Source organism: Streptomyces sp. NPDC002156 (assembly GCF_053593675.1).
This window is the reverse complement of sequence record NZ_JBSFDA010000002.1, coordinates 172,344-216,305: the sequence shown is the minus strand read 5'-3', so window position 1 is coordinate 216,305 and position 43,962 is coordinate 172,344. Positions and strand designations below refer to the sequence as shown.

The window sequence follows — 43,962 nt, the reverse complement described above, 5'->3', positions numbered from 1 at the left end:
CACCACCCCCCAGGTCATCAAGGACAGGGGGACACAGTCATGCCGGGCCCGGAGGCCAGCGGCCCTCTTGCAGGACCGCGGAAAACATAACGGGGGAAAAGCCGGAGAGGGTCAGGGGGTACGGGTCAGGAGTTGTCCCTTCGGTGCCGTGAACTCGCCCTCCGCCACGATGCGTTCGCCGCGCAGCCAAGTCGACTTGACGACACCGCTGAGGGTCTTGCCCGCGTACGCCGTCACGCGGTTGCGGTGCTGGAGGGCCGCAGGGTCCACGGTGAACGTCTCGTCCGGGGCGAGCACCGCGAAGTCGGCGTCGCGGCCCGCCTCGATCGCGCCCTTGCGTGCGTCGAGGCCCACCAGGGCGGCCGTACGCGTGGACATCCAGCGCACGACGTCCTCCAGGGAGTGGCCCCTCCCCCGCGCCTCCGTCCACACCGCCGCGAGGCTCAGCTGGAGCCCCGAGATGCCGCCCCACGCCGTCGCGAAGTCGGCGGTCTTGAGGTCGGCGGTGGACGGCGAGTGGTCGGTGACGACGCAGTCGATCGTGCCGTCGGCGAGCGCCTGCCACAGCAGGTCCTGGTTGGCGGCCTCACGGATGGGCGGGCAGCACTTGAACTCGCTGGCCCCGTCGGGGACTTCCTCGGCGGTGAGGGTGAGGTAGTGCGGGCAGGTCTCCACCGTGATCCGTACACCCGCCGCCTTCGCCTCGGCGATCAGCGGCAGCGCGTCGCTCGACGACAGGTGGAGCACGTGCACGCGCGCGTGCAGCCGCTTCGCCTGGGCGATCAGGTTCGCAATCGCCGTGTCCTCCGCACCGCGCGGGCGCGAGGCGAGGAAGTGGGCGTACTCGGGGCCGCCCTGCTGCGGGGCCGTGTCGAGGTGGTGCGGGTCCTCGGCGTGCACGATCAGCAGTCCGTCGAAATCGGCGATCTCGGCCATCGACAGGGCCAGTTGCTCCTGGTCGAGGTGCGGGAACTCGTCCACGCCGGACGGCGACAGGAAGGCCTTGAAGCCGAAGACTCCGGCGTCGTGCAGCGGGCGCAGGTCCTTGACGTTGTCGGGCAGCGCGCCGCCCCAGAACCCGACGTCGATGTGCGCCTTGGAGGCGGCCACTTCCCGCTTCGTACGGAGGTGGTAGACCGTCGTCGTCGGCGGGAGGGAGTTGAGGGGCATGTCGACGAGGGTGGTGATGCCGCCGGCCGCCGCCGCGCGCGTGGCGGTCCAGAAGCCCTCCCACTCCGTGCGGCCGGGGTCGTTGACATGCACGTGGGTGTCGACCAGCCCGGGCAGCAGGACGTCGTCGCCGAAGTCCTCCAGGCGCGCGCCGGGCGGTACGTCGGCCTCGTACGGGAGTACGGCCGCGATCCGGCCGTCGGCGACCGCGACCGTGGCCGCGCGCGTCCCCTCGGGCGTGATGACGCGCGTCGAGCGCAACACCAGTTCGACGTCGGACACTCGGAGACCCCTCTCTGCCACCGCGAATCCCGCCGTTAACTTCCACGTAACGGAATTCAACGTTCTGTTGAAGGAGTCTTCCCCGCCCTCCTCATACCGTCAAGAGTGACCCCGGCGACAACCTGGATGTTTCCACAGAACGGAATTACAGTTCCAGAAATCAGAACGTAGCTACATACAAGCAGGCCGTCAAGCAACCGACCGGTAGGCTGCATCATCGCCTGTCAGCCGTGAAAGGAACGCGCCGTGCCGACGCCCAGCGCCAGCTCCACCGACGCCGCCAAACCCGCCGCCGCCAGCGGTGGTGTGCAGTCCCTGGAGCGCGCCTTCGATCTGCTGGAGCGTATGGCCGACGCGGGCGGTGAGGTCGGCCTGAGCGAACTGTCCGTGAGCAGCGGGCTGCCGCTGCCCACCATCCACCGGCTCATGCGCACGCTCGTCGTCTGCGGTTACGTACGACAGCAGCCCAACCGCCGGTACGCGCTCGGCCCGCGCCTGATCCGCCTCGGCGAGTCGGCGTCCCGGCTGCTCGGCACCTGGGCCCGCCCCTATCTGGCCCGGCTGGTCGAGGAGACCGGCGAGACGGCCAACATGGCGCTCCTGGACGGCGACGAGATCGTGTACGTGGCGCAGGTGCCGTCCAAGCACTCGATGCGCATGTTCACGGAGGTGGGCCGGCGCGTCCTGCCGCACTCCACCGGCGTCGGCAAGGCCCTGCTCGCCGACGTCCCGCCGGACGAGGTGCGTTCCCTGCTCGCCCGTACGGGCATGCCGGCCGCGACGGACAAGACGATCACGACCCCGGACGACTTCCTGACCGCCCTGGAGGAGGTACGCCGACTCGGCTTCGCGGTCGACGACAACGAGCAGGAGATCGGCGTCCGCTGCCTTGCTGTCTCCGTGCCCAACTCCCCGACCGCCGCCGCGATCTCGATCTCGGGCCCGGCGGGCCGGGTCACTGAGGAGGCGACGGAGAAGATCGTCCCCGTCCTGAAGCAGGTCGCCGCCGAACTGTCGGAGGCCCTGGCCAGCTCAGGCACCCCCGCTCACTGACTTCGGGCGCAGAACAGCGCCCCGAAACGGGCGCGGGGCTGTGCGCCGACATGCGGCTCGAACCTTGGCGCAGTACAGCGCGCCCCAAAGGGGCGCGGGGAACTGCGCGACCAGCCCCCACCGGCCCGCAGCAAACGAACCGCCCACCCAGCAGCGCACTCAGCGCCGAGGCGACTCCCCGAACAGCTCCACCGCCGCCCGTACCTCCGACAGCCCCCGAGCCAGCGCACTCACCGAGCCGATCGCCCCGGCGACCAGGAGCAACGAGCGGCGCAGGCGCGGGATTTCGGGGCGGCCGGTGATGGCCATCGCGGCCAGGGACGCCAGTTCGTCCTCGGCGATGCCACGGTCGGGGAACTCGGCCGGGTGCGCGGCGAGTTCGCGGCGCAGCCGGGACACCGCGGTCCGCAACTCCGCCACTCTCGGATCTTCGTCGCTGCCGGTCACCGACCTCTGTCCCAAGCTCCGCAACACAGCTCCCCCACGGCCCCCACATGCGCCCCGCACGCCCCCATCGCGCTGGTCGGGCGCCGGGGACGCGGGACAGTAAACGCCACCCGCGCGACAGGCGCCACACCATCGACCGAAATTCAGCCCACGAACGCCCGGGAACGACCGGGAACGACCATGAGCGCCCTCGAACGCCCGTGAACACCGCCGATCCGGCCCCGCGTCAGGTATGCAGGAGGCATGACGGAGAAACCGGACCAGGTGGCGGGGCTGCTGCTCGCGGCGGGCGGGGGACGACGGCTCGGCGGACGACCCAAGGCCCTACTCGAACACCGCGGACGCCTCCTCGTCGAACACGCGGCCGACGCCCTGCGCGCGGCGGGCTGCACGCCGGTCCATGTCGTCCTGGGGGCGCGGGCCGACGACGTACGGGAGCGGGCGGTCCTGCCCGGGTGCGTCCTGGTCGACAACCCGGAGTGGGCGGAGGGCATGGGGTCCTCGCTACGGGCCGGGCTGGCGTCCCTGCGCGGTACGCCGGCCCGCGCGGTCCTCGTCTCCCTGGTGGACCAGCCCGGCATCGGGCCGGAGGCCATGGCCCGCGTTCTCGCCGCGTACACCTCCGAGAAGTCCCTCGCGGCGGCCTCGTACGGCGGAACGCGCGGGCATCCGGTGCTGTTCGGCGCCGCCCACTGGGGGGGTATCGCGGCGGTCGCGGTCGGGGACCGGGGTGCCCGTGACTATCTCCGGGCGCACGACGACGCGATCACGCTCGCCGAGTGCGGGGATGTGGCACAGGCGTACGACATCGACACCGCGGCCGACCTGCACCACCTGACCTGAGGGTTTCTCGCCACGGAGAATCTCGACATCAACAAATTATTGAACTTCCACGATGAGGAAACTAGCATCCACTGATCAGAAACATCCGTACCACGCAGCAACCAGCAACCCACAGCCCAGCCCGCTGAAGGAAGTGACCGCTCATGTCCGCACCAGCGCCGTCCCCGCTGGCCATCGTCGACGCCGAGCCCCTGCCCCGGCAGGAGGAGGTGCTCACCGACGCGGCGCTGGCCTTCGTGGCCGAGCTGCACCGGCGGTTCACACCCCGGCGTGACGAGCTTCTCGCGCGCCGTGCGGAGCGCCGCGCCGAGATCGCCCGCACCTCGACCCTCGACTTCCTCCCCGAGACGGCCGCGATCCGCGCCGACGGCTCCTGGCGCGTCGCCGAGTCCCCCGCCGCGCTGAACGACCGGCGCGTCGAGATCACCGGCCCCACCGACCGCAAGATGACGATCAACGCCCTCAACTCGGGCGCGAGGATCTGGCTCGCGGACTTCGAGGACGCCTCCGCGCCGACCTGGGAGAACGTGGTCCTCGGTCAGGTCAACCTGGCCGACGCCTACACCCGGAACATCGACTTCACCGACCCGAAGAGCGGCAAGTCGTACGCCCTCAAGGCGAACGAGGAACTCGCGACCGTCGTCATGCGGCCCCGTGGCTGGCACCTCACCGAGCGCCACCTCCAGGTCGACGGGGAGCAGGTCCCGGGCGCCCTGGTCGACTTCGGCCTCTACTTCTTCCACAACGCGCAGCGGCTGCTCGACCTCGGCAAGGGCCCGTACTTCTACCTCCCCAAGACCGAGTCGCACCTCGAAGCCCGGCTGTGGAACGAGGTGTTCGTCTTCGCGCAGGACTACGTCGGCATCCCGCAGGGCACGGTCCGCGCGACCGTCCTCATCGAGACGATCACGGCCGCGTACGAGATGGAGGAGATCCTCTACGAACTCCGCGACCATGCCTCGGGGTTGAACGCGGGCCGCTGGGACTACCTCTTCTCCATCGTCAAGAACTTCCGAGACGGCGGCGCCAAGTTCGTCCTCCCGGACCGCAACGCCGTGACGATGACCGCCCCGTTCATGCGCGCCTACACCGAACTCCTCGTCCGCACCTGCCACAAGCGCGGCGCGCACGCGATCGGCGGCATGGCCGCGTTCATCCCGTCCCGGCGCGACGAAGAGGTCAACAAGGTCGCCTTCGAGAAGGTCAAGGCCGACAAGGACCGTGAGGCCGGGGACGGTTTCGACGGCTCCTGGGTCGCCCACCCCGACCTCGTCCCGATCGCCCTGGCCTCCTTCGACGCGGTCCTCGGCGACCGGCCGAACCAGAAGGACCGCCTCCGCGAGGACGTCCACGTCGAGGCCGCCGACCTGATCGCCGTGGACTCACTGAAGGCGAAGCCGACGTACGACGGACTGGTCAACGCCGTGCAGGTGGGCATCCGTTACATCGAGGCGTGGCTGCGCGGGCTCGGCGCGGTCGCCATCTTCAACCTGATGGAGGACGCGGCCACCGCCGAGATCTCCCGCTCCCAGATCTGGCAGTGGATCAACGCGGACGTCGAGTTCGAGAACGGCGAGAAGGCCACCCCGGAGCTGACCCGCAAGATCGCCGCCGAGGAACTCGCGAACATCCGCGCGGAGATCGGCGAGGAGGCCTTCACGGCGGGCCACTGGCAGCAGGCCCACGACCTGCTGCTCACGGTCGCCCTCGACGCCGACTACGCGGACTTCCTGACCCTGCCGGCGTACGAGCAGCTCAAGGGCTGATCCTCTGGTCTTCTAGGAATCCGACTTGTCCGAGTGGCCCAGGGATCTTCCCGGGGCCACTCGGTCGCGTACGGCCTGCTTCACGGCCGTGGGCTCCGGGAAGCCCTGCTCCTTGCGGTCCCAGATCACTTCGTCGTCGACCCGGACGACGAACACGCCGCCGGTGCCTGGCTTGAGCGACAGCTCGCCCAGCTCCGTCTCGAAGGTGGTGAGCAGCTCCTGTGCCAGCCAGGCCGCGCGGGGCAGCCAACGGCACTGGGTGCAGTACTCGATCTGTACGACGGGGGCGTGGGGGCTCATCCGAGATGCACCGACCAATCCTGTTCCGCCGCCGGCTTGCCGTGCAGGTCGGGGACCCGCTTGAGCCAACTCGGGCGGCCTCGCTGTGTCTTCGCCGCCCGGAGGGCCTCCTCGGCGGCGAGTTCCTCCCGGGTGGGGAAGTCGGTGGGCAGCCAGGCGGCCGAGGCCCGCACGCGCGCGTGCAGGTAGCCGACGTACGCCTCCCTGACGTCGTCCGGTGTCGCGAAGCCCGGTTCGCCGGCCAGCCAGGCGTCCGGCACCTCGGCCGCGATGCCGCGCAGCAGGTCCTCGGTCACCCGGGGAGCCAGTTCGGCGTCGGCGGCCCGGGTGTCCGGGGTGTAGTGGCCGAGGGCGTGGTGGCGGAAGTCGTAGGCCTTCGTGGGGTCGGCGCCGTCCCAGCGGTGGTGGAAGACGAGGGCGGCGCCGTGGTCGATGAGCCACAGACGCGGGGGCGCGATGCCGAGCGTCGGCCAGATCATCAGGTTGGAGCTGTGGACCGTACGGTCGACGTTGACGGTCAGCGCGTCGAGCCAGATGACCTTCCCGGCCTCCAGCGGGTCGACCGTGCAGTTCGCGGCGACCTCCGGGGTGAAGTCCCGCGCGCCCGGCAGATAGTCCATGCCGAGGTTCACTCCGGCGCTGGCGCTGTGCAGGTCCCGTACTTCCTGGTGGGGTTCCTCGTCGGCGATCTCCGGGTCGAAGTGCACGAGGACGAGTTCGGGGAAGCGCAGTCCCAGGGCGCGGGACAGCTCTCCGACGATCACCTCGGCGACCAGTGCCTTGCGGCCCTGCGCGGAGCCGGTGAACTTCACGACGTAGGTGCCGAGGTCGTCGGCCTCGACCACCCCGGGGACGGAACCGCCCGACCTCAGGGGCTCGACGTAGCGGGTTGCCGTGACCTCTCTCATGCCGCGAGCATAGTGATCAGGTGTGACAGCCGGGACGGCATTTCCCGGCGCCGATCCCAGCACCCGCCCCTGCGCCGGCCTCAGCGCCAAGAAGGGTGCCCCTCCGGTGTGCTGCCGGTGGTGAGCTTGCGCGCGCCCGTGCCGTCCGCGCGGATCGCCCAGATCGCCGGCCGGTCGAACGGCCCCCGCACGAAGGCCACCCACTTGCCGTCCGGGGACCAGACCGGGTCCATCTCCTGGGCGGCCGTCCGTACCAGTGTCCTGTCGCCGCTGCCGTCGGTCTCGGCGATGTGGATGTCACCCCCCGTCCCTTCGTCGGGTGCTCCGGCGGTGTACGCGAAGTAACGGCCGTCCGGGGACCAGACGGGGTCCAGCGCCCGCCGGGACTGGTGGGTCACCTGCCGGGGTTCGGCGCCCGGCTGCGCCGGATCGACGACGTGGACCTGCCAGCCCGACGTCTTCTGCAGGCAGACGGCGATGAGCTTGCCGTCGGGGGACCAGGCCGGGTCGTCCACCTTCCCGGTGCCGGTGGTCAGTTGCTGCGCGGAGCCGTCCGAGACGTTCACGGCGTACAGCTGCTGCACACCGTCCGCGTCGCGGCGCAGGACGGCCAGTCGCTCGCCGTCCGGGGACCAGGAGACCCGGCCGCCCGAGATGGCGCCGATCCGGCGGACGTCGCTGCCGTCCGCGTTCGCCGTCCACACGGCCGATCCGTCCGCCGTCTTGCGGGTGAACGCGAACGACTCGCGGTCGGGGGACCACTGCGGGAGGGCGTCACAGGTCCCGTCGATCAGTTGTTCGGGATTGTCCGTGGTGGAGTCGCGGCGGCCGATCACGCTGTGGCATTCCGACGATCCGGGTTCCGTGTCCAGCCGGACCAGCAGCGGGACGTCGGGGAACACGGCGGGGGTCGAACTCCGGGGCGACGGCGAGGCGCCGCCCGCGTTGTCGCCTCCGGGGTCGCCGGAACCGGTCCAGGGCTGCCACACGAGCAGCCCCGCGACGGCCGCCGCGACCAGCAGCGCCGCCAGGGCGACCGTCCCTCGACGCCCGCGCCGCGCCCCGTCACCGCCGGGCGGCACGAGCCCTCCGGGCGGCTGTACGGGCGTGACGTCCGGCGGGGGCCCGAAGCCGGGGCCGGGCGGCGACTGGACGGTCAGGGGGTAGGAGCCCACGGCCCGGCCGTCGGCAGGCGCCGTCGGGGTGGGCGTGGCGGGGCGCGGGTCGGTGGCCGGGTGTTGCCCTTCGGCGCCCGGGGGCGGCGCGTGGACGGTCGCGCGCTGGTCACCGACCAGTGCCTGCCCATCGCCGACCGGCGGCGGCACGGACACCGTCGCGCGCTGGTCCATCGCCAGGGGCTGTCCATCGGTGACCGGCGGCGGCCCGAACGCACCCGCGCGCGGGTCGAGGGCCGAGGCCGGTCCATCACCGACCGACGGCGACGCGGACACGGTCGCGCGCCCGTCACCGGCCAAGGCCTGCCCGCCAGCGACCGGGGGCGGCACGGAAACCGCCGCGCGCTGGTCCATCGCCAGGGGCTGCCCATCGGCGACCGGCGGCGGCACAGACACCGTCGCGCGCCGGTCACCGGCCAAGGCCTGCCCGTCGGCGACCGGCGGCGGCGCGGAAACCGCCGTACGCGGGTCGATGGCCAGGGGCTGTCCATCGGCGACCGGCGGCGGCCCGAACGCACCCGCGCGCGGGTCGATGGGCGCCGCCGACGGGCGGTCCGTCACCGGTACCTGTCTCCGGATGAGTGCGGTCGCCTCGGCGGGCAGCCAGGTGTCCGACGGGTGGTGGACCGTGAGCTGGTCGAGGAACTCCGACGGGCCGGGGCGGTCGAGCGGGTCCTTGGCCAGGCAGGCCGCGACCAGTTCGCGCAGCCCGCCGGGAAGGTCCGTGAGGTCCGGCTGTTCGTGGACGACGCGGTAGGGCCAGGCGGCCGACGCCCCGTCGCCGAAGGGAGCGCGGCCCGCCGCCTGGCTGAGCACGACGCCCAGGGCGAACATGTCCACCGCGGGAGTGAGCGTGCCGCCGGTGAGCTGCTCCGGCGCGAGGAAGCCGAGCGTGCCGATCTGGAACCCGGTCTGGGTGAGGGCCGTACCGTCGAGGGCCCGTGCGATGCCGAAGTCGATGACCCGAGGGCCGTCCTCGGCAACGATGATGTTGGCGGGTTTCAGGTCGCGGTGGATGACCCCGGCCTGATGAATGGCGGCCAGCGCCTCGGCGAGGCCGGCGGCCAGCACGGTGAGCGTGTCCGCGGGCAGGGGGCCGACCTGGTCGAGCAGGTCCCGCAGGGTGGGGCCGGGTACGTAGGCCGTCACCAGCCAGGCCGGTTCGCCCTCCGGGTCGGCGTCCACAACCGGCGCGGTGTGGAAGCCGCCGACGCGGCGGGCCGCGGCCACCTCGTCGGCGAATCTGCGCCGGAAGCCCGGTTCCGTGCTCAGTTCGGGCCGTACGACCTTGACGGCCACCGCCCGGCCCGACCGCGACCGGCCGAAGTAGACGACGCCCATCCCACCCTGACCGAGCCGTCCGACCAGCCGGTATCTGCCCTCCCCGACAGAGGCGGGATCACCTGCTCCGAGCGGTTTCATGACTCCCCCATCCCCCCGTCGAGCGGCCACAATCAGCCGCAAGTCTCCCCAATACCGGCCATCAGTCTAGATGTCTCGCTCATGACGTCACCGGGTCCGGAACGGTTCCCCTCGCCCCGCCCATTCACCCCGTCAGCGGGTTCCGCAGCGGCAGATAGCGGGCGTCGGCGCCGTCGGCGCCGGTCCAGCGCAGCAGCAGGTTGGTCTTGCCGGGGAGGGTGGGCGAGGCGAGGAGTGCGGCGACCTCGGGAAGGTCGTGGCGGGACAACTCCCGGCGTACGGCCTGCCAGGGGTCGAAGCCCGGGTGGCGTTCCCGCAGCGCCTCCGCGACCTCCGTGAGGTGGTTGACGACCAGGCAGTACACGAGCCGCTCCCAGCCCGCCGCCCGCGTCACGTCCGGCACCAGCTTCACGCCCTCCGCGTCCCGGTACAGGGCCTGTACGGGGGTTCCGTGGGCGTCGACCGCGACCAGGCAGTTCTGGAGGTGTGCCTCGATGACGACGCCGGAACGCGCGAACAGTTCGACGACCGGTGGCACGGCACAGCGCAGATACGCCGTCCACCAGGCGGCCGGGTCGGTGAGCCCATCGAGCGGGTTGCCGTCGAAGCCCTCGACCAGCGCGGCGGCGAGCAGCGGGGTGGCCCCGGGGACGACGTGGTCGTACAGGCCGTCGCGGACCAGGACCGCCAGTTCCTCGAAGGCGAAGTCGGCGGTGCGGTAGCCCCTGTCGCTCAGCCATGAGCCGCCGGGGGTCCTGGCAGCGGCGGCGACGACCACCGCGTCCGTGCGGCGCAGTGCCAGCAGGTCGTGGCGCCAGAGCCTGCGTACGTCGTTGGTGATGCGGACGTCGAGGCTGAACTTGACGAAGAGGTCGTGCTCGGGCGCGTACAGCGTGCGGATGGCCGCCGTGGGCCAGGTGTCGGACGTGGTCGTGCCGAGCCGGATCAGCCGGCCGTCCGTGAAGGCGTCCGTCAGGCCCGGGCCGACGAGGTCGAGCTGCCAGGGGTGGGCGGGCAGCAGCCGGTAGCCGGGCGGGGCCGTGCCGAAGGCGTCCAGGGCGGATACGTCGCCCTCCTCGGCGACCGCGTCCTCGCGTACGCCCAGCAGCGCCAGCGGGAAGGCGGCGTACGCCTCGGGCGCGTACGGCAGCCAGCGCGCCACCGGGCCACCGCCGCGCGCCTTGGGCGCCGGGTGGTAGGGGTGCCCTGTGAGGAGGGACTGCTCGGAGCGGCGGTACGGGTCGTCGGGCGGGGTGGCCAGGTCGCGGGCGGCGAGCAGCGCTGCGACCGCGTCTCGGCTGTCGGCCATCTCGGCGGGCAGCTCGGGGTTGGAGAGGCCGGTGTGCGCCTGGAGTTCCTCGGCCACGAGCTTGACGAGCTCCACGTGCCCGACCGGGTGCCAGGTGCCGTCGCCCGTGTTCACCTCGGGCGCGGCGGGCCGCCGTGCGCCGTGCACGCGCAGCAGGCGCTGTCCGCTCGGCAGCCGGTACACGCGCGGCTCGCCCGTGCCGGGGACCGGCTGGGCGACTTCCCGGAGCAGACAGTTGAGCAGGGGCGCGACCGCGTACGCGTCGGCGCGCGCTCCGGTGTCCTCGTGCGCCCCCACGGCCGGGGGCACGGTGGGGTGCATGGTGGGGTCCACGCGTTCCCTCGTTTCTTACGGTGCTTCCCTACGGTGCGGTTTCCCGCGGTGCGCCGACGATCAGTATGTCTGTCGTCGGCCCACCCGCTCACCAGCACATACCCGCACCCAAACCCGCACCTGAGGAGCCCGCCGTGCACCGTCCCTCCAGCGCAGAGGCCGAGGTCGCCGACGAACTGGCCGCCGTACGCCCCGACCTCGCGTCGCGGTACGCGGCCGAGCTGCCCGGTGCGCGGGCCGCCGTACTGACCCGGCTGTGGCGGGCGCTCGTCCATGAGCCGCTGCCGTGGATCGTCCGCCGCGAGGGCGGCGCGGATCTCCTGCTGGCGGACGGCCGCCGCCTGGAGGGCCCGTACGCCGATCCGTACGCCGTCGACGGCAGCGTGACCGCCGTACGGCTCGGGAGGGTCTCGTACGACGATCCGGCGCGGCTGATTACGGACCTGGCCGTCCCTCACGGCCTGGCCTTCGCGGCCGAACTCGGCCACAGCGTCGCTTCGTTGGCCCTGTCCCGCGCGAACCAGGCCGGTGCAGTACGGACCCCGGTAGCTAGCTGGGAGTGGGAGCAGCGGGTCATCGACGGGCATCCCTTCCACCCCAACTGCCGTTCCCGGCCCGGGTTCTCGGTGGCCGAGCAGCTCGCGTACGGGCCCGAGCACCGGCCGGTCGTGGAGCTGACGCTGGTGGCGGCGGACGACTGTGCCGTGCGGGGCGAGTGGCCCAAGTGGCTGTGGGACGGGGAGCGTCCGCTGATCCCGGTGCACCCCTGGCAGTCGGCGCATATGCTCCAACTGCCCGGCAGGGGCGGGTTGTCGGCGCATCCCCTGATGTCCCTGCGCAGCCTCGCCCTCCCGGACGGCGGCGCGCATCTCAAGACGGCGTTGAGCGCCCGGCTCACCTCCTCGGTGCGGGACATCTCGCCGTACTCGATCGAGACGGCGGCGACGGTCTCGGCGTTCATGGAGTCGATGGCCGCGCGTCTCGACGGGCTGCTGCACATCACCCGCACCCTCGGCGCGGTCACCGCCAACTCGCCCGATCTGGCAGCGGTGTTGCGGGAGCCGCCGGACCAGTACGCGGACGTGGTGGCGGGCGAGCGAGTCGTTCCGGTCGGAGCCCTCGCCGCCACGGGCCTGAACCAATCCCCTTCCTGGCTGGCCGAGTTCACGCGGCTCGCCCTCACCGTCGGTCTGCGTCTGCTCGATCTGGGCGTCGCCCTGGAGGCGCACGGCCAGAACCTGCTCGTCGTGCTGTCGGCGGACGGGGACCCGCTGCGGCTGGTCTACCGCGACCTCGCCGACATCCGGGTCAGCCCGGCCCGGCTGGCCCGGCACGGCATCCCGGCGCCCCGGCTGACCGGACGGATCGTCACCGACGACGAACCCACCCTGCGCCGCAAGCTGTTCGGCTCGCTGGTGGTGGGGGCGCTGGGCGCGACCGCCGGTTCGGAGGCTGCGCTGCGCGAGGCGCTGGAGACGGCCGTACGGGGGCTGCCGCGCACGCCCGATCTGCTCGCGCTGCTCGAACAGCCCCTGCCCACCAAGGCGTTGACTCTGATGCGACTGTCACCGGAGACGCCCGGGGACCAGTGGACCCAACTCCCCAATCCCCTGGGAGAGGTCAAGCGGGAGGGCAGCTGACGGGCCCGCCGACAGGGGCCGTTGACGGGACCCGTTTTGAAGCGGGTCGCCCTGGGTCAATAGGATCCGTCGATGATCACAAGACAACGGCTGGCGGCGGGCGCCTGCGTCCTGCTCGCCGCCCTGGCGGCCGGGATCGCGGTCCCGGCCGGAGCCGTCGCCGACGAAACCACCGCACTCGCGCCCAAGGTCAACCTCCTTCTCGACGTCAGCGGTTCGATGCGGGCGAAGGACATCGACGGGCAGTCGCGGATGGCCGCGGCGAAGCAGGCGTTCAACGAGGTGCTCGACGCGACCCCCGAGGAGGTCCAGCTCGGTATCCGCACGCTGGGCGCCAACTACCCGGGCGACGACCGCAAGGAGGGCTGCAAGGACACCGCGCAGCTCTATCCGGTGGGCCCGCTCGACCGTACCGAGGCCAAGACGGCCGTCGCGACGCTCACGCCCACCGGCTGGACGCCGATCGGCCCCGCGCTGCTGAAGGCCGCCGACGACCTCGACGGCGGCGAGGGCACCAAGCGCATCGTGCTGATCAGTGACGGCGAGGACACCTGCGCGCCGCTCGACCCGTGCGAGGTGGCCCGGGAGATCGCGGCCAAGGGCATCGGTCTCACCATCGACACCCTCGGCCTGGTCCCCAACACCAAGATGCGGCAGCAGCTGAGCTGTATCGCGGAGGCGACCGGCGGGACGTACACGTCGGTCGAGCACACCGACGAACTCGCCGACAAGGTCAACCAGTTGGTCGTCCGCGCCGCCGACCCGGTGGTGACGCCGGTGGCCGTCACGGGTGCGACCGGGTGCACGAACGCCCCGGCGGTGAAGTCCGGTCTGTACACGGACCGCGAGGAGTTCGGCCAGCAGCGCTGGTACAAGGTCGAGGTCCAGCCGGGGCAGGAACTGCGCGCCTCGGTGAGCGTGTCGGCCGACCGGGCCGTCAACCCCGACTACGGGGTGCTGCTGCGGGCGGTGACCGTGCACGGTCGCGAGATCGTGCGCGGCGAGGGCAACGGCACCGGCCGTACCGACGTCATCTCGACGGGCCTGCGCTATCCGACAGCGGAGGCCGACGACGATGACGACGCCGAGAAAACCGCGGCCGAGACCGTGTGTCTCCAGGTCACCAACTCCTTCTCGGCGGCCGGCGGGGTGGCGTCCACGCCCGGTCTGCCGCTCGAACTGACCGTCGACGTCGTCGACGGTCCGAGCCAGGCGAGCGATGTGGCCTCCTTCGGTCTCGGCCGTGGCTGGTGGCTGCTGGGCGCGCTCGTCCTGGTCGGCTTCCTCACGGGCGTCCTGTGGGGCTGGCTCTCTCGTTGGCGGCTCGCGGTCTGGAGGACCAACTGATGCGTGCTCTCAACAATCTCGGCAACCTCGGCAACCTCGGCAATCAACTGACGCGCGGTGTCCGCGTGTTGGGTTCGGCCGTGCTGCTGCTCGGGCTGGCCGCCGTCCCGGCCGTCGCCGACGAGTCGCCCTCCCCGAGCCCCTCGGACGACAGCTCGGCGCCCACCTCGGCGGGCACGTCGTTCCGTACGGCGACGGAGATCGACCAGGGCCAGCAGGCCACCGCGAGCGGCTCCGCGGGCGACTACCTGTACTGGTCGTTCCCCGCCGACGCCGGCCAGCGCCCCACCGTCAAGGCGACGGTGAAGCTGCCGGACACCCACGCGTCCGAGGCCTGGCAGCTCGACGTGTACGACGGTCTGCGGCGCCGCCAGGCCTGCCAGTACGGCGCCCAGACCCGCACCGCCGCCGCGGGCACCGCCTCCGTGGAGCTGGCATGCACGCTGCGCACGGTCCGGGCCTGGTCGGAGCAGTGGGCCAACGACCCGCTGCCGGGCACGTACTACGTCCGGCTGACCGCCGTGAACCTCCCGACCTCCGACCTCGGTCTCCCGGTCGACACCGAAGTTCGGGTCGACTCCAAGGACATCGGCGGTTCGGCGGCCGTGGACGGTTCGCTGGCCGAGCCGCTGGTACCCGGGATCGCGGTCAAGTCCGAGGACACGGAGGACGATTCGACGACGTCCGCCGTGCTGTCGAGCATCGAGCCCGACGACGGCTGGGCCTCCGGCTGGTGGTCCGACCGCTGGGTCTGGACGGCGATCGGTGGCGCGCTGGCAGCCCTGGCGGGCGTCGGCGGCTACGCCCTGACGCGCGGCTCGGGCCGGCCGAGGCAGGTCCCGCCGGGAGCCTGAGCAGTATGTGACGGATCGTCAACATGCCCGCCGCGCACGGCTGTACGCGGCGGGCATGTTCCGTTCCCGGGCCCCTGGTCGTGTCGATCAGGCCTCGCGCAGGGCTTTGGCGAGCGTTCCCTCGCCGGTCACCTCGATACGTCCGCCCCGGACCGCGTCCAGCACGCTCACGTCCCCCCGGCCGACCGCCGCACAGGTGCCGGTGTCCATCGACAGCCGGGCGTCGGGCTCCTCGGGGGCGGGCCCGGCGCCGTACACCGGAACGTCCTCGGCACCGACGTACAGATGGAACTCGCCCTCCTCCAGCCGGACTTCGACGAGTCCCCCGCCGCCCACGCCCTCCAGTCCGCGCAGCAGCGGCAGTGCGAACCAGTGGGCGCGGACCGCGTCCGTGGCCCGGCGTTCGGTCAGCTCGGGGGCGCCCCACTCCCCCAGCGCCTGGAGGACGGGCAGCAACTGTCGTCCCCGGGCGGTGAGTTCGTACACGTACGCGGCGCCGGGCGGGGGCAGCCGACGCCGGGTCGCCAGGCCGTCGCGCTCCATGTCCTTCAGCCGGGAGGCCAGTACGTCCGTGCTGACGCCCGGGAGATCCGCGTGCAGGTCCGTGTAGCGGCGCGGGCCGGCCAGCAGTTCGCGGACGATCAGGAGGGTCCAGCGGTCGCCGACGACGTCGAGGGCGCGCGCGGTGGAACAGTACTGGTCGTAGCTTCGGCGAGGTGACATGCGACGCAGTCTAGACATGTCGTTGGACTTTCCAAGCTGGAACTTGGTAAAACCAAGCAACACACGAAACCGGAGGGGCGAGCGCGCATGGAGTTCCGGCAGTCGAACAAGCTCAGCGAGGTCTGTTACGAGATCCGCGGCCCGGTGATCGAGCACGCGGACGCGCTGGAGAAGGCGGGCCACAGCGTGCTGCGCCTGAACACCGGCAACCCCGCACTGTTCGGCTTCGAGGCGCCGGAGGAGATCCTCCAGGACATGATCCGCATGCTGCCGCAGGCCCACGGCTACACGGACTCGCGCGGCATCCTCTCCGCCCGCCGCGCGGTCGCCCAGCGCTACCAGACTCTCGGCCTGGAGGTCGGCGTCGACGACGTCTTCCTCGGCAACGGCATCTCCGAGCTGATCTCGATGGCCGTACAGGCGCTGGTCGAGGACGGCGACGAAATCCTCATCCCCGCCCCGGACTTCCCCCTCTGGACGGCGGTGACGACCCTCGCGGGCGGCAAGGCGGTCCACTACCTCTGCGACGAACAGGCCGACTGGTACCCGGACCTGGACGACATGGCGGCGAAGATCACCGACCGCACCAAGGCCGTCGTCATCATCAACCCGAACAACCCCACCGGCGCGGTCTACCCCAAGGAGATCATCGAGGGCATCCTCGATCTGGCCCGCAGGCACGGCCTGATGGTCTTCGCCGACGAGATCTACGACCAGATCCTGTACGACGACGCCGTGCACCACTCGGTCGCCGCGCTCGCCCCCGACCTGGTCGTCCTCACCTTCTGCGGGCTGTCGAAGACGTACCGGGTGGCCGGCTTCCGCTCGGGCTGGCTGGTGGTCACCGGCCCGAAGCAGCACGCGAAGAGCTATCTGGAGGGCCTGACGATGCTGGCCTCCATGCGGCTGTGCGCCAACGCGCCCGCGCAGTACGCCATCCAGGCCGCGCTCGGCGGCCGCCAGTCCATCCACGAGCTGACCGCCCCGGGCGGGCGGCTGCACGAACAGCGCACCGTGGCCTGGGAGAAGCTCAACGAGATCCCGGGGGTGTCGTGCGTGAAGCCCAAGGGCTCGCTGTACGCGTTCCCGCGCCTCGACCCCAAGGTGCACAAGATCCACGACGACGAGAAGTTCGTCCTGGACCTGCTCCTCCAGGAGAAGATCCAGGTCGTGCAGGGCACGGGCTTCAACTGGCCCACCCCCGACCACTTCCGCATCCTCACCCTCCCGTACGCGGACGACCTGGACGTGGCGATCAGCCGGATCGGGCGGTTCCTGAGCGGTTATCGGCAGTAGTGGCAGCGGGGCGGTCGGCCGCCGTCCGTCATGGGTAGCCCTTCCCCATGACGGACCGAATGACCGACCGGCCACTGCTGCTCCTCGATGTCGACGGCCCCCTCAACCCGTTCCGCGCCCGGATCCTGCCCCCGCGCGGTTACGTGACCCGCCGGATGCACCCCCCGAACTGGTCGGCCAGGCAGAAACCGGGTTCCCGGCGGCTCCGGCGCGGTCTGCGGATACGGCTGCACCCCGGCCACGGCGCCCGGCTGCTCGCCCTGCCGTACGACCTGGCGTGGGCAACGGTCTGGATGCACGGGGCGAACGAGATGATCGGCCCTGTGATCGGGCTGCCGGCCGACCTGCCGGTCATCGAGTTCACCAATCTGTTCGCCGAGGATCCCGACGGGCTGTTCTGGAAGACGCGCCGCGTCGTGGAGTGGGCGGACGGACGCCCCTTCGCCTGGGTCGACGACATGATCACCGACCTCGACGTCCGCCATGTGGCCGAGCATCACCCCGGGCAGGCGCTGCTGCTGCGGATCGACCCGCGCAAGGGTCTGAGGGAGCGCGAGTTCGCGGAGCTGGAGCGCTGGGCCCTCGATGTCAGTGCCGGGTCGTAGTCTTCGAACGGGTCGAATCCACCGAATCGGCCCATGATCGAGGAGACCCGTGACCGGGGAGGAGTGCGCCATGACACGACCGCCGACCGCCGCCCAGCGACGTGTCATCGACGCCGCCGACCCCGTCACCGGCCGGCTGCGGGGTACGGAGTACCAGCTCGCCGCACTGGTGAAGCGCGGGCTCGCCTTCCGGCACCCGCGACCACCGCACGACCACTTCCTGACCCCGACGGGTCATCGCATACGGGAGGAAGCGCCGCGCAGGGACACACCGGCCGTCACCGAGGTCGCGCCTGCCTCCGCCGGGGCGACTGGCGTGTTCGCCGCGCGGGTGGGCGGCGAGGAGGAGATACCGGCCGCCGGGCCCGCCCGGACGCGCGAGGTGCACAGTGCCTGGCAGGGGCTGCTGGAGCTGCGCCGGATGACCAACACGGACGGGGCCATGGACCGTCCGTGCGGTTGGGAGCGTACGCATCTGGTGCAGGCCGCCGCGCTGGCGCTGGAGGCGGCCGGCCACCGCCCGGCCGACGGAGGTGGGAGCGGCGGTGGCTACCGGGTGCGGGCGACCCCGCAGCCGGAGGCCGTCGCCGTGCGCGAGCCCGACGGTGACGCGCTGCGGGCCTGCGCGGCCACGCTGGAGAAGGCCGGCTGGCAGGTCGGCGAGCACACCGAACCGCGTACCGGCGCCCGCTATCTGCTGGCGTCGCCCCGACGGACGTAACCGCTGTTCACACAAAGGCAGTTGACGCCTATGAGCGACCGCTCAGTACGCTGGCTCCGTCTTCGTGAAGCCGAGCAGTCGTGAAGGGGAGAGTCGTGGCCGAACCGTTTTCCGTCCCGGTGACCGTGCGCGGGTACGAGACCGATGTGCAGGGGCACCTCAACCAGAGCGTGTACGTCAACTACGCGGAGCACGCCCGCTGGGCGTTGCTCAAGGAGGCCGGGATCAGCCAGTCGGGGCTGATCTCGAAGGGCGTCGGACCGGTGGCCCTGGAGACCACCATCCAGTACCGGCGGGAGCTGCTCGCGGGCGACGAGGTCGAGGTGACGTGCGACTTCGTCTGGGGTGAGGGCAAGACGTTCCGCATCCGGCAGACGATCCGCAAGACCGACGGCACGGTCGCCGCCGAGATCACGGCGGTCGGCGGACTGATGGACCTCAAGGCGCGCAAACTGGTCGCCGACCCCAAGGAGTACTTCCGGGCCCTGGCGTCGGAGCCGCAACTCTTCGGACTCTGACCGGTACTCACAGCGACCTCCTACCCGCACCCCACGGCATTCCCAACTTGGCGCGCGACCCTCAACCTCTTCCTTTCGCGCCCTTTTTGGAGTTCACGTGCCGATGATGCACAGAGCCGCCGCCCGCCGTACTCTGCTGGCGGCGCTCGGCGCCACCGCGATCCTCACCACCCAGCGGATCGCGTCCGGTGCGACCACCGACACAACCACGACCGGGCTCGACGACCCGGACAAGAAGGACATCGCGATGCGGCTGGTGTGCAGCGCGGAGAACTCGTCCCTGGACTGGACGGCGCAGTACAAGTACATCCAGGACATCGGCGACGGGCGCGGCTACACCGGCGGGATCATCGGCTTCTGCTCCGGTACGAGCGACATGCTGGCCCTCGTCGAGCTGTACACCGAGCGGGTCCCGGACAACGCCCTGGCCGCTTTCCTGCCCGCCCTGCGCGCGGTGGACGGCACGGACTCGCACGAGGGCCTCGACCCTGGCTTCCCCACCGCCTGGCGCAAGGCCGCCAAGACGTCCGCGTTCCGTGCGGCCCAGGACGACGAGCGCGACCGTGCCTACTTCACCCCGGCCGTGGCCCGCGCCAAGAACGACGGTGTCGGCACGCTGGGCCAGTTCGTCTACTACGACGCCATGGTCATGCACGGCCCCGGCACGGACGGTGTCTCCTTCGGCGGGATCCGCACACGGGCCCGCTCGAACGCGGCCACCCCGGCCGAGGGCGGCGACGAGACGACGTATCTGAACGCCTTCCTCGACGCCCGGACGTGGGCGATGGAGCAGGAGGCCGCCCACGAGGACACCAGCCGCGTGGACACGGCCCAGCGGATCTTCCTCGACCAGGGGAACCTGAACCTGGACCCGCCGCTCGACTGGAAGGTGTACGGCGACAGTTACTACATCGGCTGACCAGCCGCTGCATAGGCTGTGTCGGCAGGACTCCGGCCGAGGGCCGTCCCCCTCGGCCGGAGGTCTTTTCGGGCCCCCTGAATCAGGCTTGCGCCGCGATGGCCGCCAGCCGCCGGGCCTCAGTGCGTGTCGAGCGGGCGATCTCGTCCTCGTCGACGTGCAGCAACCGCCCGTTCTCGACGATCTGTTCGCCGTTGACGAAGGACGCGGTGACCGGGGCCGCCGCGCCGAAGACGAGGGCGGTGACCGGGTCGGCGATCGACGCGTGGGCCAGCGTGTCCAGGTTCCAGAGGACCAGGTCGGCGAGCTTGCCCGCCTCCAGCGAGCCCGTCTCCCTTGCCCGGCCCAGGACTTGGGCCCCGCCGTACGTCCCGAGACGCAGCGCCTGTCGGGCGTTCAGGGCCGCTTCCCGGTGTGCCCCGAGGCGGTTGATGAGGAGGGCGTTGCGCAGTTCGGTGTGGAGTTCGCCGGACTCGTTGGACGCCGTGCCGTCGACGCCGAGGCCGACCGGGACGCCGGCCGCCAGCATGTCGGGGACGCGCGCGATACCCGCCGCCAAACGGGCGTTGGAGGACGGACAGTGAGCCACACCCGTCTTCGTACGGGCGAAGGCGGCGATGTCCGAGTCGTTCATGTGGACGCAGTGCGCCATCCACACGTCCTCGCCGAGCCAGCCCGTCGACTCGAAGTAGTCGGTCGGGCCCATGCCGAACAGCTCCTTGCAGAACTGCTCCTCCTCGACCGTCTCGGAGCCGTGCGTGTGCAGCCGTACGCCGAGACGGCGGGCCAACTCGGCACCCTCACGCAGGAGTTCGGTCGAGACGGAGAACGGTGAGCAGGGGGCCACAGCCACCTGGGTCATGGCGTCGAAGGAGGGGTCGTGGTGCTCGTCGACCGTGGCCTCGGTGGCAGCCAGCGCGCCCTCCAGGGTCTCGACGGCGAAGTCCGGGGGCAGGCCGCCGTCCTTCTCGCTGCGGTCCATCGAGCCGCGAGCGAGAGTGAAGCGGACGCCCATCTCGCGGGCCGCGCCGATGATCGCGCCGGACAGGTCGCCGGAGCCCTTCGGGAAGACGTAGTGGTGGTCCATGGCGGTGGTGACTCCGCCACGGGCCATCATGGCGAGCGAGCCCTGCGCCGCCGCGCGGACCATCGGCTCGTCGATGCGCGCCCAGGTCGGGTACAGCGCCACCAGCCAGTCGAAGAGGTTGTGGTCGGTGGCCAGGCCCCGGGTGATCCACTGGTAGTAGTGGTGGTGCGAGTTGATCAGGCCGGGCGTGACCAGGTGGCCGCTCGCGTCGATGCGCCGGACCACGTCCGCGAGGCCCTCGGGGGCCTTGCCCGCGCCGACCGACTCGATCCGGTTTCCGGCGATCACCACATGGCCGGACGCGTACTCGGTGTCGGCCGCGTCCACGGTCGCAACCGCGCAGTTCTCGATGACGATGCGCTGACTCATCGTACGAACGTCCTTAGAAGTCTCAGAGGTTGGGGAGGTCGGCGGGGATGCGCGCCTCGGCGCCGTCGCGCAGGATCGTGCCCTCGATCAGGCCGTACGGGCGATCGGCGGCGAAGTACACCTCGTTGTCGTTCTTGAGGCCGAAAGGCTTCAAGTCGACAAGGAAATGGTGCTTGTTGGGGAGCGCGAACCGCACCTCGTCGATCTCGGCGCGGTGTTCGACGATCCGCGCGCCCATCTGGAAGAGGGTCTGCTGGAGAGAGAGCGAGTAGGTCTCCGCGAAGGCCGAGAGCAGGTGCTTCCGCGTCTGCTCGTACGACTCCTCCCAGTCCGGCATCTCCCGTGCGTCGTCGGACCAGTTGAAGCGCCAGCGCGCGGACACCTGGGTCGCCAGGATGCGGTCGTACGCCTCGGGGAGCGTCGTGTACTTGTCCTTGACGTAGCCCCAGAACTCGGAGTCGGTCGTGTTCATCACGACCAGGTCCTTGAGCCCGGAGATCACCTCCCACGACGAACCGTCGTAGGTGATCTGGGTCAGCCGGGTCTCCTGACCCTGCCGGGCGAACGAGTGCTCGCCCTCCCCCGCCGCCTCGATCCGCGTCCAGGAGTACTCCTCGATCCGGATGCGCGCCTTCTCGATCGGCTCCTGGCTGGTCACGAAGTGCCGGGCCAGATGGATGCCGAACTGCTCGGCGGAGTCGATGCCGTGCTCCTTGGCGAAGGCGTACACCGTGTTCTTGGTGGTGTCAGTCGGCAGGACGTTCGCGTTCGAGCCGGAGAGGTGGACCTCGTCCATGTCGCCGGAGAGCGACACGGAGACGTTGAGATCCTTGATGTGGTGGGTGGCGCCGTCGCGGGTGACGCGCACGACGCGGTTCTCGGCCTTGCCGTACTGGTTCTGTCCCAGGATGGGCATAGAGCTAGCTCCCTCGGTATACGGAGTAGCCGAACGGGTTGAGCAGCAGCGGTACGTGGTAGTGCTCGCCCGGTACGACGGCGAACGTGATCGCCACCTCCGGGAAGAACGCTCCCGCCGCACCGCTGTCCCGATTCGCGGGGGCGTCCTGCTGCGCATCGGCCTGTTTCTTCTCGAAATACGGCTCCACGGCGAAGTCGAGCCGTACATGGGCGGTCCCCTCCGGCAGTGCCGGGAGGTCCTTGCACCGCCCGTCCGCGTCGGTCGCGGAGCCGCCGAGCGCCTGCCAGTCCGCGTCCCGGCCCGAGCGGGCGGAGAGCTGGACGCCGACGCCCACGGCGGGTCGGCCGATGCTGGTGTCCAGGATGTGCGTGGACACGGAGGCGGTGGTGCTGGTGCTCATGGTGTGCTCAGTCCACTTCGACGAGTCGGGCCAGACGGATGCGGTTGATCTTCCCCAGTTCCGTACGGACGATCTCCCGCTCCCGCTCCGGCGTGTTGCCGATCCGGTCCCTGACCGCGTCGCGCATCTGCTCGCCGGTGCGGCCGGTCGCGCAGATCAGGAAGACATGGCCGAACCGTTCCTGGTAGGCGAGGTTCAGTTCGAGCATCTCGGACTTCAGCTCGTCGGAGGCACCGGCCATACCGCGCTGCTCGCGGGCGGAGGTCGGGTCACCGGGCTTGGGGCGGCCGATCGGCGGGTGGCCGGCCATCGCTTCGGCGAGGTCGTCGGCGGTCAGTTCCGTCATTGCCGCGTCGCTCGCCGCGTACAGGTCCTCGGCGGTGGCGTACGGCCGTCCGGCGAGCAGGTGGCGCCCCCAGGCGGCGGAGGCGCAGGCCTCATGGAGGGTGGTGCGGGCCGCGGAGTCCTCCAGGGCGTTGAACCGGGCGAGGCCACCAGGGGTCGTACTCGACGTCACGGCAAGCCTCCGTGGCCTTGTGCGTACTGGACGGGCTCCGCACAGCTAACGCCTTCCGGCGACAAGACGTCAACACTTTGTTGAAAATTCCGGGTTACGGCGTCCCCCCAACGGCGTCCCCCGAGGCCCGTCAGGCCTGCTTCTCGCGGTTCAGGTAGTTGTAGACCGTGAAGCGGCTGACCCCGAGGGCGCCCGCCACGGTCTCGACCCCGTGCCGCACGGAGAAGGCGCCGCGCGCCTCGAGTATCCGTACGATCTCCTGCTTGGCCTTGCGGTCCAGTTCGGCCAGCGGCTTGCCGTGCTTGCGCTCCAGGGCGGCCAGGATGTGATCGAGCGAGTCGGCGAGCTGCGGCAGGCGTACGGCGACCACGTCGGCGCCCTCCCAGGCGAGCACGACGTCGTCGGGGCCGGCCTGGCCGGGCGGCACCATCTCGCCGCCCATGGCGTCGACCAGCGGTTTCACGGCCGCCACAAAGGCCGCGCCGGCGGACCCGTCCCCGCCGCCGGTCACTGACCGCCCTCCCCGTCGATCACGTTGACCTGGAGCGAGATCCGGGTCGCGCCGGCTTCCAGCGTCTTGCGCAGCAGCGCGTCGAGGGCGGTGAGCACGGCGTCGGCGCGGCCCTCGGCGGTGTTGCCGAACGGGCCGACGTCCACCGCGTCCAGATCGGCCGCCTCGATGACCTCGCGGGCGACCAGCGCGTGGGCGGGCGCCTCGTCGAGGTCGAAGGGCTCGGTCGTGAACTCCACTCTCAATCGCACTGTGCCCCCATGGCATCGGCTCCCGGTCGCTCGGGCTCGACCCTAACGGACTCCCCGGCGGCAATCACCAGCGATGCCCGCCCGGGCCTACGACCGTGCCCCCGAGACCACCAACCGGCCTACAGCCGCAGGGAGTTCACCTCCAGGGCAGCATCCGGTGCGGTGTCACGCACGCGGGTGGCACGCCCTCGGCGGGCGAGGGAGGCGGCCAGTGCTGCCAGCGCTGCGAGCGTCGCCCAGCAGGCCGCCAGAGCGGGCAGCGGGGTGGCGGCTCCGCCCGCCTGGCGTACGTAGGCGAGTGCCGCCGAGTCGGCGTGGGTGCCCAGCAGTTGGGCGGCGGCGAGCGCGCCCGCGACGAGCACGGCAGCGGCGGCCACGAGCGACGACCGGCTGAACCAGAGCGCCGTACCGGCCAGCAGACACAGCACGGAGACGCCTAGCGAGGCGGCCAGTCCGTGCTTCGGCGCGTCGACCCAGTCGAGCGGGAAGTGGGCCGCGCCGCAGAGCAGGACGAGGACGGCGGCGGCACGGCGGAGCCAGAGGCGGGCCGACTGCTCCTCGCCCTGCGGTGCGGTGTGCGCGGGGGCGGGCGCGGGTGCGGACGCGGGATTCCGGTCCCGGTCATGGACCTCGCCCCGACCAGGGACCTCACCCTGGGCCTCGTCGAAGCGGCCGATCAGCTGGACGAGGTCTTCCACGGGTCTGCCGGTGGCGGCCGCGTGCAGGGCCTGGGCCTTGGCGTGTGCGGCGTGCGGGGCCGCGTGCAGGAGGGCGACCAGGCGGCCGACCTCGACCACGGGCCGCTGCTCGGCGGCCGTCCGGATCGCCTCGTCCATCCGGTCGACGCCGCGCTGCGGCGGGCCCAGGAGTTCCACGAGGCGCGAGACGTCCTCCACGGAACGCGCCACCGCCGCCACCCGCAGGACGGACGCGGCGATCGGCAGGCCGTCGGGCGACTGCTCCAGGAGGGTGACGAGTTGGACGACGTCGTCCAGGGGTCTGGCGACGACCACAGTGCGCACCAGCTCGTCCGTACGTATTCGGGTGACGGGAGGATGTTCGCCTGTTCCGGGGTTCTCCGGGCAGACAGGGAATGGCTCGACGGCCATGTTCGCCTCACAACTTCAGGGCACTGACACACGGGCAACGTGCGCCCCGCTCATATGAACGTTGCACCTGTCTAACCGCCCTCTTCCCACCCCGCCACTTGGGAGACCACAGGAGAGACCACTCGGGAGAGCCCTCTTGACAAGCTCCGACGCCCGGCGGCAATCTTCCAGTAGACAGAAATATATTTCCACAATACGGAATTCAGATCGCGAAGATCGAACCAAGAGGGGCGTCGACGGCCATGGGATTCACAGAGCAGCGCTTCAACGTCAACCTGTCGATCCTCTTCACGGAACTCCCGCTCCTGGAGCGCCCGGCGGCGGCCCGGGCGGCCGGTTTCACCGCGGTCGAGCTGTGGTGGCCCTGGCTCGACTCCCCCACGCCGGAACAGTCCGAGCTGGACTCCCTGCGGGCCGCGATCGAGGACGCGGGCGTCCGGCTCACCGGTCTGAACTTCTACGCCGGACAGCTGCCGGGCCCGGACCGGGGCGCCCTCTCGTTGCCCGGGGCGGAGTCCGAGCAGTTCCGCGCCAACATCGAGGTGGCCGCCGGTCTGGCCGAGTCGCTCGGCTGCGGCGCCCTCAACGCGCTGTACGGCAACCGGATCGAGGGCGTGGACCCGGCGGAGCAGGACGCGCTGGCGCTGGAGAACCTGGTGCTCGCGGCCCGGGCCGCCGACCGTATCGGCGCGATCCTCCTCGTAGAAGCGCTCAACAGGCCGGAGTCGCCCCGGTACCCGCTGGTCAGCGCCCCGGCCGCCGTGGAGGTCGTCGACCGGGTCAACGCGGCGACGGGCCTCGACAACGCCCGTTTCCTGATGGACCTCTACCACCTGTCCATGAACGGCGAGGACCTCCCGTCGGTCATCGACGAGTTCGCCGCGAAGACGGGCCACGTCCAGATCGCCGACAACCCCGGCCGTGGCGCCCCCGGCACCGGCACGCTCCCCCTCGCGGACCACCTCGACCGGCTGTGCAAGGCCGGTTACGCGGGCTGGGTCGGCCTGGAGTACAAGCCGGGCGACCGGCCGAGCGCCGAGGCCTTCGACTGGCTGCCGTACGAGGCGCGCCGAACCCCCTGACACCGCAGAGCAGCAGAGCAGCAGACCGACAGAGAACCAAAGAGCCAGAGAGGCACCCCATCATGAGCAATCTCCCCCGGGTCGCCTGGATAGGCCTCGGCATCATGGGCTCCCCCATGTCCGAGAACCTGATCAAGGCGGGTTACGACGTCACCGGCTTCACCCTGGAACAGGACAAGCTCGACCGACTGGTCGCAGCCGGCGGCACCGCGGCCGGCTCGATCGCCGAGGCCGTGCGCGACGCGGACGTGGTGATCACGATGGTGCCCGCGTCACCGCAGGTCGAGGCGGTCGCGTACGGCCCCGAGGGCATCCTCGCGAATGTGCGGCCCGGTGCCCTGCTCGTCGACATGTCGTCGATCACCCCGCAGACGTCGGTGGACCTGGCGAAGGCGGCGGCCGAGAAGGGCGTCCGGGTGCTGGACGCGCCCGTCTCGGGCGGTGAGGCGGGCGCGGTCGAGGCCGTGCTGTCCATCATGGTCGGCGGTGCGCAGGCCGACTTCGACGTGGCGAAGCCGATCTTCGAGGCGCTGGGCAGGACCATCGTGCTGTGCGGTCCGCACGGTTCCGGCCAGACGGTGAAGGCCGCGAACCAGCTGATCGTCGCCGTCAACATCCAGGCGTGCGCCGAGGCCGTGGTCTTCCTGGAGAAGTCGGGCGTGGACCTGCGGGCGGCGCTTGAGGTGCTGGGCGGCGGGCTGGCCGGCTCGACGGTGCTGGCGCGCAAGAAGGACAACTTCCTGAACCGCGACTTCGCGCCGGGCTTCCGTATCGACCTCCACCACAAGGACATGGGCATCGTGACGGACGCGGCCCGCACGGTCGGCGCCGCGCTGCCGGTCGGCGCGGTGGTCGCCCAACTCGTCGCGTCCCTGCGTACCCAGGGCGACGGGGGCCTGGACCACTCGGCGCTGCTGCGGGGCGTGGAACGCCTGTCGGGCACCAAGGCCTGACGCCCCTTCCACCCTCCCTCCCCCAGATCTTCCGGGCGGCGCCACCGCTGACAACTGTCCTGTCGCGCCCAGGCGTTGGCGCCGCCCGGAAACCCACGGCGATTCCCCCTGCCCGCGTGGCCCGGTTCCCGATGTGCGGAACGGGTGCGCGGGCAGCACGCTGGGAGCATGGACGTACCCAGCATCGTCGTGCATCCCCCGGCCCTGGACGGATCGAGGCGGGTCACCGCCGGGGACGAGACACTCGGGGTCGCCTCCCACCTCGACGATGTCGTCGAGGCGCTGCGACTCGCCGATCTGGAGTGGATCGACCCCGAGACGAGCGACCTCGTCGAGTGGCAGGGCGGCGGGCCCGAGGACTGGCCTGGGCTCTCGGAGCATCACGAGCAGTGAGGGTGCCGCGGCGAGGGCGCGCGTACCCGGCCGCCTGCGTACGGCGGCTTGCGTACGGCGGCTTGCGTACGGCGGCTTGCGTACGGCGGCTACGCAACCCTCAATCTAGCTCTGAACACGGCTCCGGGGGCTTCAACTGCCGCCGGGTTCGGGCACATTGAGAGCAGCACGGGGAACAACGCACGGGGGAACAACGGGGGAAGCAATAAGGGGTGCCCAAGCGGGCACCCCTTTCTCGCGTGTCGTCGCGGTCAGACCTTCAGCGGCCTGATCGAGGTCGGCGCGTGCCCCGGTTCGGTCGCGATGTCCTCGAACTCCACCACGTTTCCTATGTCGTTGGTCGTCGACATGGAGATGTTCGTGATGCGTTCCAGGATCGCCTCGACGACCACCGGGACCCGGTGTTCGGCCGCCAGCTTCTTGGCCTGCTCGAAGGCGGTGGCCAGTTCGGCCGGGTCCGTCACGCGGATCGCCCTGCAGCCGAGGCCCTCGGCGACCTTGACGTGGTCGACGCCGTAGGCGCCCAGTTCGGGTGAGTTGAGGTTCTCGAACTCCAGGTTGACCTGGAAGTCGATGTCGAAGGCCCGCTGTGCCTGCCGGATCAGGCCGAGGTAGGAGTTGTTCACCAGGACGTGGACGTACGGGATGCAGTGCTGGGCGCCGACCGCCAACTCCTCGATCATGAACTGGAAGTCATAGTCCCCGGAGAGGGCGACCACGGACGCCTCGGGGTCGGCGACGGCGACGCCCAGCGCGGCCGGGATCGTCCAGCCGAGGGGGCCCGCCTGGCCGCAGTTGATCCAGTGGCGGGGCCGGTAGACGTGCAGCATCTGCGCGCCGGCGATCTGCGAGAGGCCGATCGTGGTCACGTACCGCGTCTCGGGGCCGAAGGCCTTGTTCATCTCCTCGTACACGCGCTGCGGCTTGATCGGGATGTCGTCGAAGTGCGTACGGCGCTGGAGACGGGCCCTGCGCTCCTGCGTGGCCGCCGCCCAGTCGGAGCGGTCCGGGAGGCCGCCCGTGTCCCTCAACTCCCTTGCCACCGTGACGAAAAGCTCCAGTGCGGCCTTGGCATCGGAGGCGATGCCGTAGTCGGGGGCGAAGATACGGCCGATCTGGGTGGGCTCGATGTCGACGTGCACGAAGGTGCGGCCGGCGGTGTAGACGTCGAGCCGGCCGGTGTGGCGGTTGGCCCAGCGGTTGCCGATGCCGAGGACGAAGTCGGACTCCAGGAAGGTGGCGTTGCCGTAGCGGTGCGAGGTCTGGAGGCCGACCATGCCGGCGTTCAGCTCGTGGTCGTCGGGCAGCGCGCCCCAGCCCATGAGGGTGGGGACGACCGGGATGCCCGTCAACTCGGCGAACTCGACGAGGAGTTCGGCCGCGTCGGCGTTGATGATGCCGCCGCCGGCCACGATCAGCGGCCGGTGCGAGGCGTTGAGCATCGCGAGCGCCTTCTCGATCTGGGCGCGGGTGGCGGCTGGTCGATAGACGGGCAGCGGTTCGTAGGTCTCGGGGTCGAACTCGATCTCCGTCTGCTGGACGTCGACCGGCAGGTCGACCAGCACCGGCCCCGGGCGGCCCGACCGCATCAGATGGAAGGCCTGCTGGAGGACGCCGGGCACCTGGGCCGCCTCCAGGACGGTGACGGCCATCTTCGTGACCGGCCGGGCGATGGAGGCGATGTCGACGGCCTGGAAGTCCTCCTTGTGGATCACGGCGGTGGGCGCCTGTCCGGTGATGCAGAGGATCGGGATCGAGTCGCCGGTCGCGGAGTACAGGCCTGTGATCATGTCGGTGCCGGCGGGGCCCGAAGTGCCCACGCAGACACCGATGTTGCCGGGGTGGGTGCGGGTGTAGCCCTCGGCCATGTGCGAGGCGCCCTCGACATGGCGGGCGAGGGTGTGGCTGATCCCGCCGGAGGCCTGGAGCGCCGCGTAGAAGGGGTTGATCGCCGCGCCGGGCACACCGAACGCGTGCGTGACGCCCTCCCGCTTGAGGATCTCGACTGCCGCGCGGGCAGCGGTCATACGTGCCATGGAGCAACTCCTCGGATTCGTACTCCCGTCGCGCCCCGCGGAGAGTTGAGCCTTCCGTGACAGTTTCCACATTGTGGAACCTAATTTCTGCTATCTGGAAACAATGTAAGTGGGGCCGGAAAGGCCGTCAAGAGACGGACAAGCGGGGGTTCCGTGCAGCACGATGGGGCTCTGACCCCGACATCACGTAGTGGAGTGGGCCATGGCCGAGAGCATGCCGGTGCGATGTCCGGCCTGCCTGCGCGAGCATCTGTACGCGGCACCCTCCTATCCGTGCGCGTGCGGTAAGCCCGTCAGTCCGTCGCTCGACGAACGGGCGTCCGCGACAGCCGTCACCCACCGGGTCTGGGACGAGGAGTGGGTCACGGTGCGCTGCGGGGCCTGCGGCCGGGGAGACCAGTGGCCGCACCCCGAACTGGGCTGCCCCTGCGGCACGGTCCTGCGCATCCCGGTGACACGGGCGGCCCAGGACGCCCCCGAAGACCGTCCCCAGCCGACGGACGCCGCGCCCCCTCCGAGTGGCACCGCGAAGCTCCCGGGCGTCCTCCGCGCCCCGCGACCCCACCCGTCCGCCCGCCCCCGGCGCGCCTTCCAGCCCGTCACCATCCGCACCGCACGCGACGCCGTCACCGCCGCCGCGCTCTATCTGCGCTGGCTCGGCTACCAGGACATCCGCCGCGCGGACCAGCGCCCCCCGTCCGGCGTCGGCCTGGCCGCGCGCGGTGTCCTGGCACAGGTCGACCCGACGGTGAGCCCGGCATCACTGCGGGACATCGAGTGCCTGTGGCTGACAGCGATGACGGAGTCCTCGAACTGCGTCTACTTCTCCCTCGCCGGCTACGACAGCGACGCCCGAGCCCGAGCCGACACCCTCGGCATCCCCCTCTTCGTCCTCGACCTGACAGGCACTCCGCAGCCGGTCAACAGCCCGGCCGACGACCTGGACGCCACCGGAGTCTGAGACCGAAAACCCGAGTACCCGAAGCACACCCCCTGCCGGATACTCGGCGAATGCACATCCGCCCGGCCACCCCCGCCGAACTCCCGACGCTCCGAGCAATCGAACGCGCGGCAGGCACCCCCTTCCGCACCCTGAGCAGCTCCAGCAAGGCCGCGCCCCAAAGGGGCGCGGGGCGGTATCGATATGCGGCTCCGCCGCGGGGCGCGACCAGCCACGACGGCGCAGCACCAAACCGACAACCCCCCACGGCACCCCCCGACATGGCGGAGATCGCCGACGACGAACCGCCCTCCGTCGAAGTCCTGGAGCGATACCGAGAAGCAGGCCACGCCTGGGTAGCCGCCGACGACGAGAACCACCCCGTCGCCTACCTGGTCGCCGAACCCGTGGACGGCGCCCTCCACATCGAACAGATCTCCGTCCACCCCGACTTCGCCCACCGCCGCATCGGCGAAGCCCTCCTCGCGTACGCCACCGACCGCGCCGCCGAGGAAGGCCTGACGCACCTCACCCTGACCACGTTCACCGAGGTCCCCTGGAACGCGCCCTACTACGCCCGCCTCGGCTTCCGCACCCTCGACGAGGCCGAACTCACCCCGGGCCTGCGGAAGATCCGCGCCGCCGAGGCCGAGCACGGCCTCGACCGCTGGCCGCGCGTCTGCATGCGCAGGCCCTGAAGCAGCGTCCAGCACGCAGCGCGTCGTCCGCCGCTTGCGGACCTGGTCGGATGAGCGTTTCAGAGTGTCGGCAGGCCGAGCGCGATGATGGTGGACGACAGGCCCTGCCAGGTGCGTACGTCCCAATCCGTGAGTTGCTGCCAGCGCTGCAGGCGGTACTTCACGGTGTTCGGATGTACGTGCAGGACGCGGGCGGTCGCGCTGAGCGAGAAGCCGTTCTCGGCGAACCTGAGCACTGTCTCCGCCAGGTCGGGGTGTTGTCGCGCGGCCTCTCTGCGCGGCTCGAGCAGCACCGCGAAGCGTTGCGCGGTGGGCGCCAAGGTGGCGAGCAGCCAGTGGTCGGCAAAGGACTTCACCTGTCCCGGATCCGTCAGCGGCAGCGCCGCTCTCGCGTCCGCCATGCTCATCGCGGCGCCGGGCAGCCCGGTCCGCCGCAGGCCGACGCCGAAGCTCGCATCAGGGTTCTGCCGCTGGGCCGCTTCGACCACGGCCTGCGGCGAGATGTCCTGGATCAGGGCGATCATGAGGTTGCCGCGGGTCGCGCAGCGCAGCGTGCCCGGCCACCGGCGGTGCCGCAGATCCATCATGCGCTCGTCGGTCCAGGCCTCGGCCGGTGAGCACAGAGCCTGGAACTCGCCGGCCGGGTCGAAGGTGAGGGCGGCGGCCAGTTGTTCGAGGTCGACGCCTGCGGGCGCGGCGGTGGCAAGGCCGTCGAGGAACTGGTGGGTCAGCCTCAGGAGCGTGGCGTCGGCGGCGCGTACGGCGACGCCGTACGCCTCGGCGGCCGCGCTGCTGGAATGCTGCACCCACGTCCAGACCATCCCGACGATCGAGACGAGTTGCGCGACGACCCGGGTGTCGTGCGACTGGGCACGAGCGAGCAGCACGTTCCACATCTCGCGGTAGCCGACGTGGTAGGCCTCGACGAGGGCGTGCAACGGCAGGCCGGTGGCGGCGCGTTCGGCTCCGAGTGCGTGCGCGGCCTCGACCTCTTCGCGGGTGGGCGAGCGGCGTGCGGCCACGCCGGTCAGCAGTCCCTGGTAGTGGCGGGTGACGTCGCGTTCCTGCTGATCGCGGTCCACGATCTGATAGCTCGGGATTTCGAACCGTATGCGGTCGACGATGTTCGGGATCACCGTGGGCAGTTCTGCGGCGAGTGATTCGCAGAGTTCGACGACGGGCTGCCACGTCACGGTGGTGTCGGGCTGAGCCCCGGCCCCCTCGGTCACAGACTCCACCATCGCCCCTCCCGATGTGGATTTCATAGTGATCTCTCTCGCGATTGTATGGCAGCTTCCTGTGACCACGCGTCGACGAGAGGCGATCAAGAACGCGCATGCCGCCCTTTTGTGGACTTCGCAAAGACGACGCCGGGAAGTTCTCGGATTCGGTTCTGGTCCCGCCGACCGGTCGTCGGCAGGCTGGACAGCGGACGCCGCGGGGGCCTGGTCCCCGGCGACGGGCCGAAAGCATCTGGGTGCACTGGAGGACGCGTGGAGACTCCGATGGAGTTCAGTCATGAATCGGTCGTGATGCGACGCGGGCGGCGGAGCCGGCTGCCGATCGTCGTCGCCGTGCACTCCACCGTTCTCGGCCGTGCGGTCGGCGGCTGCCGGATGTGGGCGTACGACAGCTGGGAGAGCGGCCTGCGCGACGCGCTGCGCCTGTCGGAGGGCATGACCCGTAAGTGCGCTGCCGCCGGACTGCCGAACGGCGGCGGCAAGACGGTCGTGGTCGTCCCCGCCGGGCGGAGCCTCACCGCGGACGAACGCCGCGCGGCGCTGCACGACGTCGGCGACATCGTGGCGGAGTTCGAGGGCGCCTACGTGACCGGTCCCGACGCGGGTACCGGACCGGCCGACATGGCGGTCATCGGCGAACGGACCGAGTACGTGTTCTGCCGGCCGGAGGCCGTCGGCGGCAGCGGTGACCCCTCGCCGTTCACGGCCCTGGGCGTCGTCGCCGCGCTGCGCTCGACCTGCCTGGCGCTGTTCGGCTCGCCGGACCTGGCGGGCAGGCGATTCGCGGTGGTCGGCCTGGGACACGTCGGGGAGCAGATCGCCCGGCAGTTGGCGGCGGCGGGAGCCGGCCTGGTCCTGAGCGATGTCGACCCGGCGAAGCGCTCGCTCGGCGCGGAACTGGGCGCGGTGTTCGCCGAACCCGACGCGGCGGCCACCGCCGAGGTGGACGTGCTCGTCCCCGCCGCGCTCGGCGGCCTGCTGACCCGGGATCTGGTGGCGCGACTGCGATGCGGCGCGGTCGCGGGCGCGGCCAACAACCAACTGGCCGATCCCGCCGTGGCGGAGTTGTTGCGGGAGCGCGAGATCCTCTGGGCCCCCGACTACATCGCCAACGCCGGCGGTGTCGTCAACGCGGTCTCGCGCGAGGTCCTCGGCGACGAACCGGCGGAAGCGGTCAAGCGCATCGAGTCGATCGCCGACACCCTGACCGGCCTGTTCGAGACGGCCGCGCGCACGAGGATCACGACAGCGCGGGCCGCCGACGACCTCGCGCGCCGGCGGCTGGCCGTACCGGTTCCCACCGCGCCGGAACCGGCATGAACCCCCGGATCTACGTGCTGGCCCTGGCCACCTTCACCGTCGGCACCGAGGGCTATGTCATCGCCGGCGTGCTGCCGGCGGTCGCGGACTCCATGGATGTGTCCGTTTCAGTGTGCGGACAGCTGGTCACGGTCTTCGCGCTGGTCTACGCCCTGGCCGGGCCGCCCCTGATCGGCGCGTTCCGGAGGGTGCCGCCGAAGTCGGTGCTGATCTGGGCCATGCTGGTTTTCGCGCTCAGCAACGCCCTCGCGGCGTGCGCCCTCGACTATGCCGTGCTCGCGGCGGCGCGCGTGCTGGCCGCGGCGAGCGCGGCCCTGCTGGCCGGGCCGGCCGCCGCGGCGGCGGCCGCGCTGTGCCGTCCGCAGGACATGCCCAACGCGATCGCGGTCACCGCCAGCGGCAACGCGCTGGCGCTCACCCTGGGCGCGCCGCTCGGCACCTTGATCGGCGGACTGTTCGGCTGGCGGGGTACGTTCCTGTTCGTCACGATCCTGGCGCTGACGACCGCGCTGATACTCGCGGTCCTGCTGCCGACGGTGCCGGCGGCTCCCCTCGGCACCGGCCGGACCGAACTGCTGCGCAGCCCGGCCGTCCGGTGGAGTCTGCTGACCACCTTCGGGGTGTTCCTCGCCGCGTACTGCACCTACACGTATCTCGCGCCGATCGTCGAGCGGGCGACCAGGATGGGAAGCCAGGGTGTCGCGGCGCTGATGATCGTCTTCGGCGCGGGCGCGTTCCTGGCCGGGCGCACGATCGGCAAGATCCTGATCAAGGTGCCCGTGGCGCGGGTGCTGCGCGTGGCTCTCTCGCTGATGGCGCTGCTCCTCGCGACCATCGCCGTCGGCACCGCCTGGCATCCCCGCACCGTCGTGGAGATCGCCGCGTTTCCGGTGCTGTTCTGCCTGGGTGCCGCCTGGTGCTGCGGCGGGATCTCCCAGCAGACACGGATCGCCGCCCTGGCGCCCTCGCAGCGGTCCCAGGCTCTGGGGCTGCACTTCTCCGTGCAGTTCCTGGGCGTCGCCGTCGGCGGCGCCGTCGGCGGACTCGCCCTGTCGACGGGGGGACCAGTGGCCATTCCGGCCCTGTCCGCGCTGATCGCGTGCGTGTCGCTGCTCTCCGTGCGGCATACCGTCTCGGAAACAGCCGACTCACCGGATCGCGTGGCGCCCGCGACGATCCCGCGGTGATCACCGCGCGGGAGTGAGCAGCGGATCGGCCCGGAACGTTACTCAGAAGCGCCTCCAGACGTGGAGGCGCTTCTCTGCTTGTCCACATGTTCGCCTCACCAGGACGGGCTCCGGGAAAGTTCGACGAAATCCACAGAATACCGAGCCTCAGATTTGCGAGAATTGCAACCGGCGATTCCGAATTACCTGCTCAGCGTGCACTAGATGTGTCGTGAAACATGGATTCAATCTCGTGTTCCGTCGCGCCGCCGAATGTGGCCGTTGTCAAGCCGCCCGAGGGGACGGTACGTTCGAGTTGAGCAAGCAACAAAAGGGCCTGAGTCTGTTTTCGGTCGACTTCAATGCGTTTGGAGAACTGCCATGCATGTGTTGCGTGATGCTCGGTTGGATCACGTCGAGTTCTATGTCGGAGACATTGACGCGACCGTCGAAGATCTTGTCTCGAAATACGCCTTCGAGATAGCGGGAACGTCGAGCACGAGCGTCCGGTCCCACCGCTCGATCGCGTTAAGGCAGGGGGACATCGTCCTCTTAGTCACCCAGGGGCTGACCGAGGGTTCCCCGGTGTCCACGTGGGTCCGCGCCCATGGCGACGGCGTGGCCAACATCTGGCTGCGCACGCCGTCGGTCCGTACGGCCTTCGCGGAGGCCGTGGCCAACGGCGCCGAAGCCGTGCTTCAGCCGGTCGAGCGCGCCGGTGTGCTGGTGGCCGGCTTCGGCGCGTTCGGTGACGTCCGGCACGGCCTGGTCGAACGCCCGGACGATGCAGATCCCGGGCAACTGCCGCCGGGCATCGTCCCGGCACAGGAGTCCGCGTCGCGGGCGCCCGCGGAGTTCGGCGTGCTCGACCACTTCGCCTACCTCGTCGGCGCCGGCGACCTTCGGAACGCGGTGAAGTTCTACGAATCCGTCCTGGGCTTCTCGGTGATCTTCGAGGACCGGACCATGGTCGGCGGTCAGGGTATGGATTCCCAGGTCGTGCGCAACGCCGCGGGCGACGTCACGTTCACCATCGTCGAGTCCGCCGCGAAGCCGGGGCAGGCGCTGGACTTCATCGCGGAGTTCGTGCAGAACAACGCCGGGCCCGGGATCGAGCACATCGCGTTCGGCTGCGCCGACATCGTGACGGCCGTCCAGAAGCTGCGCGGGCGCGGGGTGGACTTCCTCGACACTCCGGGCGCCTACTACGACCAGCTGCCCGACCGCATCGGCGGCGTGGCCCGCCACGAACTCGAGCAACTGCGCGGACTGGGCATCCTCGCCGACCGGGACCACGGCGGCGAGCTGTTCCAGATCTTCACGCACTCCACGCATCCGCGTAACACCTTCTTCTTCGAGGTGATCGAGCGGGTCGGTGCCGAGACCTTCGGCAAGGGCAACGTCAAGGCGTTGTTCGAGGCCAGGAAGGCGGAGCGGAGCCAGCGGGAGGAACGGTGACGGAGGTGACGGAGGCCGGGCAACCGAGTCGGCCGCAGTCCGTGGCCGAGTTCACCGACGCGGCCCGCGCCGTGATACCGCCCGCATCCTGGGACTTCGTCTCCGGCGGCAGCGGTGCGGAACTGAGCGTGGCCGCCAACCGGCGCACCTTCGACAACCTGTACGTGGCGCCGCGGATGCTGCGGGACGTGTCGCACGTGTCGACCGCGTCCCGTCTGGTCGGCACCGAGGCGAGCCTGCCGGTGGCCGTCGCGCCGATGGCCTACCACGGGCTGGTCCATCCTGAGAGCGAGGCGGCCACCGCACGCGCGGCGAAGAAGGCGGGTGTGCCGTTCACCGTGGCGATGCTCAGCGGGACACCGGTGGAGCGCATCGCCGAGTCGGGTGCCGACCTGTGGTTCCAGCTGTACTGGCTGCGGGACCGGGGCGCCACGACGGAACTGGTGAGCCGGGCCGAAGCCGCGGGCTGCCAGGCGCTCATGCTCACCGTCGACGTGCCCCGGCTGGGCCGCCGCCTCAAGGACCAGCGCAACGGCTTCGCACTGCCGCCCGACGTCTACGCCGCCCACTTCCGCGGCGAGGCCGCGATCGGAGCGCAACGGGCCTCGGCCGAAGGCTCGGCCGTCGCCTCGCACACCACCGAGATGTTCGACCCCTCATTGTCCTGGAGCGACATCGAATGGCTGCGGGCGCGCACCCGGCTGCCGCTCGTCGTGAAGGGCATCCTGACGCGCGAGGACGCCCTCAGGGCGACGCGCGCGGGCGTGGACGCGCTGGTGGTCTCCAATCACGGCGGGCGTCAGCTCGACGGAGCCGTGCCCGCACTCACGGTGCTGCCGGAGATCCGGGCCGCGGTGGGAGACACGGTGGAAGTACTCGTCGACGGCGGCGTCCGATCAGGGGCCGATGTACTGAAGGCCCTGGCGCGCGGCGCCGACGGCGTCCTGCTGGGGCGGCCGGTCCTCTACGGGCTCGCCGTCGGCGGCGAGGCGGGCGTCGACGCCGTGCTGTCGCTGCTGCGCGAGGAACTCGAGACGGATCTCGCCCTGTCCGGTTGCCGCACCGTCGGCGAGGCCGCCCACCTGACAACGTACGAATTCAGAGCTTCCAGCAGTACGGGGACTGCAACATGGTGAAGCAGGACGTCATCAAGACGCTCGGTCCGTCGGGGACGGACGCGCACGCGGAGGCCGTACGCATCGGGGGCGAGAACATCGAGCTCTTCCCCTCCTTTCGTGCCGCCATCGACGATTCCGAGACACACGGCGGCAGGGCGCTGGTCGCCGCCGGGTATCTGGACATGAGCAACGGATCAGTGGTCGACTCCTGGGTCGATCTTCATTTCAGCAAGCTGCGATCGATGACGATGGTCGGGGTCTGGGAATCGCCGACCAAGCCCATGTGCGTCGCGGTCCATTCGGAGTTCTCCGGCGAGATCGCGGACATCCGCTCGGCGGCATCACACCCGGCCACCCTGCAGTTCGTGCGCGAGCACATGCCGGTCGACGTGACGGTCTCGACGGTGCGGGCGAAACCGGAGGCAGCACGGCTGGTGAGCGAGCAGGTCGTCGATGCCTGCATCGGATCGGTGGACGTCGTCGAATCCATCGAGAATCTGAAGATCTTGAAGAAATTGGAGGCGACAATGGTGTGGTGCCTTTATGAGCATCGCTGAAGTCGCCGCGGACGTGCGGGTCCGGATCGGGGCCCTGCGGGTCGCGCGCGCGTTTCGGGATTTCGTGGAACTGGAGGTTCTCCCCGGCATCGGCGTGGCTGCCGGGGAGTTCTGGGCCGGGTTCGAGCAGCTGATCGACGACCTCGCGCCGCGCAATCGCGCGTTGGTGGACCGGCGCCGCGAACTGCAGGACAGCGTGGACGCCTGGCACACCGAGCACCGCGGCGAGAACTTCGACGCGGACGCGTATCGCCGGTACCTGACAGAGATCGGCTACCTGGTCGCGACACCGGAGCCTTTCACCGTGGACACCGCCGGCGCGGACGCGGAGATCACGCGGATCGCCGGTCCACAACTGCTGGTGCCGGTGGTCGACGAGCCCTTCGTGCTCGAAGGGGTCAACGCCCGGTGGGGGTCGCTGTATCGCACCCTGTACGAGACCGACGTGATCCCTCCGGGCGACGCCGCCGAACGCCGCGAGGCGGTCATCGACTTCACTCGGGGCGTTCTCGACGTGATGGCGCCGCTCGACGAGGGCTCGCACGCGGAATCGACGCGCTATCAGGTCATCGACGGCGCCTTGCGCGTGCGGTTGTCCGACGGCACGTTCAGCACGCTGGCCCGCACGGCGCGGCTGGCCGGATTCCGCGGTGATCCCGCTCGGCCGTCGGTCGTGCTGATCGAACATCATCACCTGCACGTCGAGATCCGGTTCGACCCGGACGGCGAGTTCGGCCGCCTCGACGCGGCCGGCCTCCAGGACGTGGTCCCGGAGTCCGGGATCAGTACGATCATGGACTTCGAGGACTGTGTCGCCGCCGTGGACGTCGCGGACAAGATCGAGGTCTACCGTGCCTGGTTGCGTCTGATGTGCGGCAGCTACACCGCGCGGCACGGTGGCGGCGGCATGGATCCCGATCGTTGGTACACCGCCCCGGACGGCGGCCGGATCTCGCTGCCCGGGCGGGCACTGCTGTTCGCCCGGATCGTCGGGCAGTTGATGACCACGGACGCGATCCTCGACCGCGAGGGCGCCGAGGTGCCGGAAGTCATCGTCGACGCCGTGATCGCCACCCTGGCGGCGCTGCACGACCTGCGGGGCGACACCTCCCGCGTGAACTCCCGTGCCGGCGCGGTGTATCTGGCGGTGCCGAAACTGCACGGGCCGGACGAGTTCGCCTTCGTCGACGAGCTGTTCGGCCGCGTCGAGCGCCTGCTCGGACTGCCGGATCACACGGTGAAACTCGGGCTGCTGGACGAGGAGCGGCGCACCACCGTCAACCTGGCGGCGTGCCTTGAGGCGGTCCGGCATCGGGTCGTCTCCACCAACAACGGCCTGCTCGACCGGACCGCCGACGAGATCCACACCTCGATGGCGGCCGGGCCCATGGTGCCCAAGGCCGCCATGAAGACCCAGCACTGGCAGCTGGCCTACGAGCAGTGGCACGTCGACACCTGCCTGGCCCACGGCCTTCAGGGCCGGGCACTGATCGGTCTTGGCATGTGGCCCACGCCCGACCGGATGGGCGACCTGTTCGCGTCCAAGATCGGCCAGCTCTCCCTGGGCGCGGGGATGACCTGGGTGCCGACCGCCGTCGCCGCGACCCTGCACGCCGTGCACTACCACCGGGTGGACGTCGCCGACGTACAGCGCGAGATCGCGGCGGCAGGACCGCGCCGTTCGCTCGGCGAGCTCCTGCGCCCGCCTGTCGCCGAGACCGGAACCCTCACCGATCTACGGACGGAGCTGGACGCCCACTGCTACACCGTTCTCGGCTACGCGGTGCGCTGGATCGAGCGCGCCGTCGCCAGTTCCCCGATGCCCGCCTTCGACGGTGTCGTCGTACTCGAGGATCGCGCCACCCTGCGGATGTCGACCCAGCTGCTGGCGAACTGGCTGCACCACGACGTGATCACCGTGCGGGACGTGGACGACGGTCTGCGCCGGACGGCCGCGGTCCTCGACGACCGCCTCCGCGACGAACCGGGCTACCGGCCGCTGCTGCCCGCAGGGGAAGCCTCCCTCGTGTGGCAGGCGGCCCGCGAACTGATCGCCCGGGGCGCGACGGCGCCGAACGGCTACACCGAACCGGTGCTGTACCGATTCCGCCGCGAACAGAAGGCCCAGGCAACGTGATGCGGTCGGACCGACGCGAGCGAGAAAGGGAGACCTCGTGCACGCAGTAGTGGTCACCGAGCCCGGCGGCCCGGATGCTCTTCGTTACCGCCGGATGCCGGACCCGGTTCCCGGACCGGGCGAGGTGCTGGTGCGGACCAGGGCGATCGGCGTGAACTACCGCGACGTGTATGTGCGCAGAGGGGAGTATCCCGCCGAACTCCCCGTTCCGGGCCTCGAAGGAGCAGGCGAGGTCGTGGCGGCGTGCGAGGGAGCCGAGGTCGCCGTCGGGGACCGGGTGGCCTGGGCGTACGGCAGGGCCAGCTATGCCGAACTCGTGGCGGTGCCGGCCGACCAGTGCGTGCCGGTGCCCGACGGGATCGACTGGCAGGTCGCCGGTGGCGCGTTGTTGCAGGGAATGACCGCGCACTACCTCCTGGAGTCGGTGTACCGGCCGACGCCCGGAGACGCGATCCTGGTTCATGCGGGCGCCGGCGGTATGGGCCAGCTTCTGGTGCAATGGGCCGCGGCGCGGGGCGCCGAGGTGATCACCACCGTGTCCACCGACGAGAAGGAGAAGCTCGCCCGGGAGGCCGGGGCCGGGCACGTGCTGCGCTACGGCGACGAACTCGCCGCTCGGGTCCGGGAACTGACGGACGGCGAAGGCGTCTCCGCCGTCTACGACGGCGTCGGTGCGGCCACCTTCGAGTCGAGCCTCGCCTCGCTCCGGCCGCGGGGCACACTCGCGTTGTTCGGCTCCGCGAGCGGTCGAGTGCCGCCGTTCGATCTGCAACGTCTGGCCGAACTGGGTTCGCTGGTCGTGACCCGGCCGGTGCTGCCACACTTCGTCCGCACCCGCGCCGAGGTGCTGTGGCGCGCGAACGAGGTCTTCGGCGCGATATCCGAAGACATACTGCGCATACGGTTCGGTGGCACCTACGCCTTGCCCGACGCGGCACAGGCCCATCGGGCGATCGAGTCCCGCGCCACAGCCGGTTCACTCGTGCTGCTGCCGACATGAGGACCTTGGATGACGAGCGCGCCGATCCCTTGGGTGCAGGAACTCACCCAACTCACCCAACTCGCCGAACTCACCGGAAGTCCTCCTCCCGGTACTCGTTCGCCGAGCCCGCCGCCGTCGCCTCGCGCAGTTCGATCCGGCGGATCTTGCCGGAGACCGTCTTGGGCAGGTCGGCGAACTCCAGTCGGCGCAGGCGCTTGTAGGGGGCGAGGACCTCGCGGCTGTGCTCGAACAGCACCTTCGCGGTGTCGGGTCCCGGCTCCCAGCCCGCCGCGAGCACGATGTACGCCTTCGGTACGGCCAGGCGCAGTTCGTCCGGCGCGGGGACCACGGCCGCTTCCGCCACGGCCTCGTGCTCAAGGAGCGCGCTCTCCAGCTCGAAGGGGGAGATCTTGTAGTCGGACGCCTTGAAGACGTCGTCGGCCCGGCCGACGTACGTGATGTAGCCGTCCCCGTCGCGCGAACCGATGTCCCCGGTGCGGTAGAAGCCGCCGGCCATCGCCTCCGCCGTGAGGTCGGCGTCGCCGTGGTAGCCGGTCATGACGCCGACCGGGCGGGTGGCGAGGTCGAGCGCGATCTCGCCCTCGTCCGCGCCCGGTTCGCCCGAGACGGGGTCCAGGATGACGACCTTGTAGCCGGGGCTCGGGCGGCCCATGGAGCCCGTCTTCAGGGGCTGCCCTGGGCTGTTGGAAACCTGGACGGCGGTCTCCGTCTGGCCGAAGCCGTCCCGGATCGTGACACCCCAGGAGCGGCGCACCTGTTCGATGACCTCGGGGTTGAGCGGCTCCCCGGCGGCCACGGCCTCGCGCGGCGGGGTGCGCAGCTGGGTCAGGTCGGCCTGGATGAGCATGCGCCAGACGGTCGGCGGGGCGCAGAAGGAGGTGACGCCCGCGCGGTCCATCTCGGCCATCAGCCGGGCCGGGTCGAAGCGGGTGTAGTTGTGGATGAAGACGGTCGCCTCGGCGTTCCAGGGCGCGAAGAGGTTGGACCAGGCGTGCTTGGCCCAGCCGGGCGAGGAGATGTTCAGATGCACGTCGCCGGGCTTGAGGCCGATCCAGTACATGGTCGCCAAGTGCCCGATGGGGTACGACGCGTGGGTGTGCTCGACCAGTTTGGGGCGGGCGGTCGTGCCCGAGGTGAAGTAGAGCATCAGGGGGTCGTCGCAGTGGGTCGGCCCGTCCGGCGTGAACTCCGCCGAGGCGTCGTACGCGTCCTCGTACGGCTGCCAGCCCTCGGGGGTGCCGCCCACCGCGATCCGGGTGTAACCGCCGGGCACCTCGTCGAACTTGTCGGTGTCCTCGGCGCGGACGAGGACATGGGCGACCCGGCCGCGGTCCACGCGGTCGCGCAGATCGGCGGGGCCGAGGAGGGGGGTGGCGGGGATGACGACGGCGCCGAGCTTCATCGCGGCGAGGGCCGTCTCCCACAGCTCGGTCTGGTTGCCGAGCATGACGAGGAGCCGGTCCTCGGGGCGGACCCCGCGCCCGCGCAGCCAGCCCGCGACCCGGTCGGAGCGGGCGGACAGTTCGGCGAAGGACAGCTTGGTCTCGGAGCCGTCCTCCTCGACGATGTGCAGGGCGGTGCGGTCGTTCCCGTCCGCGATGACGTCGAACCAGTCCAGGGCCCAGTTGAAGCGCTCGGGTCGGGGCCAGCTGAAACCCTCGTAGGCGGTGGCGTAGTCCTCGCGGTGGGCCAGCAGAAAGTCCCGTGCCTCGCGGAAGCGCTCGGTCACCGTCGTCATCAGTCCTCCTCGATCCCGGACCGTCGCCGGGCGACTCCCCGGCATCGTGTAATCCGTGTCGCAGGTCTCCCTACCCCTGAACGGGGGTGAGCGCCACGTCCGATCGGGCAACGACTTGCGATCGGCGAAGAATCTCGTCACGCTCCGCACACGCATAAGGCGTATTCATTCACAAGTGACTTGAATTTCCCCATGCCGCTACCGTCCTGTTATTCGGCTCACCACACCGCCGGTCCGAAATTCAAAGATCTGTTGCCTAATATTGGGGCCCACACGACACAGGAGGGGAGCGGTGACCGTGCGACGGGACTTCCAGGAGTCTGGCCGATGCCGCTCTGACCTGCTCATAGGCCGGGACGAGGCACTCATCGGGGCCCGCGAGCAGCTTTCGCGCGGCGGCAGCGTACTGCTGCACGGACCCGCCGGAATCGGAAAGTCCACCGTCCTGCGGACATTGGCCGCAGAATACGGCGAATCGGCACGAACCGTGCTGCGCTGCTCCGCCACCGAGTCCGAATCGCATCTCCCCTTCCTCGCACTCGCCGACCTTCTCGGCCTCGCCCTCGACGAGGTGTCCGCCCAACTGCCCGTCGCCCAGCGTGTCGCCCTGGAGGCGGCGCTCACCGGCCGCGGCGAGTCCACGCTCCAGCGCGACGGCCTCGCGCTGCGGCTGGCCGTGCTGTCCGCACTGCGCGCGCTGGCCGCCAAGGGCCCCGTCCTCGTCGTCGCCGACGACCTCCAGTGGCTGGACACCGCCAGCACCGAACTGCTCGGCTTCGCCGCCCGCCGCCTGGGCGACGACCCCGTCCGCATGGTGTTCGCCGGTCGGTCGGACGGCCAGGAGTACGACCGCTATCTACGCGCGTCCACACCCGACACCCTCGCGGTCCGGGTCAACCCGCTGACCCACTCCCAGGTGGCGGCGCTCCTCGACCACCGGGGCTACGGCGGCCTGCCGCGTTCGACCCTGCGGGAGATCCACCGCACCAGCGCGGGCAATCCGCTGTACGCCCTCGAACTGGGCCGGGCCCTCGCAGAGAGCCCCACTCCCCCGCGCCCCGGCGAGCCCCTGCCGGTGCCGACCTCGCTGCGCGCGCTGGTCCTCAGCCGGCTGGAGATGCTGTCGGACGACGCCCGCCGCACCCTCCTCGTGGTGAGCGCCGGCGCCCGTCCCACCCTTGCCCTGCTGCACGAGGCGGGCCGGGAGAACGCCGAGGCCGAGACCGCCCAGGCCGCCGCCCTCGGGCTGCTGGCCACCGAGCCCGAGGGTCCGGCCGTACGGTTCGCGCATCCCCTGGTCTCGGCCGCGCTGTACGCCGAGGCGAGCG

The 43,962-nt window shown here is 70.8% G+C and carries 41 protein-coding genes (1 of these 41 cut by a window edge); 24 read left to right on the top strand and 17 right to left on the bottom strand.

The features are described 5' to 3' along the window. Positions 1-111 precede the first annotated feature (111 nt). Entirely contained in the window at positions 112-1,452 is a 1,341-nt protein-coding gene (gene allB / locus ACWCRB_RS02345) for an allantoinase AllB (protein WP_450994198.1), read from the bottom strand. A 246-nt stretch (positions 1,453-1,698) separates the two neighbouring features. Here allB and ACWCRB_RS02340 point away from each other — a divergent pair, with 246 nt between their 5' ends. Next, positions 1,699-2,505 (top strand): IclR family transcriptional regulator, encoded by an 807-nt coding sequence (locus ACWCRB_RS02340; protein ID WP_450994197.1) that lies wholly within the window; start codon positions 1,699-1,701, stop codon positions 2,503-2,505. 159 nt (positions 2,506-2,664) lie between these two features. Here the strand turns inward: ACWCRB_RS02340 and ACWCRB_RS02335 are convergent, their stop codons facing one another. Continuing rightward, positions 2,665-2,979 (bottom strand): DUF5955 family protein, encoded by a 315-nt coding sequence (locus tag ACWCRB_RS02335; protein WP_235473962.1) that lies wholly within the window; start codon positions 2,977-2,979, stop codon positions 2,665-2,667. 216 nt (positions 2,980-3,195) lie between these two features. Between ACWCRB_RS02335 and ACWCRB_RS02330 the strand changes: the two genes are divergently transcribed. Then, positions 3,196-3,795: a nucleotidyltransferase family protein gene (locus ACWCRB_RS02330; protein WP_450994196.1), complete on the top strand. Its 600-nt coding sequence runs from the start codon at positions 3,196-3,198 to the stop codon at positions 3,793-3,795. Positions 3,796-3,938: 143 nt separating this feature from the next. Beyond that, positions 3,939-5,561, top strand: a complete 1,623-nt coding sequence (aceB, locus tag ACWCRB_RS02325; RefSeq protein ID WP_450994195.1) for a malate synthase A — start codon at positions 3,939-3,941, stop codon at positions 5,559-5,561. Between the two features lie 12 nt (positions 5,562-5,573). Here the strand turns inward: aceB and ACWCRB_RS02320 are convergent, their stop codons facing one another. From ACWCRB_RS02320 to ACWCRB_RS02305, 4 genes are all read right to left on the bottom strand, one after another. Next, entirely contained in the window at positions 5,574-5,861 is a 288-nt protein-coding gene (locus ACWCRB_RS02320) for a SelT/SelW/SelH family protein (protein WP_450994194.1), read from the bottom strand. Beyond that, positions 5,858-6,769: a HipA family kinase gene (locus ACWCRB_RS02315; RefSeq protein ID WP_450994193.1), complete on the bottom strand. Its 912-nt coding sequence runs from the start codon at positions 6,767-6,769 to the stop codon at positions 5,858-5,860. Before ACWCRB_RS02315 ends, ACWCRB_RS02320 begins: the two co-directional genes overlap by 4 nt. Before the next feature lie 80 nt (positions 6,770-6,849). Further along, positions 6,850-9,366, bottom strand: a complete 2,517-nt coding sequence (locus tag ACWCRB_RS02310; RefSeq protein WP_450994192.1) for a protein kinase domain-containing protein — start codon at positions 9,364-9,366, stop codon at positions 6,850-6,852. Between the two features lie 124 nt (positions 9,367-9,490). Beyond that, the gene (locus tag ACWCRB_RS02305; protein WP_450994204.1) at positions 9,491-10,996 is read right to left on the bottom strand and encodes an IucA/IucC family protein; all 1,506 of its coding nucleotides are present in this window, start codon (positions 10,994-10,996) and stop codon (positions 9,491-9,493) included. Positions 10,997-11,142: 146 nt separating this feature from the next. Between ACWCRB_RS02305 and ACWCRB_RS02300 the strand changes: the two genes are divergently transcribed. The 3 genes from ACWCRB_RS02300 (at position 11,143) to ACWCRB_RS02290 (ending at position 14,849) form a co-directional block, all read left to right on the top strand. Continuing rightward, the gene (locus ACWCRB_RS02300; protein WP_450994191.1) at positions 11,143-12,648 is read left to right on the top strand and encodes an IucA/IucC family protein; all 1,506 of its coding nucleotides are present in this window, start codon (positions 11,143-11,145) and stop codon (positions 12,646-12,648) included. A 72-nt stretch (positions 12,649-12,720) separates the two neighbouring features. Then, the gene (locus ACWCRB_RS02295) at positions 12,721-13,995 is read left to right on the top strand and encodes a VWA domain-containing protein (protein WP_450994190.1); all 1,275 of its coding nucleotides are present in this window, start codon (positions 12,721-12,723) and stop codon (positions 13,993-13,995) included. Next, positions 13,995-14,849, top strand: a complete 855-nt coding sequence (locus tag ACWCRB_RS02290) for a hypothetical protein (protein ID WP_450994189.1) — start codon at positions 13,995-13,997, stop codon at positions 14,847-14,849. The genes ACWCRB_RS02295 and ACWCRB_RS02290 overlap by 1 nt, the downstream gene beginning before the upstream one ends. A gap of 87 nt (positions 14,850-14,936) precedes the next feature. On the opposite strand, the gene ACWCRB_RS02285 is transcribed toward ACWCRB_RS02290, so the two are convergent. Continuing rightward, positions 14,937-15,572 carry a winged helix-turn-helix transcriptional regulator gene (locus tag ACWCRB_RS02285; protein ID WP_450994188.1) on the bottom strand — a complete coding sequence of 212 codons (636 nt, stop codon included), beginning with the start codon at positions 15,570-15,572 and terminating at the stop codon, positions 14,937-14,939. Positions 15,573-15,659: 87 nt separating this feature from the next. On the opposite strand from ACWCRB_RS02285, the gene ACWCRB_RS02280 reads away from it, so the two are divergent. The 5 genes from ACWCRB_RS02280 (at position 15,660) to ACWCRB_RS02260 (ending at position 19,631) form a co-directional block, all read left to right on the top strand. Next, positions 15,660-16,868 carry a pyridoxal phosphate-dependent aminotransferase gene (locus ACWCRB_RS02280; RefSeq protein ID WP_235473973.1) on the top strand — a complete coding sequence of 403 codons (1,209 nt, stop codon included), beginning with the start codon at positions 15,660-15,662 and terminating at the stop codon, positions 16,866-16,868. A 59-nt stretch (positions 16,869-16,927) separates the two neighbouring features. Next, on the top strand, positions 16,928-17,473 hold the full coding sequence (locus ACWCRB_RS02275) for a hypothetical protein (RefSeq protein ID WP_450994203.1): 546 nt from the start codon (positions 16,928-16,930) through the stop codon (positions 17,471-17,473). 70 nt (positions 17,474-17,543) lie between these two features. Then, on the top strand, positions 17,544-18,194 hold the full coding sequence (locus ACWCRB_RS02270) for a hypothetical protein (protein WP_450994187.1): 651 nt from the start codon (positions 17,544-17,546) through the stop codon (positions 18,192-18,194). Between the two features lie 95 nt (positions 18,195-18,289). Further along, complete coding sequence (locus tag ACWCRB_RS02265; RefSeq protein WP_450994186.1) at positions 18,290-18,712, top strand: acyl-CoA thioesterase; 423 nt, start codon at positions 18,290-18,292, stop codon at positions 18,710-18,712. A gap of 103 nt (positions 18,713-18,815) precedes the next feature. Further along, a complete protein-coding gene (locus tag ACWCRB_RS02260; RefSeq protein ID WP_450994185.1) occupies positions 18,816-19,631 on the top strand; it encodes a chitosanase in 816 nt (271 codons plus the stop codon). Between the two features lie 82 nt (positions 19,632-19,713). On the opposite strand, the gene ACWCRB_RS02255 is transcribed toward ACWCRB_RS02260, so the two are convergent. The 7 genes from ACWCRB_RS02255 to ACWCRB_RS02225 all read right to left on the bottom strand — a co-directional run bounded on the left by ACWCRB_RS02255 (position 19,714) and on the right by ACWCRB_RS02225 (position 24,707). Next, a complete protein-coding gene (locus ACWCRB_RS02255) occupies positions 19,714-21,087 on the bottom strand; it encodes an 8-oxoguanine deaminase (protein ID WP_450994184.1) in 1,374 nt (457 codons plus the stop codon). Positions 21,088-21,109: 22 nt separating this feature from the next. After that, positions 21,110-22,003, bottom strand: a complete 894-nt coding sequence (pucL, locus tag ACWCRB_RS02250; protein WP_450994183.1) for a factor-independent urate hydroxylase — start codon at positions 22,001-22,003, stop codon at positions 21,110-21,112. 4 nt (positions 22,004-22,007) lie between these two features. Next, the gene (uraH, locus tag ACWCRB_RS02245) at positions 22,008-22,406 is read right to left on the bottom strand and encodes a hydroxyisourate hydrolase (RefSeq protein ID WP_450994182.1); all 399 of its coding nucleotides are present in this window, start codon (positions 22,404-22,406) and stop codon (positions 22,008-22,010) included. Between the two features lie 7 nt (positions 22,407-22,413). After that, complete coding sequence (uraD, locus tag ACWCRB_RS02240) at positions 22,414-22,923, bottom strand: 2-oxo-4-hydroxy-4-carboxy-5-ureidoimidazoline decarboxylase (protein ID WP_450994181.1); 510 nt, start codon at positions 22,921-22,923, stop codon at positions 22,414-22,416. Positions 22,924-23,053: 130 nt separating this feature from the next. Further along, the gene (locus ACWCRB_RS02235) at positions 23,054-23,365 is read right to left on the bottom strand and encodes a helix-turn-helix domain-containing protein (RefSeq protein ID WP_235479830.1); all 312 of its coding nucleotides are present in this window, start codon (positions 23,363-23,365) and stop codon (positions 23,054-23,056) included. 65 nt (positions 23,366-23,430) lie between these two features. Continuing rightward, a complete protein-coding gene (locus ACWCRB_RS02230) occupies positions 23,431-23,685 on the bottom strand; it encodes a hypothetical protein (protein WP_369030358.1) in 255 nt (84 codons plus the stop codon). Between the two features lie 119 nt (positions 23,686-23,804). Beyond that, positions 23,805-24,707, bottom strand: coding sequence for a hypothetical protein (locus ACWCRB_RS02225; RefSeq protein WP_450994180.1), 903 nt, complete (start codon positions 24,705-24,707; stop codon positions 23,805-23,807). 329 nt (positions 24,708-25,036) lie between these two features. Here ACWCRB_RS02225 and ACWCRB_RS02220 point away from each other — a divergent pair, with 329 nt between their 5' ends. The 3 genes from ACWCRB_RS02220 to ACWCRB_RS02210 all read left to right on the top strand — a co-directional run bounded on the left by ACWCRB_RS02220 (position 25,037) and on the right by ACWCRB_RS02210 (position 27,222). Beyond that, positions 25,037-25,876: a TIM barrel protein gene (locus tag ACWCRB_RS02220; RefSeq protein ID WP_450994179.1), complete on the top strand. Its 840-nt coding sequence runs from the start codon at positions 25,037-25,039 to the stop codon at positions 25,874-25,876. A 62-nt stretch (positions 25,877-25,938) separates the two neighbouring features. Continuing rightward, positions 25,939-26,829, top strand: a complete 891-nt coding sequence (locus tag ACWCRB_RS02215) for a 2-hydroxy-3-oxopropionate reductase (protein WP_450994178.1) — start codon at positions 25,939-25,941, stop codon at positions 26,827-26,829. 168 nt (positions 26,830-26,997) lie between these two features. Beyond that, the gene (locus ACWCRB_RS02210; RefSeq protein ID WP_450994177.1) at positions 26,998-27,222 is read left to right on the top strand and encodes a hypothetical protein; all 225 of its coding nucleotides are present in this window, start codon (positions 26,998-27,000) and stop codon (positions 27,220-27,222) included. Between the two features lie 251 nt (positions 27,223-27,473). Here the strand turns inward: ACWCRB_RS02210 and gcl are convergent, their stop codons facing one another. After that, entirely contained in the window at positions 27,474-29,258 is a 1,785-nt protein-coding gene (gene gcl / locus ACWCRB_RS02205; RefSeq protein WP_450994176.1) for a glyoxylate carboligase, read from the bottom strand. A gap of 202 nt (positions 29,259-29,460) precedes the next feature. Here gcl and ACWCRB_RS02200 point away from each other — a divergent pair, with 202 nt between their 5' ends. Beyond that, positions 29,461-30,219, top strand: coding sequence for a hypothetical protein (locus tag ACWCRB_RS02200; protein WP_450994175.1), 759 nt, complete (start codon positions 29,461-29,463; stop codon positions 30,217-30,219). 50 nt (positions 30,220-30,269) lie between these two features. Then, positions 30,270-30,896 (top strand): GNAT family N-acetyltransferase, encoded by a 627-nt coding sequence (locus ACWCRB_RS02195; RefSeq protein ID WP_450994174.1) that lies wholly within the window; start codon positions 30,270-30,272, stop codon positions 30,894-30,896. Positions 30,897-30,955: 59 nt separating this feature from the next. On the opposite strand, the gene ACWCRB_RS02190 is transcribed toward ACWCRB_RS02195, so the two are convergent. Beyond that, positions 30,956-32,137 (bottom strand): PucR family transcriptional regulator, encoded by a 1,182-nt coding sequence (locus ACWCRB_RS02190; RefSeq protein WP_450994173.1) that lies wholly within the window; start codon positions 32,135-32,137, stop codon positions 30,956-30,958. Between the two features lie 264 nt (positions 32,138-32,401). Here ACWCRB_RS02190 and ACWCRB_RS02185 point away from each other — a divergent pair, with 264 nt between their 5' ends. From ACWCRB_RS02185 to ACWCRB_RS02155, 7 genes are all read left to right on the top strand, one after another. Then, entirely contained in the window at positions 32,402-33,457 is a 1,056-nt protein-coding gene (locus ACWCRB_RS02185; RefSeq protein ID WP_450994172.1) for a Glu/Leu/Phe/Val dehydrogenase dimerization domain-containing protein, read from the top strand. Beyond that, positions 33,454-34,644 carry an MFS transporter gene (locus tag ACWCRB_RS02180; protein ID WP_450994171.1) on the top strand — a complete coding sequence of 397 codons (1,191 nt, stop codon included), beginning with the start codon at positions 33,454-33,456 and terminating at the stop codon, positions 34,642-34,644. Before ACWCRB_RS02185 ends, ACWCRB_RS02180 begins: the two co-directional genes overlap by 4 nt. A gap of 360 nt (positions 34,645-35,004) precedes the next feature. Next, positions 35,005-36,081, top strand: coding sequence for a 4-hydroxyphenylpyruvate dioxygenase (hppD, locus tag ACWCRB_RS02175; protein WP_450994170.1), 1,077 nt, complete (start codon positions 35,005-35,007; stop codon positions 36,079-36,081). Then, the gene (locus tag ACWCRB_RS02170; RefSeq protein WP_450994169.1) at positions 36,078-37,217 is read left to right on the top strand and encodes an alpha-hydroxy acid oxidase; all 1,140 of its coding nucleotides are present in this window, start codon (positions 36,078-36,080) and stop codon (positions 37,215-37,217) included. Before hppD ends, ACWCRB_RS02170 begins: the two co-directional genes overlap by 4 nt. Next, complete coding sequence (locus ACWCRB_RS02165) at positions 37,211-37,756, top strand: hypothetical protein (protein ID WP_450994168.1); 546 nt, start codon at positions 37,211-37,213, stop codon at positions 37,754-37,756. The genes ACWCRB_RS02170 and ACWCRB_RS02165 overlap by 7 nt, the downstream gene beginning before the upstream one ends. Beyond that, positions 37,743-39,893, top strand: coding sequence for a malate synthase G (locus ACWCRB_RS02160; RefSeq protein WP_450994167.1), 2,151 nt, complete (start codon positions 37,743-37,745; stop codon positions 39,891-39,893). The genes ACWCRB_RS02165 and ACWCRB_RS02160 overlap by 14 nt, the downstream gene beginning before the upstream one ends. A gap of 37 nt (positions 39,894-39,930) precedes the next feature. After that, a complete protein-coding gene (locus ACWCRB_RS02155) occupies positions 39,931-40,893 on the top strand; it encodes a quinone oxidoreductase family protein (protein WP_450994166.1) in 963 nt (320 codons plus the stop codon). Between the two features lie 70 nt (positions 40,894-40,963). Here ACWCRB_RS02155 and ACWCRB_RS02150 read toward each other — a convergent pair whose 3' ends face one another. After that, the gene (locus ACWCRB_RS02150; RefSeq protein WP_450994165.1) at positions 40,964-42,634 is read right to left on the bottom strand and encodes an AMP-binding protein; all 1,671 of its coding nucleotides are present in this window, start codon (positions 42,632-42,634) and stop codon (positions 40,964-40,966) included. Between the two features lie 292 nt (positions 42,635-42,926). Here ACWCRB_RS02150 and ACWCRB_RS02145 point away from each other — a divergent pair, with 292 nt between their 5' ends. Next, on the top strand, positions 42,927-43,962 hold the 5' end (the start) of the coding sequence (locus tag ACWCRB_RS02145; protein ID WP_450994164.1) for an AAA family ATPase. Its footprint extends 1,790 nt past the window's final position; the window shows 1,036 of its 2,826 coding nt (coding positions 1-1,036); it begins with the start codon at positions 42,927-42,929; its stop codon lies beyond the right edge, outside the window.

What these genes read in the sequence shown, in the direction of transcription:
- ACWCRB_RS02330 (WP_450994196.1), top strand. Translation starts at nt 3,196, where the DNA reads ATGACGGAGAAACCGGACCAGGTGGCGGGGCTGCTGCTCGCGGCGGGC.
- aceB (WP_450994195.1), top strand. Translation starts at nt 3,939, where the DNA reads ATGTCCGCACCAGCGCCGTCCCCGCTGGCCATCGTCGACGCCGAGCCC.
- ACWCRB_RS02320 (WP_450994194.1), bottom strand. Translation starts at nt 5,861, where the DNA reads ATGAGCCCCCACGCCCCCGTCGTACAGATCGAGTACTGCACCCAGTGC.
- ACWCRB_RS02315 (WP_450994193.1), bottom strand. Translation starts at nt 6,769, where the DNA reads ATGAGAGAGGTCACGGCAACCCGCTACGTCGAGCCCCTGAGGTCGGGC.
- ACWCRB_RS02310 (WP_450994192.1), bottom strand. Translation starts at nt 9,366, where the DNA reads ATGAAACCGCTCGGAGCAGGTGATCCCGCCTCTGTCGGGGAGGGCAGA.
- ACWCRB_RS02305 (WP_450994204.1), bottom strand. Translation starts at nt 10,996, where the DNA reads ATGCACCCCACCGTGCCCCCGGCCGTGGGGGCGCACGAGGACACCGGA.
- ACWCRB_RS02295 (WP_450994190.1), top strand. Translation starts at nt 12,721, where the DNA reads ATGATCACAAGACAACGGCTGGCGGCGGGCGCCTGCGTCCTGCTCGCC.
- ACWCRB_RS02290 (WP_450994189.1), top strand. Translation starts at nt 13,995, where the DNA reads ATGCGTGCTCTCAACAATCTCGGCAACCTCGGCAACCTCGGCAATCAA.
- ACWCRB_RS02285 (WP_450994188.1), bottom strand. Translation starts at nt 15,572, where the DNA reads ATGTCACCTCGCCGAAGCTACGACCAGTACTGTTCCACCGCGCGCGCC.
- ACWCRB_RS02280 (WP_235473973.1), top strand. Translation starts at nt 15,660, where the DNA reads ATGGAGTTCCGGCAGTCGAACAAGCTCAGCGAGGTCTGTTACGAGATC.
- ACWCRB_RS02275 (WP_450994203.1), top strand. Translation starts at nt 16,928, where the DNA reads ATGACCGACCGGCCACTGCTGCTCCTCGATGTCGACGGCCCCCTCAAC.
- ACWCRB_RS02270 (WP_450994187.1), top strand. Translation starts at nt 17,544, where the DNA reads ATGACACGACCGCCGACCGCCGCCCAGCGACGTGTCATCGACGCCGCC.
- ACWCRB_RS02260 (WP_450994185.1), top strand. Translation starts at nt 18,816, where the DNA reads ATGATGCACAGAGCCGCCGCCCGCCGTACTCTGCTGGCGGCGCTCGGC.
- ACWCRB_RS02255 (WP_450994184.1), bottom strand. Translation starts at nt 21,087, where the DNA reads ATGAGTCAGCGCATCGTCATCGAGAACTGCGCGGTTGCGACCGTGGAC.
- pucL (WP_450994183.1), bottom strand. Translation starts at nt 22,003, where the DNA reads ATGCCCATCCTGGGACAGAACCAGTACGGCAAGGCCGAGAACCGCGTC.
- uraH (WP_450994182.1), bottom strand. Translation starts at nt 22,406, where the DNA reads ATGAGCACCAGCACCACCGCCTCCGTGTCCACGCACATCCTGGACACC.
- ACWCRB_RS02235 (WP_235479830.1), bottom strand. Translation starts at nt 23,365, where the DNA reads ATGGGCGGCGAGATGGTGCCGCCCGGCCAGGCCGGCCCCGACGACGTC.
- ACWCRB_RS02220 (WP_450994179.1), top strand. Translation starts at nt 25,037, where the DNA reads ATGGGATTCACAGAGCAGCGCTTCAACGTCAACCTGTCGATCCTCTTC.
- ACWCRB_RS02215 (WP_450994178.1), top strand. Translation starts at nt 25,939, where the DNA reads ATGAGCAATCTCCCCCGGGTCGCCTGGATAGGCCTCGGCATCATGGGC.
- ACWCRB_RS02210 (WP_450994177.1), top strand. Translation starts at nt 26,998, where the DNA reads ATGGACGTACCCAGCATCGTCGTGCATCCCCCGGCCCTGGACGGATCG.
- gcl (WP_450994176.1), bottom strand. Translation starts at nt 29,258, where the DNA reads ATGGCACGTATGACCGCTGCCCGCGCGGCAGTCGAGATCCTCAAGCGG.
- ACWCRB_RS02200 (WP_450994175.1), top strand. Translation starts at nt 29,461, where the DNA reads ATGGCCGAGAGCATGCCGGTGCGATGTCCGGCCTGCCTGCGCGAGCAT.
- ACWCRB_RS02195 (WP_450994174.1), top strand. Translation starts at nt 30,270, where the DNA reads ATGCACATCCGCCCGGCCACCCCCGCCGAACTCCCGACGCTCCGAGCA.
- ACWCRB_RS02190 (WP_450994173.1), bottom strand. Translation starts at nt 32,137, where the DNA reads ATGGTGGAGTCTGTGACCGAGGGGGCCGGGGCTCAGCCCGACACCACC.
- ACWCRB_RS02185 (WP_450994172.1), top strand. Translation starts at nt 32,402, where the DNA reads ATGGAGTTCAGTCATGAATCGGTCGTGATGCGACGCGGGCGGCGGAGC.
- ACWCRB_RS02180 (WP_450994171.1), top strand. Translation starts at nt 33,454, where the DNA reads ATGAACCCCCGGATCTACGTGCTGGCCCTGGCCACCTTCACCGTCGGC.
- hppD (WP_450994170.1), top strand. Translation starts at nt 35,005, where the DNA reads ATGCATGTGTTGCGTGATGCTCGGTTGGATCACGTCGAGTTCTATGTC.
- ACWCRB_RS02165 (WP_450994168.1), top strand. Translation starts at nt 37,211, where the DNA reads ATGGTGAAGCAGGACGTCATCAAGACGCTCGGTCCGTCGGGGACGGAC.
- ACWCRB_RS02160 (WP_450994167.1), top strand. Translation starts at nt 37,743, where the DNA reads ATGAGCATCGCTGAAGTCGCCGCGGACGTGCGGGTCCGGATCGGGGCC.
- ACWCRB_RS02150 (WP_450994165.1), bottom strand. Translation starts at nt 42,634, where the DNA reads ATGACGACGGTGACCGAGCGCTTCCGCGAGGCACGGGACTTTCTGCTG.